56 protein-coding genes, 1 tRNA gene, 1 other RNA gene and 7 pseudogenes are annotated in these 57,671 nt (G+C 39.8%); 55 read left to right on the forward strand and 10 right to left on the reverse strand.

The window, feature by feature from the left end:
* Positions 1–227 precede the first annotated feature (227 nt).
* The 20 genes from hprK (at position 228) to JCM10596_RS01165 (ending at position 17,556) form a co-directional block, all read left to right on the forward strand.
* Positions 228–1,160 (forward strand): HPr(Ser) kinase/phosphatase, encoded by a 933-nt coding sequence (gene hprK / locus JCM10596_RS01070; protein WP_025025553.1) that lies wholly within the window; start codon positions 228–230, stop codon positions 1,158–1,160.
* A gap of 43 nt (positions 1,161–1,203) precedes the next feature.
* Positions 1,204–2,064 carry a prolipoprotein diacylglyceryl transferase gene (gene lgt, locus JCM10596_RS01075; protein WP_025025554.1) on the forward strand — a complete coding sequence of 287 codons (861 nt, stop codon included), beginning with the start codon at positions 1,204–1,206 and terminating at the stop codon, positions 2,062–2,064.
* 41 nt (positions 2,065–2,105) lie between these two features.
* Positions 2,106–3,065, forward strand: a complete 960-nt coding sequence (locus JCM10596_RS01080) for a nucleoside recognition domain-containing protein (RefSeq protein ID WP_025025555.1) — start codon at positions 2,106–2,108, stop codon at positions 3,063–3,065.
* Positions 3,055–3,696, forward strand: a complete 642-nt coding sequence (ppaX, locus tag JCM10596_RS01085) for a pyrophosphatase PpaX (RefSeq protein ID WP_025025556.1) — start codon at positions 3,055–3,057, stop codon at positions 3,694–3,696. Before JCM10596_RS01080 ends, ppaX begins: the two co-directional genes overlap by 11 nt.
* A 4-nt stretch (positions 3,697–3,700) precedes the next feature.
* A complete protein-coding gene (locus JCM10596_RS01090; RefSeq protein WP_025025557.1) occupies positions 3,701–4,219 on the forward strand; it encodes an acyltransferase in 519 nt (172 codons plus the stop codon).
* 209 nt (positions 4,220–4,428) lie between these two features.
* Positions 4,429–5,604 carry an ATP phosphoribosyltransferase regulatory subunit gene (locus JCM10596_RS01095; protein ID WP_025025558.1) on the forward strand — a complete coding sequence of 392 codons (1,176 nt, stop codon included), beginning with the start codon at positions 4,429–4,431 and terminating at the stop codon, positions 5,602–5,604.
* A gap of 9 nt (positions 5,605–5,613) precedes the next feature.
* Entirely contained in the window at positions 5,614–6,270 is a 657-nt protein-coding gene (hisG, locus tag JCM10596_RS01100) for an ATP phosphoribosyltransferase (RefSeq protein WP_439644799.1), read from the forward strand.
* A complete protein-coding gene (hisD, locus tag JCM10596_RS01105) occupies positions 6,248–7,528 on the forward strand; it encodes a histidinol dehydrogenase (RefSeq protein WP_025025560.1) in 1,281 nt (426 codons plus the stop codon). Before hisG ends, hisD begins: the two co-directional genes overlap by 23 nt.
* A gap of 2 nt (positions 7,529–7,530) precedes the next feature.
* Complete coding sequence (gene hisB, locus JCM10596_RS01110; protein ID WP_025025561.1) at positions 7,531–8,130, forward strand: imidazoleglycerol-phosphate dehydratase HisB; 600 nt, start codon at positions 7,531–7,533, stop codon at positions 8,128–8,130.
* 1 nt (position 8,131) lies between these two features.
* Positions 8,132–8,770, forward strand: coding sequence for an imidazole glycerol phosphate synthase subunit HisH (hisH, locus tag JCM10596_RS01115; RefSeq protein ID WP_025025562.1), 639 nt, complete (start codon positions 8,132–8,134; stop codon positions 8,768–8,770).
* Complete coding sequence (gene hisA, locus JCM10596_RS01120; protein ID WP_025025563.1) at positions 8,767–9,519, forward strand: 1-(5-phosphoribosyl)-5-[(5-phosphoribosylamino)methylideneamino]imidazole-4-carboxamide isomerase; 753 nt, start codon at positions 8,767–8,769, stop codon at positions 9,517–9,519. Before hisH ends, hisA begins: the two co-directional genes overlap by 4 nt.
* Positions 9,513–10,271: an imidazole glycerol phosphate synthase subunit HisF gene (hisF, locus tag JCM10596_RS01125; protein WP_025025564.1), complete on the forward strand. Its 759-nt coding sequence runs from the start codon at positions 9,513–9,515 to the stop codon at positions 10,269–10,271. The genes hisA and hisF overlap by 7 nt, the downstream gene beginning before the upstream one ends.
* Entirely contained in the window at positions 10,268–10,924 is a 657-nt protein-coding gene (gene hisIE, locus JCM10596_RS01130; RefSeq protein WP_025025565.1) for a bifunctional phosphoribosyl-AMP cyclohydrolase/phosphoribosyl-ATP diphosphatase HisIE, read from the forward strand. Before hisF ends, hisIE begins: the two co-directional genes overlap by 4 nt.
* 159 nt (positions 10,925–11,083) lie before the next feature.
* The gene (locus tag JCM10596_RS01135) at positions 11,084–12,787 is read left to right on the forward strand and encodes a tetratricopeptide repeat protein (protein ID WP_025025566.1); all 1,704 of its coding nucleotides are present in this window, start codon (positions 11,084–11,086) and stop codon (positions 12,785–12,787) included.
* Positions 12,788–12,822: 35 nt separating this feature from the next.
* Entirely contained in the window at positions 12,823–13,779 is a 957-nt protein-coding gene (gene trxB / locus JCM10596_RS01140) for a thioredoxin-disulfide reductase (protein ID WP_025025567.1), read from the forward strand.
* Positions 13,780–13,960: 181 nt separating this feature from the next.
* Complete coding sequence (locus tag JCM10596_RS01145; protein ID WP_025025568.1) at positions 13,961–14,413, forward strand: NUDIX domain-containing protein; 453 nt, start codon at positions 13,961–13,963, stop codon at positions 14,411–14,413.
* 12 nt (positions 14,414–14,425) lie between these two features.
* Positions 14,426–15,298, forward strand: a complete 873-nt coding sequence (rapZ, locus tag JCM10596_RS01150) for an RNase adapter RapZ (RefSeq protein WP_025025569.1) — start codon at positions 14,426–14,428, stop codon at positions 15,296–15,298.
* Between the two features lie 8 nt (positions 15,299–15,306).
* Entirely contained in the window at positions 15,307–16,269 is a 963-nt protein-coding gene (gene mgfK / locus JCM10596_RS23160; RefSeq protein ID WP_199900101.1) for a gluconeogenesis morphogenetic factor MgfK, read from the forward strand.
* 17 nt (positions 16,270–16,286) lie between these two features.
* A complete protein-coding gene (gene whiA, locus JCM10596_RS01160) occupies positions 16,287–17,213 on the forward strand; it encodes a DNA-binding protein WhiA (protein ID WP_025025570.1) in 927 nt (308 codons plus the stop codon).
* A gap of 85 nt (positions 17,214–17,298) precedes the next feature.
* Positions 17,299–17,556 (forward strand): HPr family phosphocarrier protein, encoded by a 258-nt coding sequence (locus JCM10596_RS01165; RefSeq protein WP_025025571.1) that lies wholly within the window; start codon positions 17,299–17,301, stop codon positions 17,554–17,556.
* Positions 17,557–17,638: 82 nt separating this feature from the next.
* Here the strand turns inward: JCM10596_RS01165 and clpP are convergent.
* Positions 17,639–18,231: pseudogene (gene clpP, locus JCM10596_RS23165) on the reverse strand (ATP-dependent Clp endopeptidase proteolytic subunit ClpP).
* Between the two features lie 97 nt (positions 18,232–18,328).
* Here clpP and JCM10596_RS01175 point away from each other — a divergent pair.
* Complete coding sequence (locus JCM10596_RS01175) at positions 18,329–20,080, forward strand: phospho-sugar mutase (RefSeq protein WP_025025572.1); 1,752 nt, start codon at positions 18,329–18,331, stop codon at positions 20,078–20,080.
* A gap of 83 nt (positions 20,081–20,163) precedes the next feature.
* Here the strand turns inward: JCM10596_RS01175 and JCM10596_RS01180 are convergent, their stop codons facing one another.
* The 5 genes from JCM10596_RS01180 to JCM10596_RS29890 all read right to left on the reverse strand — a co-directional run bounded on the left by JCM10596_RS01180 (position 20,164) and on the right by JCM10596_RS29890 (position 23,436).
* Positions 20,164–20,553: a bactofilin family protein gene (locus JCM10596_RS01180; RefSeq protein ID WP_025025573.1), complete on the reverse strand. Its 390-nt coding sequence runs from the start codon at positions 20,551–20,553 to the stop codon at positions 20,164–20,166.
* Complete coding sequence (locus JCM10596_RS01185; protein ID WP_159102291.1) at positions 20,528–20,995, reverse strand: M23 family metallopeptidase; 468 nt, start codon at positions 20,993–20,995, stop codon at positions 20,528–20,530. Before JCM10596_RS01185 ends, JCM10596_RS01180 begins: the two co-directional genes overlap by 26 nt.
* A gap of 32 nt (positions 20,996–21,027) precedes the next feature.
* Positions 21,028–21,516: a hypothetical protein gene (locus JCM10596_RS01190; protein ID WP_025025575.1), complete on the reverse strand. Its 489-nt coding sequence runs from the start codon at positions 21,514–21,516 to the stop codon at positions 21,028–21,030.
* Between the two features lie 566 nt (positions 21,517–22,082).
* A complete protein-coding gene (locus tag JCM10596_RS01200) occupies positions 22,083–22,472 on the reverse strand; it encodes a bactofilin family protein (protein ID WP_025025577.1) in 390 nt (129 codons plus the stop codon).
* The gene (locus tag JCM10596_RS29890) at positions 22,444–23,436 is read right to left on the reverse strand and encodes a M23 family metallopeptidase (RefSeq protein ID WP_025025578.1); all 993 of its coding nucleotides are present in this window, start codon (positions 23,434–23,436) and stop codon (positions 22,444–22,446) included. The genes JCM10596_RS01200 and JCM10596_RS29890 overlap by 29 nt, the downstream gene beginning before the upstream one ends.
* Before the next feature lie 240 nt (positions 23,437–23,676).
* On the opposite strand from JCM10596_RS29890, the gene JCM10596_RS01210 reads away from it, so the two are divergent.
* From JCM10596_RS01210 to JCM10596_RS01280, 16 genes and pseudogenes are all read left to right on the forward strand, one after another.
* Positions 23,677–23,755: transfer RNA gene (locus JCM10596_RS01210), tRNA-Arg, on the forward strand.
* Positions 23,756–23,982: 227 nt separating this feature from the next.
* Positions 23,983–24,354, forward strand: a complete 372-nt coding sequence (locus JCM10596_RS01215) for a D-Ala-D-Ala carboxypeptidase family metallohydrolase (RefSeq protein WP_199900102.1) — start codon at positions 23,983–23,985, stop codon at positions 24,352–24,354.
* A 171-nt stretch (positions 24,355–24,525) separates the two neighbouring features.
* Positions 24,526–25,893, forward strand: coding sequence for an RNA polymerase factor sigma-54 (rpoN, locus tag JCM10596_RS01220; protein WP_025025580.1), 1,368 nt, complete (start codon positions 24,526–24,528; stop codon positions 25,891–25,893).
* Between the two features lie 136 nt (positions 25,894–26,029).
* Positions 26,030–27,060: pseudogene (locus tag JCM10596_RS23175) on the forward strand (sugar-binding transcriptional regulator).
* Between the two features lie 121 nt (positions 27,061–27,181).
* Positions 27,182–28,189 carry a type I glyceraldehyde-3-phosphate dehydrogenase gene (gap, locus tag JCM10596_RS01230; protein ID WP_025025581.1) on the forward strand — a complete coding sequence of 336 codons (1,008 nt, stop codon included), beginning with the start codon at positions 27,182–27,184 and terminating at the stop codon, positions 28,187–28,189.
* Positions 28,190–28,272: 83 nt separating this feature from the next.
* Positions 28,273–29,454, forward strand: a complete 1,182-nt coding sequence (locus JCM10596_RS01235) for a phosphoglycerate kinase (protein WP_025025582.1) — start codon at positions 28,273–28,275, stop codon at positions 29,452–29,454.
* 30 nt (positions 29,455–29,484) lie between these two features.
* A pseudogene (gene tpiA / locus JCM10596_RS23180) lies at positions 29,485–30,239 on the forward strand (triose-phosphate isomerase).
* Position 30,240: 1 nt separating this feature from the next.
* Positions 30,241–31,779 carry a 2,3-bisphosphoglycerate-independent phosphoglycerate mutase gene (gpmI, locus tag JCM10596_RS01245; RefSeq protein WP_025025583.1) on the forward strand — a complete coding sequence of 513 codons (1,539 nt, stop codon included), beginning with the start codon at positions 30,241–30,243 and terminating at the stop codon, positions 31,777–31,779.
* Positions 31,780–31,793: 14 nt separating this feature from the next.
* A pseudogene (gene eno / locus JCM10596_RS23185) lies at positions 31,794–33,079 on the forward strand (phosphopyruvate hydratase).
* Between the two features lie 71 nt (positions 33,080–33,150).
* Positions 33,151–33,384: a preprotein translocase subunit SecG gene (secG, locus tag JCM10596_RS01255; RefSeq protein ID WP_025025584.1), complete on the forward strand. Its 234-nt coding sequence runs from the start codon at positions 33,151–33,153 to the stop codon at positions 33,382–33,384.
* Between the two features lie 129 nt (positions 33,385–33,513).
* Entirely contained in the window at positions 33,514–34,284 is a 771-nt protein-coding gene (locus JCM10596_RS01260) for an alpha/beta hydrolase (protein WP_234410367.1), read from the forward strand.
* On the forward strand, positions 34,259–35,032 hold the full coding sequence (locus JCM10596_RS01265; RefSeq protein WP_025025586.1) for an alpha/beta hydrolase: 774 nt from the start codon (positions 34,259–34,261) through the stop codon (positions 35,030–35,032). Before JCM10596_RS01260 ends, JCM10596_RS01265 begins: the two co-directional genes overlap by 26 nt.
* Before the next feature lie 16 nt (positions 35,033–35,048).
* Positions 35,049–37,294: pseudogene (gene rnr, locus JCM10596_RS23190) on the forward strand (ribonuclease R).
* 196 nt (positions 37,295–37,490) lie between these two features.
* Positions 37,491–37,954, forward strand: a pseudogene (gene smpB / locus JCM10596_RS23195) (SsrA-binding protein SmpB).
* Between the two features lie 65 nt (positions 37,955–38,019).
* Positions 38,020–38,379: a transfer-messenger RNA gene (gene ssrA, locus JCM10596_RS28495) on the forward strand.
* Between the two features lie 469 nt (positions 38,380–38,848).
* Positions 38,849–40,207 (forward strand): hypothetical protein, encoded by a 1,359-nt coding sequence (locus JCM10596_RS01280; protein WP_025025587.1) that lies wholly within the window; start codon positions 38,849–38,851, stop codon positions 40,205–40,207.
* A 386-nt stretch (positions 40,208–40,593) separates the two neighbouring features.
* On the opposite strand, the gene JCM10596_RS01285 is transcribed toward JCM10596_RS01280, so the two are convergent.
* Both JCM10596_RS01285 and JCM10596_RS01290 read right to left on the reverse strand, forming a co-directional pair.
* Entirely contained in the window at positions 40,594–41,733 is a 1,140-nt protein-coding gene (locus JCM10596_RS01285) for an IS91 family transposase (protein ID WP_025025588.1), read from the reverse strand.
* Positions 41,726–42,571 (reverse strand): tyrosine-type recombinase/integrase, encoded by an 846-nt coding sequence (locus tag JCM10596_RS01290; protein ID WP_025025589.1) that lies wholly within the window; start codon positions 42,569–42,571, stop codon positions 41,726–41,728. Before JCM10596_RS01290 ends, JCM10596_RS01285 begins: the two co-directional genes overlap by 8 nt.
* Positions 42,572–42,939: 368 nt before the next feature.
* On the opposite strand from JCM10596_RS01290, the gene JCM10596_RS01295 reads away from it, so the two are divergent.
* From JCM10596_RS01295 to JCM10596_RS29895, 12 genes and pseudogenes are all read left to right on the forward strand, one after another.
* On the forward strand, positions 42,940–43,182 hold the full coding sequence (locus JCM10596_RS01295) for a hypothetical protein (RefSeq protein ID WP_025025590.1): 243 nt from the start codon (positions 42,940–42,942) through the stop codon (positions 43,180–43,182).
* 248 nt (positions 43,183–43,430) lie between these two features.
* Complete coding sequence (locus tag JCM10596_RS29020; protein ID WP_148302479.1) at positions 43,431–43,655, forward strand: hypothetical protein; 225 nt, start codon at positions 43,431–43,433, stop codon at positions 43,653–43,655.
* 20 nt (positions 43,656–43,675) lie between these two features.
* Entirely contained in the window at positions 43,676–44,611 is a 936-nt protein-coding gene (locus JCM10596_RS01305; RefSeq protein WP_025025591.1) for a phosphotransferase enzyme family protein, read from the forward strand.
* A 306-nt stretch (positions 44,612–44,917) separates the two neighbouring features.
* Positions 44,918–45,346, forward strand: coding sequence for a hypothetical protein (locus tag JCM10596_RS01310; RefSeq protein WP_025025592.1), 429 nt, complete (start codon positions 44,918–44,920; stop codon positions 45,344–45,346).
* A gap of 208 nt (positions 45,347–45,554) precedes the next feature.
* Positions 45,555–46,127: a hypothetical protein gene (locus JCM10596_RS01315; protein ID WP_025025593.1), complete on the forward strand. Its 573-nt coding sequence runs from the start codon at positions 45,555–45,557 to the stop codon at positions 46,125–46,127.
* 250 nt (positions 46,128–46,377) lie between these two features.
* Positions 46,378–47,091: a hypothetical protein gene (locus JCM10596_RS01320; protein ID WP_025025594.1), complete on the forward strand. Its 714-nt coding sequence runs from the start codon at positions 46,378–46,380 to the stop codon at positions 47,089–47,091.
* A 239-nt stretch (positions 47,092–47,330) separates the two neighbouring features.
* Positions 47,331–48,083 carry a hypothetical protein gene (locus JCM10596_RS01325; protein WP_148302480.1) on the forward strand — a complete coding sequence of 251 codons (753 nt, stop codon included), beginning with the start codon at positions 47,331–47,333 and terminating at the stop codon, positions 48,081–48,083.
* Between the two features lie 364 nt (positions 48,084–48,447).
* Positions 48,448–48,839 (forward strand): annotated as a pseudogene (locus tag JCM10596_RS23200) (DUF3916 domain-containing protein).
* Positions 48,840–48,993: 154 nt separating this feature from the next.
* Positions 48,994–49,416 (forward strand): hypothetical protein, encoded by a 423-nt coding sequence (locus JCM10596_RS01335; protein WP_025025596.1) that lies wholly within the window; start codon positions 48,994–48,996, stop codon positions 49,414–49,416.
* Between the two features lie 459 nt (positions 49,417–49,875).
* Positions 49,876–50,397, forward strand: a complete 522-nt coding sequence (locus JCM10596_RS01340; protein WP_025025597.1) for a GNAT family N-acetyltransferase — start codon at positions 49,876–49,878, stop codon at positions 50,395–50,397.
* A gap of 410 nt (positions 50,398–50,807) precedes the next feature.
* Positions 50,808–51,113 (forward strand): NIPSNAP family protein, encoded by a 306-nt coding sequence (locus JCM10596_RS01345; RefSeq protein WP_025025598.1) that lies wholly within the window; start codon positions 50,808–50,810, stop codon positions 51,111–51,113.
* Between the two features lie 375 nt (positions 51,114–51,488).
* A complete protein-coding gene (locus tag JCM10596_RS29895) occupies positions 51,489–52,112 on the forward strand; it encodes a hypothetical protein (RefSeq protein WP_234410368.1) in 624 nt (207 codons plus the stop codon).
* 260 nt (positions 52,113–52,372) lie between these two features.
* On the opposite strand, the gene JCM10596_RS01360 is transcribed toward JCM10596_RS29895, so the two are convergent.
* Positions 52,373–53,218, reverse strand: a complete 846-nt coding sequence (locus JCM10596_RS01360) for an MBL fold metallo-hydrolase (protein WP_025025600.1) — start codon at positions 53,216–53,218, stop codon at positions 52,373–52,375.
* A gap of 112 nt (positions 53,219–53,330) precedes the next feature.
* On the opposite strand from JCM10596_RS01360, the gene JCM10596_RS01365 reads away from it, so the two are divergent.
* The 6 genes from JCM10596_RS01365 (at position 53,331) to JCM10596_RS01395 (ending at position 57,124) form a co-directional block, all read left to right on the forward strand.
* Positions 53,331–54,122 (forward strand): endonuclease/exonuclease/phosphatase family protein, encoded by a 792-nt coding sequence (locus JCM10596_RS01365; RefSeq protein WP_025025601.1) that lies wholly within the window; start codon positions 53,331–53,333, stop codon positions 54,120–54,122.
* A 151-nt stretch (positions 54,123–54,273) separates the two neighbouring features.
* Complete coding sequence (locus JCM10596_RS01370; protein ID WP_025025602.1) at positions 54,274–54,600, forward strand: ArsR/SmtB family transcription factor; 327 nt, start codon at positions 54,274–54,276, stop codon at positions 54,598–54,600.
* A gap of 40 nt (positions 54,601–54,640) precedes the next feature.
* Entirely contained in the window at positions 54,641–55,156 is a 516-nt protein-coding gene (locus JCM10596_RS01375; RefSeq protein ID WP_025025603.1) for an SRPBCC family protein, read from the forward strand.
* A 232-nt stretch (positions 55,157–55,388) separates the two neighbouring features.
* Positions 55,389–55,913 carry a redoxin family protein gene (locus tag JCM10596_RS01385; RefSeq protein WP_025025604.1) on the forward strand — a complete coding sequence of 175 codons (525 nt, stop codon included), beginning with the start codon at positions 55,389–55,391 and terminating at the stop codon, positions 55,911–55,913.
* 3 nt (positions 55,914–55,916) lie between these two features.
* Positions 55,917–56,603, forward strand: coding sequence for a cytochrome c biogenesis CcdA family protein (locus JCM10596_RS01390; protein WP_025025605.1), 687 nt, complete (start codon positions 55,917–55,919; stop codon positions 56,601–56,603).
* Between the two features lie 20 nt (positions 56,604–56,623).
* Positions 56,624–57,124, forward strand: a complete 501-nt coding sequence (locus tag JCM10596_RS01395; RefSeq protein WP_025025606.1) for a FixH family protein — start codon at positions 56,624–56,626, stop codon at positions 57,122–57,124.
* 88 nt (positions 57,125–57,212) lie between these two features.
* Here JCM10596_RS01395 and JCM10596_RS29390 read toward each other — a convergent pair whose 3' ends face one another.
* Entirely contained in the window at positions 57,213–57,383 is a 171-nt protein-coding gene (locus tag JCM10596_RS29390) for a hypothetical protein (protein WP_159102292.1), read from the reverse strand.
* Between the last annotated feature and the right edge of the window lie 288 nt (positions 57,384–57,671).

Below are 57,671 nucleotides of genomic sequence, written 5' to 3' on the forward strand. Positions count from 1 at the left end.
TCTTAGTTTTGGCTTAAACAAAAATATGGAACCGTAGGAATCTACGGGGATAGCTTGGTCAATAAGAGAAACCTCTGTTGGTAAAGAAATATGCTAACAAGTACGCTCTATTCCCAAGAATCTCCCACTTCAAACAACCCGAAAGGGTGTTAAGTGGTGAGTAGTTCAAGATTAATGGTAAAATAGACAGGACTATACTATACTTCTGATTAGTAAGGAGCCATACGATGAAACAGATAAAAGTAAAAGAGATCGTTGAACGCTTTAACTTGGAAGTCGCCTCAGGAGAGGAAGGGTTGAACCGTTTAATTAAGACGAGTGATATTTCAAGACCGGGATTAGAGATGGCAGGATACTTTACATACTACCCCTCTGAACGTGTTCAATTATTAGGAAAAACAGAGCTCAGCTTCTTTCATGAGCTAAGTACAGAGGAGAAAGCAGACCGCATGGAACGACTCTGTCATGATCAGACACCATGTATATGTATTTCGAGGGGGATGGAGGTACCAGAGGAATTACTGCGTGCCTCGAATTTGCATCAGATCCCCGTTCTGAAAAGTACCTTTACCACCACACAATTGTTGGGTAAAGTGACCAGCTTCTTAGAGAATCAGTTAGCGCCAACCACCTCAATGCATGGCGTATTAGTTGATATCTATGGAGTGGGTGTACTGATTGCAGGGGGAAGTGGAATTGGGAAAAGCGAAACAGCGTTAGAATTAGTAAAAAGAGGTCATCGTTTAATTGCTGATGACTTAGTCGAAATTAAGCAGCCTGCTGAAAATGTATTAATCGGGAACCCTCCTGAATTGCTTCGCCATCTTCTGGAAATTCGCGGGGTAGGGATCATTAATGTAATGACATTATTTGGAGCAGGGGCCGTTCGGAATTTTAAGAAGGTTGCCATGGTCTGTACATTGGAAAACTGGGATAGCACCAAGCAGTATGACCGTCTGGGGCTAGATGAAGAGAGAATTAAAATTATTGATACCTATTTACCAAAAATGACTATTCCCGTCCGTCCAGGACGTAACTTAGCTGTGATTATTGAAGTAGCTGCGATGAATTTTAGGTTAAAACGAATGGGCTTTAATGCTGCTGAAACATTTTCACAGCGTTTAGCAGCTACCATATTAGAAGAAAATGAAGAATTTTAAATGAAGAGTGTTATTAGAAAAAAAGGATTGAGGAGTGTGAGAAATGGATTTCGTTAGCGCTACAGCACAAATTACACGATTAGACCCGGTAGCTCTTCAGCTTGGACCTATTGCCATCCATTGGTACGGACTCATCTTAGGGACGGCTGCTTTGCTTGCCTTAATGTTATCGACGCGAGAAGGAAAAAAACATGGGATTGTACCTGATACCTTTATGGATATGGCTTTTTTCGCGATTCCTATGGGGATTCTGGGCGGACGCTTGTATTATGTGCTCTTTCAATGGGACTATTATCGTGAACATCCAGGGGATATCCTTGCTGTTTGGAAGGGTGGATTGGCGATTCATGGGGTGATTATCGCTGGAGTCATCACGATCTTGGTCTTTTGCAAAGTGAAAAAGCTCTCCTTCTGGAAAGTGGTTGATATTCTGGCGCCACATGTCTTATTGGCTCAGGGGATTGGTCGTTGGGGGAACTTTATGAACCAAGAAGCTCACGGGGGCGTGGTTTCTAGAGAGTTTTTAGAAGGGTTATTTCTGCCCGAGTTTATTATAAATCAAATGTATATCTATAACCCATCACCAGGAGAGGGGTTACTAGCCGGTTTCTACTATCATCATCCGACCTTTTTATATGAATCGATCTGGAATATCATTGGATTTGTAATTCTGATTAGTTTAAGAAAGATCAGACTGCGTCAAGGGGAGATGTTCTTCTCTTACCTCATTTGGTACTCAGTGGGACGATTCTTTATTGAGGGGATGCGGACAGATAGCTTGATGTTATCTGAAACACTGCGTATGGCGCAGATGATTAGTATTGCTCTGGTTATATTTGCTGTTCTGGCGATCATGATTCGCCGAAAAACGGGCGCAAGTGAGAAGCTGTACAATGATCAGTAAGGAGAGCAAGGGATAAACTAAACAAAAAGAAGGGATGCATCATGAGCTTAGAAACATTACGAGTCGGCTTCAGAAATGGATGGCAGACGACATGGATTTTAGGAAAGGTTATTTTTCCGGTCACGCTCATAGTGACCCTTCTTTCTTTTACCCCTCTCCTGGATTGGGTGGTCAGGGTCTGTCAGCCTTTCATGGGCTGGCTGGGTCTTCCGGGAGAAGCGGCAATTCCTTTAGTCATTGCCAATGTGCTTAATCTGTATGCAGGGATTGGAGCTATCCTCTCATTGGAATTGACGGTGAAAGAAGTGTTTATTTTAGCCATGATGATGTCCTTCTCCCATAACTTATTTATTGAAACGGTTGTATCTTCCAAGGTTGGAGTCAGGGCTTCTGTTGTTGTTCTTGTTAGAGTGGGCTTGGCAGTCCTTTCAGCGGTCATCATTAACGTAAGCTGGGGCGGAGGAGCTGAGCCGGCTCAATATGGGTTTCTCCCTGACAAAGGGGCTGTGGAACTGACAGGTTGGCTAGAGATTACGGTTCATGCTCTGCAAACAGCACTCATGGGTATATTTCAATTGGCTATGATTGTCTTTCCGTTAATGATTTTTATTCAATGGATGAAGGACTTGAAGTTCTTAGATGTATTTACCCGCTGGATGCAGCCTGTAACGAAAACGTTAGGTTTGTCACCAAATACAGCTACCGCATTAAGTGCTGGGTTATTGTTTGGTTTAGCTTATGGAGCCGGATTGATTATTCAGGCAGTGAAAGAAGATCATTTGCAAAAAAGAGATATCTACCTTCTCTTTATTTTCTTAGTTGCTTGTCATGCGGTGATTGAAGATACATTGATTTTTATCCCCTTGGGAATCCCTGTTTGGCCGTTGTTAGTCATTCGACTCGTCATTGCTGCCATTCTTACCATCATGATTGCTTTATTATGGAAGCGAATAGATACAAAACGAGATCAACCAAGCGAAGGAGTTAGACATGAAATATAAAACGATTCTGTTTGATTTAGATGGAACCATATTAGATACGAATGAATTGATTATTACTTCTTTTCTGCATACCTTTCAAACCTTTTTTCCAGAGCGAACCTTTTTGCGTGAAGAGATTATTGCGGAAATGGGAGGGACTCTATTTGATATCCTCTCGCGCTATGATGAGGACAGGGTGGAAGAGATGATTCAGGTCTATCGTGAATTTAATATACGAACTCACGATGAAATGGTCACGGCTTTTCCTCATGTGCTAGAGGTTATTACCCAACTGAAAGAATGGGGCATTATGCTCGGTGTTGTGACGACAAAACAGAGAAATACGACAGAAATGGGACTCGATTTAACGCAGTTAAGGCCTTTAATGGATTCGATTGTCACCTTACAAGAGGTTGAGAATCCTAAGCCGCATCCAGAGCCTGTCCTAAGAGCGATGTCAGAGCTTGGAGCTCTTCCAGAAAGCACCCTGATGGTTGGAGATAGCTCCTTTGATATTGAAGCAGCTCATCGCGCAGGAATTCATTCTGCTGGTGTCGCGTGGAGTCTAAAGGGAGAGGAATACCTAAGAGGCTATTCTCCTACCTATATCTTAAAGGATATGAAGGATTTATTAAGGATCGTGAAGGAGTAGAGTCATGAGAAGAACCACTCGATATCCTGTGCAAGGAACAAATTCATTGTGGCAGCTCTATCGTACAGTCCCATTTTTCAAGGTCTGTAAAAACTTCATCTGCATTCAAATTTCCAGATATTGTCCCTTTATCCCGTTGAAAAATTGGATCTACCGTCGATGTCTGAAGATGGAGGTGGGGGAGAATACAGCCGTGGCTCTCATGGTCATGATGGATGTGATGTTTCCAGAGAAAATATCGATTGGGCAAAATACGATTGTTGGCTATAACACCACAATCTTAACCCATGAATATCTAATTGAAGAGTATCGCTTGGGTGAGGTGGAGATTGGCTCTAACGTAATGATTGGAGCTAATTCAACCATTCTACCAGGAGTTCGGATTGGTGATGGTGTCATTGTATCCGCAGGCTCCTTAGTGATTAAAGATGTACCTGAGGGGGCTTTTGTGGGAGGGAATCCGGCACAGCTGATCTATACGAAAGAAGAAGTGGAACGTAAAAAAAGAGAATCGAGCTGGTAAGGATCAAGCTGTACATAGAAGGATGAGAATGAAAGGACAAACATCTCATGCTTCTACGTACAGCTTTTTTCTGTGAGCAAAAACTAGACTTATCAGGGGCATAATAGAAATAAACATTTTTTTATTGACCAATAGAAGCTCCCGTGTTAGTATCACTAAATAAATACTTTAACTTGGTAGCAAACTAAAGGATTCGGAGTTGAACAAAGATGTCAAAACCTTTTGTTTTTGAAAAGCCCCTAGGAATGAGGGATATCATCCCTGAGGTTGTGGAGCGAAAAGGAAAACTACTTGTAGAGATACAGAAGGTTCTTAAAGCGTGGGGCTATCGTCAGATAGAAACTCCTACGTTGGAATACTATGATACGGTGGGTGGAGTTAGCTCTACCATGGAAAAACGCTTGTTTAAGCTATTAGATCGAACAGGTCGCTCTCTTGTCCTTCGACCTGATATGACAGCGCCAATTGCCCGAGTGATTGGTTCTATTTATAAAGAAGAGCCATTCCCTATTCGCCTTTCTTATCAGGGGAATGTCTTTCGTGCTCAAGAGAAAGAAGCTGGGCGCAATGCTGAGTTTCCTGAGGTGGGCATAGAGTTAGTGGGAGAGGAAGCGCCCGATGCGGATGCGGAAGTGATCACCTTAGCGATCGCTTCGTTACAGGCGGTTGAGGTTCCGCATTATAAGCTAGCTCTTGGTCACATTGGTTATATGAACGGGCTGTTCCATGAAATTTTAGCTGATCAAGAGAAGGAAAAGGAAGCGAAGAGCTACCTGCAACAAAATAACTACGTGGGCTATCGCCAATTTATCCAGCAGGAAACCCTTTCCATTGATGAAAAGGAGCGCCTCTTGGCTCTATTAGAATTGCGTGGAGGAGCAGAACAGCTAGAGAAAGCAAAGGAAATGGCTATGGGAGCTGAAGCTGAGAAAGCTGTTGAACAGTTAAGCGAGTTATGGGAGGTCTTAAAGCACCACCAAGTGACAGATCATCTCTTCTTCGATTTAACTCTAATACGAGACTTAGACTATTACACAGGAATCTTGTTCGAGGGCTATGCTGAACAACTGGGCTTTCCCATTTGCAATGGAGGCAGATATGACCATCTTCTAGGCGAATTTGGCAGACCTGCACCAGCAACAGGCTTTGCTATCAAAGTAGATCGAATTCTAGAAGTAAGCAAAATGAATCTGGAAGAGTGTCAGAAACAAGTCTTAGTCACGTACACCGCAAAAGAGAGAAGTGAGGCCTTTCAACTAGCTCAGGAATTAAGAGCGGATCATGCCTTGGTAACTTTACACAAGGTACAATCCAAAAAGGAAAAGGTTTCGATTACAGATAAGAAGTTTGATCAATGGATTCGTCTTGAAGGTGGGAGAGAATAGATGCAGAAAATGAGTAACAAACCATTAATGGTCGCCATGCCAAAAGGCAGAATATTTGAAGAAGCCGTTGCTTTGCTGCGTAAAGCAGGATATCCTCTGCCTCCAGAATTTGAAGCTTCGAGAAAGCTGATTATTCCAGTACCAGAAGCAAATATGGCCTTTATCCTTGCCAAACCAACGGACGTACCCACCTATGTGGAATATGGCGTAGCGGATGTAGGAGTAGTGGGAAAAGACGTATTGCTTGAAGAAGAGCGAGAGGTGTATGAATTACTTGATTTAGAGATTAGCTTTTGTCACCTCTCCATTGCTGGTCTTCCAGACTGGAGACCAACGCTTTCTCCACGAGTGGCTACCAAATATCCTAAGGTGGCGTCCGCTTATTTCCGTAAGCAAGGTCAACAGGTAGAAGTCATTAAGTTGAATGGGTCGATTGAATTAGCGCCGATAGTAGGCTTAGCAGATCGAATCGTGGATATTGTATCCACCGGGAGAACCCTACAGGAAAACGGCTTAGTGGAGCTAGAGAAAATGATGGATATTTCAAGTCGCTTGATTGCCAATCAAGTAAGCTATCGCATGAGGCATACTGAGATTGAAGAGATGAGAGTGCGTCTACAAGAAGTTATTTTGGAGGGCAAACATGTTAAAAATAGTGAAAAATAGTGCAGACCTTTCCTTGAAACGAAGTGTAGAGGGAGGAACGGAGGAACAGAGGGCGGCTGTATTATCCATTCTCGAAGATGTAAAACAAGAAGGCGATCGCGCTCTTCTCCGTTATACAGCCGCATTTGATCGAGTAGAGCTAGAAACATTACGAGTGACTCAGCAGGAAATAGAGGAAGCGTATCAAGAAGTAGAGATTGAGCTTGTCGATGTCCTTAAGAATGCGATGAACAATATTCAACGCTTTCACGAAAAGCAAAAAAGAAGCTCATGGCTACAGCCGGAGGAAAGCGGTACGATTTTAGGGCAAGTGATCACTCCCTTGGCTAGAGTCGGGGTGTATGTTCCAGGTGGAACGGCACCGCTTGTTTCTACGGTACTGATGAACGTAATCCCTGCGAAGATTGCGGGGGTTGAAGAGATTGTGATGTTCACTCCCCCTCAGTCAAGTGGACGTGTGATGGCAGGAATTCTCGTGGCAGCCGATTTGTTAGGGGTAACCGAAATATATAAGGTGGGCGGAGCACAAGCGATTGCGGCAGCGGCATACGGTACGGAGACAATTGCTCCGGTGGACAAAATCGTTGGACCAGGGAATATCTATGTCGCTTTAGCGAAGCGAGAGGTTTTCGGTCTCGTTGATATCGATATGATTGCGGGTCCAAGTGATCTTGTTGTTCTGGCAGATGAGCAGCAAAACCCTGTCTATATAGCGGCGGATTTATTATCTCAGGCAGAGCATGATACAAGATCTGCGGTGGTCTGCGTCACTCCTTCAGAAAAACTAGCTAAACAAATTCAACAAGAAGTAGAAAGGCAATTAGCTACTTTACCGCGGCAGGAAATTGCGAGAGCGGCGCTTGAGGAATTCGGGGCGATTTATGTCACGAAAACGCTGGAAGAAGCGGTCGATATCGTTAACCAGCTAGCGCCTGAGCATCTAGAAATTTTGGTAGAATCTCCATTTGAGTGGGTAGGGAAAATCAAAAACGCAGGAGCGATTTTCTTAGGAGAGTACAGTTCAGAGCCAGTAGGAGATTATTTTGCGGGTCCTAACCATGTCCTGCCGACCAATGGGACAGCTCGCTTCTCATCCCCCCTCAATGTCGATGATTTTATAAAGAAGAGCAGCCTGATCTATTATTCTAAAAAAGACTTGTTGCAAAATGCTGATCAAATCATGAAATTTGCGCGTTATGAAGGGCTTGAGGCACATGCTAGAGCCATTCAAGTAAGAGTAGAGAAAGAGAGAGAATAGAGATGACAGAAAATAACAATCGACAACACCAAATCACCAGAAAAACGAATGAAACGGATATTCAGCTAGCCTTTCAGATTGATGGAGCAGGAAAAAATGAGCTGGACACAGGGGTTCCCTTCATGAATCACATGCTCGATCTATTTGCTAAGCATGGCCATTTTGATTTAACGGTTAAGGCAGTTGGGGATATTGATATTGATGATCATCATACGACTGAGGATATTGGCATCTGTTTAGGTCTTGCTTTAAAAGAAGCTTTAGGAGATAAAAAAGGAATTCGTCGTTACGGCAATAGCTTTGTTCCAATGGACGAAACATTAGCTCAGGTGGTCGTTGATCTCAGCAATCGTCCTCACCTAGAGTTTAGAGCGGAGTTTCCTCAAGGGAAGGTGGGAACCTTCGATACAGAGCTTGTTCATGAATTTCTTTGGAAGCTAGCCTTAGAAGCAAGAATGAACCTGCATGTGATTCTGCATTATGGTTCCAACACCCATCATATGATCGAGGCGATCTTTAAAGCTTTGGGCAGAGCTTTAGATGAAGCGACAAGCATTGACCCTCGCGTTAAGGGAGTTCCATCAACGAAAGGAATGCTGTAACATGATTGCAATTATAGATTATGGAATGGGAAATCTGCATAGTGTCAGCCAAGCTCTAGAGCGTCTTGGATACGACTATGTGATTACAGATTCGAAAGAACAGATCGAACTGGCGGCTGGTGTCATTCTGCCAGGTGTAGGCGCCTTTGGTGATGCGATGAAACAGTTAAAAGAAACGGGGCTAGATCAAGTGATCCAAGAGATTACTACGAGCGGAAAGCCCCTTCTAGGAATCTGCTTAGGCATGCAGCTTCTTTTTGAAAGCAGTGAAGAAGGTGGAGAGTGGGAAGGGCTAAGCCTACTTAAGGGCAAGGCGAAGCGGCTACCGGGCGTGAATACGCAGGGAGAGAAATATAAGGTTCCTCATATGGGCTGGAATAAGCTGCATTACAAGCAAGCTGCTCACCCTCTGTTGGAAGGGATTGAAGAAGGCTATACCTATTTTGTTCATTCCTTCTATATGACCGGATTGGATGAAGAGGAATTAATTGCTTATGCTGACTACCATGAACGCGTTCCGGGCGTTGTGGGACGCAACAATGTTCTGGGGATGCAATTTCATCCTGAAAAAAGCGGTCAGACAGGCATTCAGTTACTCGCCAACTTTGGCAAGCTGTGTGAAGGAGTGAAGGTAGGATGAGTCAAAAACCATTTATTTTGTATCCAGCCATTGATATACGTGGGGGGCAATGCGTTCGTTTATTTAAGGGAGATTATGCTCAGGAAACGGTATATGGAGATCCACTTGAGATGGCGCAAAAATGGATTCAGCAAGGAGCGGAGTGGATTCACTTAGTAGACTTAGATGGGGCGAAGGTGGGACAACCGGTCAATGATCAGATCGTGACAAGCATTGCAGCTGATGTCCCTGTTCCTGTACAAATAGGCGGAGGAATTCGTCATATGAAGCAGGTAGAGTACTACCTAGAAAAAGGGGTGCAGCGTGTCATTTTAGGCACATCTGCCATTAAATCTCCTGATTTCGTCAAAGAGGCGTTAAAAGAATTTGGCGGAACTCATGTAGCAATCGGGCTGGATGCTCGTGACGGATATGTGGCAACAGAAGGCTGGCTGGAGTCTTCTGAGGTTAAGACAGAGGAGCTGGCTCTCAGGCTAGCTGATCATGGAGCAACAACCTTCATTTTTACAGACATTAGTAAGGATGGGACTCTAACGGGACCGAATATTGAAGCAACTCTACGTTTGGCACAGACTGTGGGGCAAGAAGTGATCGCCTCTGGAGGAGTTTCTCGTTTAGAGGACCTAACGGATTTAGAAGCGTATCGAGCAGAAGGAATCGCAGGAGCGATTGTAGGGAAGGCATTATACCAACCAGTGTTCACGCTAGAGGAAGCTCTGAAGCTGACGAAGGAGGGCTCCTCATGCTGACAAAACGAATTATTCCGTGTCTTGATGTGAAGGATGGCAGGGTGGTCAAGGGAGTTCAATTCCAAGGCTTGAGAGATGCTGGTGACCCCGTGGAGCTTGCTTCTTATTACGACCAAGAGGGTGCAGATGAATTAGTCTTTCTAGACATCTCTGCCTCGCATGAAGGAAGAGAAACGATGGTTGATGTGGTTGAAAGAACAGCAGGAAGAATTTCCATTCCTTTTACTGTAGGTGGAGGAATCAACTCGGTAGAGGACATGAAACGGATTCTTCGTGCCGGGGCAGACAAGGTTTCCCTTAATACGGCAGCTCTGCGCTCTCCTCAGCTCGTGAAGGAGGGAGCAGCCTTCTTTGGTTCCCAATGCATTGTCGTTGCGATTGATGCGAAATGGGATGAACAAGCGCAGGATTGGTATGTCTACACTCATGGTGGCAGAAATCGAGTGGAGAAGACGGTGCTGGCTTGGGCACAGGAAGCAGAAGAGCTAGGTGCAGGAGAAATTCTGTTAACCAGTATGGATGCCGATGGAGAAAAAACAGGCTTCAACTTGAAGTTAAATCGCTGGATCTCGGAAAATGTCAAAATCCCCGTTATTGCCTCAGGAGGAGCTGGAAGGAAAGAGGACTTCTATCCTGTATTCACAGAAGGAAAAGCAGATGCGGCATTAGCTGCTTCCATCGTTCATTTTAAAGAAACGACGGTCGGTGAAGTGAAGGATGAATTACGACGGCAAGGAGTGGAAGTGCGTTGAGTACACAATTTGAAGCAATTAGATTTGATGAGCAGGGCTTAGTTCCTGCGATTGTCCAGGACCGTCAGAGTAAAGCCGTATTGATGATGGCGTATATGAATGAAGAATCCTTGCAGAAAACACTTGAAACGGGTGAAACCTGGTTCTGGAGTCGATCTAGACAAGGATTGTGGAACAAAGGAGCCACCTCTGGTCATACTCAAAAAGTGAAAGAGCTTCGGTATGACTGTGATGGAGATACTCTTCTTATTTTCGTAGACCCTCAGGGACCTGCTTGTCATAATGGGACCTATACCTGTTTTGAGGGGCGCATTGATCTTCTAGCAGAAGAAGGTTCGGAAGGCGACAAAGGGAGCGAATCTTCCTATGAATATCATGTTCTTTCACAGCTAATCGAAACCATTGCTACAAGGGATATGGAACGACCAGAGGGAGCGTATACCACTTATCTTTTTGAAAAGGGAGTCGATAAGATTCTGAAGAAGGTAGGAGAAGAAGCAGGAGAGGTTATTATTGCTGCAAAAAATAGAGATCCAGAAGAGCTTCGTAATGAGTCAGCCGATCTTCTCTATCACCTACTGGTTTTATGGAGAGAACAAGGACTAGGTCTTGATCAGGTTATTGATATCTTGAAGCAAAGGCATACGAAATAGAATTTTTCATATAGAATCACAGATCAACACCGAAGAAAGTAGCGTCCTTAGATGAAAGGGCGTTGCTTTTTGTGTTCTGCGATTCCTTTTACTAGGAAAAGTTCTAGAGGTTATGGTATACTTTTGACAAACTATCAGAGATTGATCATGGAGGAAAATATGCAAAACTCTAAACGTACACTTCAGGCAAAGAGTAATGTTGTGTCGGTCCCTTTTGATGCGGAGTTTTTCTTTGAACGTGGAGTACGGTTTATAAGACGAAAAGATGTGGCAAAAGCTTGCAAATATTTTATAAAAAGTGTTGATTTGGAGCCACATAATCCCAAATATCTCATTAACTTATCAGCGGTTTATACGGAAATGGCTGAATATGAAGAGAGTAACCGCCTTTTGTCCACAATTGTTCATAAAGTGGATGAAACCTTTACCGAATGTTATTACTATATGGCTAACAATTATGCTCACTTAGGTGATTTTGATCAAGCGGAACGGTATGCTTTGATGTATCTGCAAGAAAATGAAGAAGGGCTCTATGTGGAGGAGGCTGAGGAGCTTCTTGATTTTATTTGCTTTGAGCTAGAGAGAGCGCCCAAAGAATTAGACGTAGAGCATAAGTTGATTGGCAAGCATGAGAAAGCGAGAATGTGCTTGGAGGATGGGAAGTTTCTAGAAGCGACCAAGATTTTAGAGGAAATGGTCGAGGAGTACCCTCATTTCTTAGCCTCTAGGAATAATTTAGCCCTGTCTTATTACTACTTAGGACAATTTGACCGAGCAATGGGAGTGATTGAAGAGATCTTAGAGAAAGATCCTACCAATCTTCATGCCCTTTGTAACCTCACTGTGTTTTATTGTCACAAGGAAGAGAGAGAGCAGGTACAGGAACTAATCGAAGGATTGAAAAAAGTGTTGCCTGTCCAGTCAGATCAGCATTATAAGCTAGCCACAACCCTTGGAATCATTGGAGAGGATGAGCGCGCTTATGAATTGTTTACGATTCTAATGAAAAGAGGCAATCAAGGTGATGTCAGTCTCTATCATTATGTAGCGGTGGCTGCCTTTAATACGAAGCGTTGGGCTAAAGCAGAGGAGAATTGGCTCAAGCTGAGACAATTGCATCCTGAGTGTGATGTAGCTGAGTATTACTTAGACCTCGTCAATCAAGAAAAATTTCGTCAACAGAGAATCCCTTATCACTATCAATTGCCCTATGACGTACAATTAAAGAACAAGGATTGGTTTAAAGGGAATCATATCCCCAAGGATGTCATGTGTGACCCCTTGATCCGTTCCTCACTTTTTTGGTCCTTACGACATGGAGATCAGAATACAAAGCTACAAGTGATTCAGTCCTTCGAATATATCGCCGATCAGGAAGTGGAAGAGGCTTTAAGACAGTTGATCTTAGATCCAATGGAAGAGGATTATCTCAAAAAAGTGGCTGTTTTTGTCCTGAGACAAATCGGGGCAGCAACGCCCTACTATGCTTATTTAGGTGGGGAAAAGCAGACCATTGATGGCGATTTTACCGAGGAGCCATTTCCAGAATGGATGTCGCAATGGAAAAAAGTCGTGACTTGTTTGCGTATGGGAATGGAAGGGAATTACGATCTGCTTGAGCATCAGGAAGCGCAAGGGATATGGACAACATACTTGCGCAGTAGCTACCCCAACATTCCCAAGATTCGTAAAGCAGAAGGTTGGGCTGCGGCGATTGAATTCATGCTAGCAGATAAAAAGGGTCATCCTATGACAAAGAAAGAAATAGCGACACGTTATAATGTGTCCGTGAATACACTCACCAAAAACTTGCAAGAGCTAGAAAAAAGCATTTTTCTAGACAATAATCCTCTATCTACTTGATAATAGAGAAAAGGCAACAGCATGGAGGGAAAGAAATGAGCGAACAAAAAATATACGATGTAGCGATTATTGGAGCTGGACCAGCAGGAATGAGTGCTGCCGTCTATACCTCAAGAGCAAATCTCAGTACAGTCATGATCGAAAGAGGAGTTCCAGGCGGACAAATGGCGAACACGGAGGACGTGGAGAATTATCCAGGCTTCGATCATATCTTAGGTCCAGACCTATCAACTAAGATGTTTGAGCATGCCAAGAAGTTCGGAGCAGAATATGCTTACGGAGATGTAAAGAGTATTGAAGACGGACATCCGTATAAAAAAATAAACCTAGGCAACAAAGAGGTTCATGCTAAATCCGTGATTATTGCGACAGGCACAAAGTACCGTAAACTAGGGATACCAGGTGAAGACCGTCTGTCTGGTCGTGGGGTTTCATGGTGTGCGATCTGTGACGGAGCCTTCTTTAAAGGGAAAGAGCTTGTTGTCATCGGAGGAGGAGACTCGGCTGTAGAAGAGGCTCAATTCTTGACCAAGTTCGCAACGAAAGTGACGATCATTCATCGTCGAGATCAGCTGCGAGCTCAAAAGATCTTGCAGGATCGTGCATTCGATAATGAAAAAATCGAATTTATCTGGAACCATACAGTAGAGGAGATCGTTGGTGAGGATAAGGTTTCTGCTGTGAAAATCAAGAATACAGAAACCGGAGAAGAAAGAGAATTTTCTTGTCAGGGTGTCTTTATCTATATCGGAATGGACCCATTGTCGGCCACAGCCGAGTCTTTAGGAGTCTTAAATGAAGACGGTTATATTGTAACGGATGAGAAAATGGCTACAAAGGTGGAGGGGATTTTTGCCGCTGGAGATGTCAGAGATAAGACCTTAAGACAGATTGTTACAGCAACAGGAGATGGTTCACAAGCAGCGATTTCGGCACAACATTATGTAGAAAACCTAGATGAGAAGCTAAAGGAAGAAGTCAAAAACAGATAAGTGTAACATAGTTTTAATGCTTCTGTAACATTCTTGAAATATTTCTGGGGTACAATGTAATTAAGTAATTGACCCCCTTTTTTAAAATATATGACTTTGACGCAAGAGAAAGTTTCTCTTGCGTCCTTTTTTTGCTTGAATGCAACTTTGGTGGTATTCTTATTGTAGAGGTGACATGTCAGTGCAAAGAATAACAAACTGTATCTTAATCGATCAAGAAAAGAAGAAAGTTCTATTATTAAAAAAACCGAGAAGGGGCTGGTGGGTTGCTCCGGGTGGTAAGATGGAGCCCTTAGAAACAGTCACCGAATCAGTGATACGAGAATATAAAGAAGAGACTGGACTCACAATAAAAAATCCCGAGCTTAGAGGAGTTTTTACCATCATCGTCGAAGATAAAGGAGAGGTTGTAGATGAGTGGATGATGTTCACATTTGTAGCCTACCATTCTGAAGGTCAAATGTTAACGGATTCACCAGAAGGGGATCTCTCTTGGGTAGAATTGGATCAAATCGCCTCCTTACCCAAAGCGAAGGGAGATCAGGTTTACTTTGACCATATCTTAAAGCATCATGATCTTTTCATTAAAAAATTCCGTTATACTCCCGAATATGAACTAATCGATCATGAATAGGAGGTTGTTGCAATGGAAAAGAAATCAATACAGTTAGTCATTATCACAGGAATGTCTGGAGCTGGAAAGACAGTAGCTGTTCAGAGTCTAGAAGATTTAGGATATTTTTGTGTAGATAATCTCCCTCCTATATTGATCCCGAAATTCATAGAACTCATGGAACAAACAGGTTCCTCCATGAGCAAAGTGGCGCTTGTCTTAGATTTAAGAGCAAGAGAGTTTTTTGATTCGCTATTTAATGCCATTGATGATCTGGAAAAGAAAGAATTCTTTCATTACCAAATTTTATTCCTTGATGCCAGTGACGAAGCTCTGGTAAAAAGATATAAGGAAACAAGAAGAAGGCATCCCTTGGCTAAAACTGGACTTCCGCTAGAAGGGATTCAGCAGGAGAGGAAACTTCTCGAAGAACTAAAGGGAAGAGCACAGCAAACGCTGGATACCTCTAATTTAAAACCAGCTCAATTACGAGAGAAGATCATTCATCGTTTTACGGATCAAGAGCAAAATAAATTAACGGTAAATGCGATGTCGTTTGGTTTTAAATACGGAATTCCCATTGATGCTGATCTAGTTTTTGATGTTCGGTTCTTACCTAATCCGCACTATATTGCTGAGATGAGACCGAAAACAGGCTTGGAAGAAGAAGTTTCTACATATGTATTAAAATGGACAGAAACACAAACTTTTATCAAAAAACTAGAAGAGATGCTTACCTTTCTATTGCCTCATTATCAAAGAGAAGGAAAAAGTCAGGTTGTCATTGCCATTGGTTGTACGGGTGGAAAACATCGATCTGTCACACTCGCTGAATATATTCATAAAAGATTTGCAGATGAATACACCACTCGCGTCAGTCATCGAGATATTACCAAAGATAAGTGAGGTGGAGTATGCAACAGGGGAAGCGTAAAAAGATTGTGGTTATTGGAGGAGGGACCGGCTTAGCTACCATCCTAAGAGGACTAAAGACTGTCAATATAGAAATCACAGCGATTGTCACTGTAGCCGACGATGGAGGTAGTTCAGGTATTCTTCGAGAAGAGATGAATATGCCGCCTCCTGGTGATGTTCGTAATGTTCTGGTGGCGCTTGCAGACAAAGAACCTCTGCTACAAAGTCTATTCCAACACCGTTTCCGCAATGGGAATGGATTAGCCGGGCATAGTTTGGGTAATCTTTTAATAGCAGGAATGCAGGAAATCACAGGAGATTTTGTGACGGCTGTAAAGGCATTAAGCCGAGTATTAGCGGTCAGAGGAAATGTATTACCTGCGGCGAACTCAAGTATTCGCTTAGTAGCTGAAATGGCAGATGGAAGCATTGTTGTCGGAGAATCCAATATCCCCAAGGTAAATAAAAAAATTCATAAAGTCATGTTAGAACCCGCAGACATTGAAGCGCTTCCAGAGGCGGTTCAAGCCATTGAGGAGGCTGACATGATTTTAGTAGGACCGGGGAGCTTGTATACAAGTATCATCCCTAATTTGTTAGTACAAGAGATTCAACAGGCTCTCAGGGATAGCCAAGCTCAGAAGATTTATGTTTCCAATGTGATGACTCAACCTGGAGAAACAGACGGATATACTGTAAGAGATCATATACAGGCAATCTATGAGCATATTCAATTTCCGCTTTTTCAGAAGGCGATCGTAAATAATGGTGAGATCCCTCTAAATATTTTAAAAAAGTATGAACGCAAAAGTGCTGTTCCAGTTCGATATCATGCTGGAAGCTTAGAGGATTTAGAGATTGAAGTTATAGAAGATCAATTATTCTTGGCGGATGACTATCTTAGGCATGACGCCGGGAAAGTTACACAAATTGTGTTACAATGCATAAATGGAATGGATTGAAAGCGAGGTGACCTTCCATGTCCTTTGCTGCGCAAACCAAGAAAGAATTAACAGGGCTTTTGTTAAAGGACTGCTGCAAGAAGGCAGAGCTTGCCGCTTTGTTGCGAATGAATGGAGCTCTGTCTTTCTCGCAAAAAAGAATGATAGTGGATATTACGACAGAAAATGCAGCGATTGCTCGTAAAATATATAGCTCGGTCAAAGATGTCTACGGCATTACGGCAGAATTATTAGTTCGAAAGAAGATGCGTCTAAAGAAGAACAATGTCTATGTGGTCCGTATCACAAACCAAGTAAAAGAAATACTAGAAGATCTAGATATAGTATCAGAAAATTTTGAGATTAACAGAGCGATCTCCCATGATATCGTCAAGAGATCCTGTTGTAAAAGATCCTACTTACGTGGCTCGTTCTTAGCAGGTGGATCGGTTAACCACCCCGACTCTTCTTCGTATCATTTAGAGATTTTCACGAATTATGAAGAGCATGGCAGAGCCTTGATTGAACTTATCAAACACTTTCATATTCAGGCAAAATTAATCGAGCGAAAGAAGGGCTATGTTCTCTACATCAAAGAAGGAGAGAAAATTACTCAATTTCTGAACATTATCGGAGCTCATCAAGCCCTTTTTCAATTTGAAGATGCTAGAATTATGAAGGATATGAGGAACTCCGTCAATCGGCTGGTTAACTGTGAAACAGCGAATCTAAATAAAACAGTGGTTGCTTCAATGCGACAGCTTGAAAATATAATGTTAATTGAAGAGCGCATGGGACTTGATCAGCTCCCGGAAAAGCTTAGGGAGATTGCTTTGATACGTAAACAGCATCCAGATGTAAATCTAAAAGAACTGGGTGAACTGCTTCCAAGTGGAAAAGTAAGCAAATCAGGAATCAATCACAGATTTCGAAAAATAGACGAAATTGCCGAGAAATTAAGGTAAAATCTATTTTTTGATCTGGTAATCAATGCTATAATAAATAAAAATTCATAATCAATTGGTAGTAATTAGAAGGAGGATGAACGGTATGGTGAGTGAAAAAGTAGTTGTGAAGTTAAAAACAGGCCTACAGGCAAGACCTGCTGCTCTATTTGTTCAAGAAGCAAATCGCTTTTCTGCTGATATATTTGTAGAAAAAGAGGATAAAAAAGTGAATGCAAAAAGCATCATGGGAATTATGAGCTTAGCTATTAGCTCAGGCAAGGAAATTGTCATTATTGCTGACGGAAACGATGCTGAGCAAGCGGTATCAAGCTTGACTGCTTTTGTTTCGAAAGAAGAATAGCACATAAAAAAGAGTGATCATTCACATAATAATCACTCTTTTTTATTTACATTTTTATTTCACTCTTATGGAATATACTGTATTATTTAGTAGTAGGAGTCGTCGTAATAACCTCATCGACCAAACCGTATTCTTTTGCTTCTTGAGCGGTCATGAAATTATCACGATCTGTATCTTTTTCGATTCGCTCTAGTGGTTGCCCTGTACGTTCAGCTAAGATTTTATTCAAGCTATCTCTCATTTGAATAATTCGTTTGGCGTGGATTTGAATATCCGTTGCTTGCCCTTGAGTTCCCCCTAGTGGCTGATGAATCATAACTTCGGCATTAGGCAGAGCAAAGCGTTTTCCTTTCTCACCAGCGGATAAAAGAAAAGCACCCATAGAAGCAGCAAGACCAATACAAATTGTAGATACCTTTGGCTTAATGTGTTGCATGGTATCATAAATAGCCATACCAGCAGTAATGGAGCTCCAGGACTATTAATGTATAGAGAAATATCTTTTTCAGGATCGTCAGCTGCTAAGAATAAAAGCTGTGCAACAACCGCATTCGCTACTTGATCATCAATGGCTGTACCTAAAAAGATGATGCGATCTTTTAATAATCGTGAGTAAATATCATAAGCACGCTCCCCACGGTTGGTTTGCTCAATAACTGTAGGCACTAAATACATCTTCATAACCTCCTTGAAATAAACAACTATTATCATCTTCTTTATCTTACAACAAAAGGTCAAAAAAGGTCAAATATTTTGAAGGGAATGTAAACAAATGAATCATTATATGGAACGCTTTAATCAGTGGATGCAACATCCAGAACTAGATCCAGAAATCAAAGCCGAGCTTGTTCGTATTCAAGAGAATGAGAAAGAAATCGAAGAACGCTTCTATACTCAGCTTTCTTTTGGAACAGGTGGTCTCCGTGGCGAGATCGGAGCAGGAACAAATCGTATGAACCGTTACATCATCCGTAAAGCGACACTAGGACTTTCACAGTATGTACATAAAAAGGAAGATAAAAACCCATCTGATCAAAAAAGTGTGGTAATTGCTTATGATTGTCGCCATAAATCACCTGAATTTGCGGAGGAAGCAGCGTTAACGCTAGCTCACCAAGGAATCAGAGCCTATGTCTATCCAGCTTTGCGTTCTACTCCACAGCTTTCCTTCACTGTCCGAAAATTAAAAGCGGATGCAGGAATCATGATTACAGCCAGTCACAATCCTCCAGAATATAATGGATATAAAGCCTATGGCAATGATGGAGCTCAATTAAACCTAGAGGATGCAGATGAGGTCATTCGTTACGTTAATCAAGTTGAGAATGAATTAGAAGTAAAAATAATGGATAAACAGGCAGCAATAGAACAACAGCTTCTTGTCTATCTTGATAATACATTAGATCAGCAATATATAGATTATGTGTCTTCTCTAGCGATAGAAACAGAGATGATCCGAGAGATGGCGGAGCAATATAAAATCGTCTTTACCCCGTTTCATGGCACAGGATTATTTCCGGTTGAAAAGGTGCTGGATAAGGTTGGATTTAAAAAGGTAAAAATCATGGAAGAGCAGGCTGTTCCAGACCCTAATTTCTCCACTGTGAAATCTCCGAATCCTGAAGAACATGCAGCGTTTGAACTAGCCATTCGTTATGCGAAAGAGCATGGAGCCGATATGATCATGGGAACCGATCCCGATGCCGACCGAATGGGAGTCGTGGTGCAAAATAAAGCAGGTGAATATGTTGTCCTCACAGGAAACCAAACGGGGGCTTTGCTTCTACATTATTTACTTTCAAGGAAGAAAGAAAGAGGGACTCTGCACCCCCAAGATACGATATGCAAAACCATCGTAACTTCAGAAATGGGACGTGTGATTGGAGAAGCATTTGGTGTGCAGACAATCGATACCTTAACAGGCTTTAAATTTATCGGAGAAAAAATTCGCCAGTTCTATGAGAATGGAACGGGAAGATATTTGTTTGGATATGAGGAAAGCTATGGTTATTTAGTGGGGGATGAAGTAAGAGATAAGGATGCGATTCAAGCTGTCTTGCTTTCTGCTGAAATGGGAGCTTATTATAAATCGAAGGGCATGACTCTGCTCGATGCTTTAGAAGAGTTATATCAAGAGCATGGCTACTTTAAAGAAGATACGATCTCCATTACGCTTAAAGGGAAGGAAGGGGTACAGAAAATCGTAGAAGCGATTGATCACCTCCGCTCAAACCCTGTTACGCAGTGCGCTTCTCAATCTGTTGAGATGATTGAGGATTACAAAAAGCAAGAAAGAACAATTTATACAGCAGATGGCACAGTAGAAGGTGTAGAGCAGATCCTCTTACCGCAATCGAATGTCGTCAAGTATTTCTTGAAGAACGGTGCTTGGTTCTGCGTGCGTCCTTCAGGAACGGAACCCAAATTGAAGATTTACATTGGTGTCCGAGGAAGATCTGAACAAGAATCTCTCTTTCAAATGGCAGAGATCAAAGAGGAAATTGCACGAGTCATTCCTCTATAAAAATTGTTAGCACAATAAGACTAGTTGAGGCGTTACATGTCATATTGACATTGTAACGCCTCGCTTCATCATGACGATAAGATTTATTGTTGTAATGGTTCAACGGTAGCAAGGACAGTGGTTTTGGATGGAGCGGCTTGCATGGTGCTTCTGCCATTGAAGATGGCACCTTGCTCAATCTCAATGGAGGCTGCATGAATATCTCCTGTTAAGTGAGAGGTGCTTGCGAGCTGCACTCGCTCTTGAATGAACATATTGCCCTCTACTGTGCCTTCAATGGTTATGCTTTTGGAATGGATATCTCCTTGGATTTCGCCTGTTTTTCCAATAATAATATGTCCTTCCGATTTTACTTCGCCAATAATTTTGCCATCAATACGCAGAGTGCTTTTTGAGCTAAGCACTCCTTCCAATGTAGTTTCAGTTCCGATGATCGTATGTATTTTATCACTTTGTATTTTCTTTCCGAACAAGAAAATTCTCTCCTTTTATATATTGAGTTGGATTCATTACTTTGCCGTCCAAATGAACTTCATAATGAAGATGGACACCTGTACTTCTTCCCGTGCTGCCCATTCTCCCAATAATCTCTCCTTTTGTTACAATATCTCCTTCAGCTACTTCATAGGAGCTAAGATGAGAATAGCTTGTCTTATAGCCATTCCCATGGTTAATAATGATCTGCTTCCCGTAGCCACTATTCACTTTGGCTGAAATCACGGTACCATTTGCTGTAGCATAAACGGGTGCGGCATATTGATCAACAAAATCAATTCCGTTATGCATTCTTTTTTGACCGTGAAAGGGATCTTTTCTCCAGCCGAAGGAAGAGCTGATCCTGCCATTTGAAGGTGGAATGGAAGGAATGAATTGAGATAAGAGCTCTTCTTTTTCGATATGTTCTTTTAAAGCCACTAAATTTTTATGCTGTATTTCTGCTGTGTTTTTCATCCGTTGAAGTTTTTTTTTACCTCTTCAAGCTGTGAAAAGCTATCGATATGCCCTCCTTTTTTTGCTGTATCCTGATTGGAGATCCGAACAGAGGACGTTTTAATAGCCAACTCATCGATTGTTGAGGAATGAAGGCTAGTAGCCTCTCCATTTCGCAGTTCTTTTTCTAAGCCTTGCATTTCCTTCAACCACTCTTGAAGTTCATCTATATCCTGATGCAGGTCGATCATCTGGTCAGTGATCTCATGAAGCTGTGCCTTTAATCGAGAGTTTTCAGACTCGATAAGAGTCAATTCATCAACGTTATGTTGCAGGGAATGATTCATGGACCACAAATAGTAGCAGCTAATCAACACAGAGCTTAGAATAAAGAGGGCAAAAGATATTCCTATGATCGCTGAAAGAAATTGAATCCTATACGATAAGACTTCTCCATTTCGATGAGGAACGAGCTGGAGAGTCCACCATTGACCTTTTTTCTTCAATTGATCCCACTCCTCGAACAAGGGTAATATCTTACATGAATTAATGATCGTTCATAGTTACAGTTTGTATTTTTTAGTTAAATTATTCATAGAGAAATAAATCAATAGGATTTTTGTTTAGAAAAAGGAGAGGGGTGGTGTAATGAGAGGGAAGAGAAAGGTTTCTCATGGTATACTATTACAAAAGATATTGTGTGAAAAAAGGAGAGCTGAAAATTGGAAGAAACGCTTGTTTATTTAATCATGTCTACCATCATAGTCTTCTTAGTGCACACGAATTTGATCCTAGTAAGCTTTGTTTTGAAGTATCGTAACTCGAAGAATTATGAGCGGTTTGGTGGTTTTTTTAAGCCTCATGTTGAACTTTATAGGGGGAGTTTATCTAGGGCGATGCTGCTTCCTGTTCTTGTGTCAGTGGCTTGGTTTTCATTTTTGTTCTTGTTAAATAGGTAAGTGTGAACAGTGTGGGAGCATGAGTAGAACAAGGGGAGGATGTAGCTGCTAGCATACATAATATACATATACACATATACACATAGATACAGATACATCCTGTGCTTAGGTTCTTATTTATCCTTATTTTTGGTTTTGCTAGACTCTGGAGTAGTGTGTTGGGACATAGAGCTTTTTCCGTTAAAAATAGCTCCCTGCTCAATTTCAATAGAGGTTGAACGAATGTCTCCAGTGAGGTTGGAACTACTTACAAGATGAACTCCGTCTGTAACGGTGATATTTCCTTCTACTGTACCTTCAAGGGTCACGCTTGCCGAGTGAATATCTCCCGTGACTTTTCCTGATTTTCCTATCACGATATGTCCTTCGGTTTTCAATTCTCCTTCTACTTCTCCATCAATTCGTATTGAATCCTTCGTGCTTATTTTTCCTTCTATTTTGGTTCCAGGACCTATAATTGTATGTATCTGTACCTTATCGATTGGCTGTTTCTTTCCCAACAAGAGTCTTCTCTCCTTTGACATAGCTAATTGGATTTATGACGTTCCCGTCTTTATGAATTTCGTAATGCAGATGAACACCTGTACTTCTCCCTGTGTTTCCCATCTGACCAATGACATCCCCCTTTGTCACTTGATCTCCTTTTTCTACAGAAAAAGAGGTGAGATGAGAGTAAGTGGTGATATAGCCATTTCCATGATCAATAATAATTTGATTTCCATACCCACTATTTTTTTCAGCCGCGACAACCGTTCCGCTAGCTGTTGCATAGATAGGTGCTTTATGATAATCGACAAAATCGATGCCTTGATGCAGGCGTTTTTTGCCGTGTAAGGGGTCTTTTCTCCAACCAAAAGAAGAACTGATTCTTCCATTAGAAGGGGGGATTGAGGGAATATACAGGGCTAACATCATTTCTTCTTCAAGTTGTTCCTTTAAATCTGCTAGGTTCCTATGTTGCATCTCGCCTGATGATTTCACTTTGTTTATTTTTTCTTTGAGCTGCTCTATGTAATCGAAGGTTTCGTCTATGTTAAATTCTTTTTCAGGGGGATAATGGGCAATGCGTACCAAGGAAGCTTTTTCACCATCATCAATGGTTGGTAGTGGAATGGAGCTTGTATCATCTGGATTTCTCAGTTCTTGCTCCAATAGCTCCACTTCCTTCAGCCAATCCTGGAGTTCACCGACCTCAGTATGCAAATCTGTTAATTGATTGGTCAGTTGATGGATTTTGGATTTTAATTCAACATTCTCTGTTTCAATGTGTTGAAGGGTATCCATATCGTCGAGTAAGGAATCATTTGCTGACCATAGATACACGCACAGACTAAGTATCACTAGTAGCAGGGTAAGGGCAAAAGAAATTCCCATCACAATAGGAAGAAATTGAATCCTATAGGATTGAACTTCTCCTTTACCATGAGGAACCAATTGGACGGTCCACCACTTTCTTTTTTTCTTCATGAAATCCATCTCCTACAAGGTGTATCATTTTCTTTAAAAAATGATGATTGTTTTGGTAGATGTAAATATTGGGACTATGTAAGTTCTAAGAAAAGTTAATTCGCTACATATACTCCAAAATCCTTTTTTTTCGACAGAATTCTTTGGTAATGACATTTCTTAAACTTTTTCCCATTTGAAATTACTGATAAATTGTCGTATAATTAACAATGCACTAAATGAAATAAGATTATTTTTTTTGCACCCGTAGCTCAGCTGGATAGAGCGGTGGTTTCCGGTACCACGTCTGCCGGGGGTTCGAATCCCTTCGGGTGCGCCATATAAATTCAACTTTATATTCAAAGTGTAAACCTTCCTCAAATGAGCCATGTTGAGGAGTTTTTTTATTTACGTTCAACCCTTTTGCCTACAGCAAGGCGAAGGGTTTTTCTTTTGTAAAAAATATTGAAAGTGAAAGGGAACTTTGCGGAATTTGTACAAAAAGTGAACAGGACTCGTCTAACTGAATAAGCTATAAGAAAGGACAAAGGGAGTGCGGAAAAAGCGATGAGAATCAATGATATTCAAATTTCAGCGAACTTTAGGCTATATGAGTTTGAATGTAAGGGAGGGACAAATCTAGTGAAGGTAGATCCCGAATTGGTGGATCGGCTCCAACGATTGCGAACTAAAATAGGAAGACCTATTTATATCACCTCGGGATTTCGAACTGTAGAGCATAATCGAAATATTGGGGGCTCACCTAATTCTCAACATTTACTGGGAAAAGCAGCAGATATTCAGGTTAATGGATTGTCCATCACGGCTTTATTAGCTGAAGTCAGGAGTATTGGGTTTAGAGGAATTGGACTCTATGATTCTCATATTCATGTAGATGTTAGACAAACTCCAGCATTTTGGGATTATCGAACAAAATAAGTGCGTAGGAAGTATTCATAAAATGTAATCGCTTTCGTATATATGTAGGGATCTCTTTTTTTCATAAAAAACAAGAATTAGAATTTTTTACAAATGTGAAAGAATTTCGACAAATAAATGTAGAAATCGTGTACAATGGAGATAGTTGAGAAAAAGTAGGAGGAATCTGAAATGGAAATGGGTTTTGGTTTAATACAACAGCAACAACTAAAACTTGTGATGACACCAGAATTAAGACAGTCTATCACCATTTTACAGTATTCCGCCATCGAATTATCGAACTATTTAAGGGAGCAGGCAAATGAGAACCCTTTGATAGAGATAACAGAACCCGTACAGTTTCAAGTGAAGGAAGAGAGGCATACTCAGAACAAAGCATCAGCATGGGAGGATAAAGAGGGGATCCGATACGGAGATTACTCGACTTCTAAACAAGATTATGTGAATCCCATCGATTATTATGCTGAACGCCGTGTTTCCTTACAACAATATCTACAAGACCAACTTAGATATATGACCTTACGTCCAACTGAACGAAAGCTTCTTTTGTTCTTAATTGGCAATCTAAATGAAATTGGGTATTTAGATGCGGATTTTCAGAGCCTTCCTGCAGACTATCAAGTAAGCTTGGAAGAATTTGAAAATGCTATATACCTTCTTCAACAGCTTGAACCATTTGGAATAGGTGCTCGTAATTTGATAGAATGTTTGCTGATTCAATTAAGGCATAGTGATTGTAAGGATGATCTCTGTGAGTATGTGATCCTACACCATCTTTCAGATTTAGCTGCCAACCGCTTTCAAAAAGTGGCTAGTAAGCTAAAAATCAGTGTGGCGGAAGTTCAAGAGATTGCTGATATGATTAAAGGGTTTGATCCTAAACCGGGAGCTAGATTTTACTCCCAATATGATACTAGGTTTATTGTTCCAGATGTTTTCGTACAGAAGGGGAAGAAGGGGCAGTTTTATATCCAAATGAATGACGGGATTCTTCCTCTCATTCAGATGAATTCGGAGTATCAAGAGCTAATCGAAATGAATCAAGAAGCGAAGGAATTTCTAGATCACCAACTTAACCAGCTTCATTGGCTTAAGAAAAGTATAGATCAAAGAAAACAAACCATTTTAAAAGTGACGGAAATGATTGTCAAGGAACAGAGGCGATTTTTTGAGGGGGATGAAAATATTTTAAAGCCCCTGACTTTAAAAGAGATAGCAAGAAAGCTAGATATTCATGAGTCTACGGTGTCTAGAGCGACGAATCATAAATATGTTCAGACCCCCAAAGGAATATATGAGCTAAAGCACTTCTTTACCAATGGAATTGCCAGTGATAATGGCGAAGCTACCTCGTCACAGTATATTAAGGAACTGATCAAGAGATTGATCGATGAAGAAAATAAGAAGAAGCCTTTGTCGGATCAAAAAATTGTTCAAATTCTAGACGAAAAACAAGGGATTCAAATTGCTCGTAGAACAGTCGCAAAATACAGGGAGGAACTAGGGATTTTGTCCTCTTCCATGCGAAAAAGGTTTTAAAAAAGTTACTTGATTTTTCCTCATTTCATTGATAGAATGATTTATGAAATGAGGTATTTTTTTGGCGTTAGTGGGACATAATAGGTCTATCTGGGACGAAAAGAGTCCATCTAATGAGTTTAGAGGAGTGATCAATCTGAGAAGGCTAATAGAGATACAAAAAAAGGTTCTTCCAGACTTAATGGAGCTCCTCGGGAAAAGATATCGAATTTTACAGATCATTCGCTCGATGGAACCGATTGGTCGGAGGACACTAGCTCAACTTCTGGATATGACAGAACGTGTGGTTCGGTCAGATACCGAATTCTTGAAAGATCAAGGGCTTTTATTCTATTCCACAGCTGGTATGACGCTTACAGAAGAAGGCGTGCAGCTATTGGATAAGATGGATGAGGTTATGCGAGAGGTTTTTGGTTTACAAGAATTGGAGCAGCAGCTAGCAAAGATCCTTCACATTCGCAAGGTGATTATTGTTCCTGGCGACAGCTTCTTTTCTCCATGGATCAAGCAAGATTTGGGACGAGCTACTGTGGAACAAATTAAGAGCTTAGCTGAGGAAAATTGGGTTATCTCCGTAACAGGAGGAACCACCATTGCCAAAGTAGCTGAAGCTATGAACCAAGCTCTAAGCTGAGAACATTACAATATGTCCCAGCAAGAGGCGGATTGGGTGAGGAAGTAGAAAACCAAGCCAATACCATTTGTTCACAGATGGCACAACGCTCTGGAGGAAATTATCGTTTGCTTCATGTTCCAGATGAACTGAGTAAGGAAGCATATGATTCATTGTCCTTGGATCCACAGGTAGTTGACATTTTAAGCCTCATTCGTTCATCAAGTATGATCATTCATGGCATCGGGGAAGCTAAAACCATGGCTGAAAGAAGAAAAGCCAGTCCCCAAGTGATTAAATTACTTCAAGAAAAGAAAGCTGTTTCTGAAGCCTTTGGATACTATTTTAACCAAGATGGTGAAATTATTCATAAGGTGAGGACTATTGGGCTCCGCTTAGAGGATGCTCACAAGGCGAAGCACATTCTGGCAGTTGCTGGAGGAAGTGATAAGGCAATGGCGATCCTATCCTTCATTAAACACGGAGTTCATGATGTGTTGATCACGGATGAAGGTGCTGCACGAGCGATGCTACAAGAGGTAAAAGAATCGTGAAGTGAAGGAAAGAAAAGTGGAGCGAAAACTAAAGAAATAAGTATCGGTTTTTAATAAGCGGGTCTAACTGGCTAGCTTATCAAAATAAATAAAATGGTTAGATGAGAGGGAGGAAATCATCATGGCAACAAAAATTGGTATTAATGGTTTTGGGAGAATTGGACGTAACGTATTTAGAGCAGCTTTAAACAATCCTAATGTAGAGGTAGTGGCTGTTAATGACTTAACAGATGCAAAGATGCTAGCTCACTTATTAAAATATGACAGTGTTCATGGACGTTTGGATGCTCAAGTTGAAGCAACTGAAAATGCGATTATTGTGAATGGAAAAGAGATCAAAGTTCTTGCACAGCGCGATCCAGCTCAGCTTCCATGGGGCGAATTAGGAGTAGAAGTAGTAGTAGAAAGTACAGGATTTTTTACAGATAAATCAAATGCTGAGAAGCACATTCAAGCAGGAGCAAAAAAGGTCATCATCTCTGCTCCAGCATCTAATGAAGATATTACGATCGTTATGGGTGTTAACGAAGGCAATTACGATCCAGCGAACCATCATGTCCTTTCTAATGCTTCATGTACGACAAACTGCTTAGCACCATATGCTAAAGTTCTTCATGAACAATTTGGAATTCGTCGTGGTTTAATGACAACTGTTCACTCTTATACAAATGACCAACAAATCCTTGATTTACCTCATAAGGATTACCGTAGAGCACGTGCAGCAGCAGAGAACATTATTCCTACAACAACAGGAGCTGCGAAAGCTGTATCTCTAGTTCTTCCAGAATTAAAAGGAAAATTAAATGGATTTGCGATGCGTGTTCCTACAGCTAACGTTTCTGTCGTTGACTTGGTAGTAGAGCTTGAAAAGGATGCAACTGTTGAAGAAATCAACCAAGCACTTAAAACCGCTGCAGAAGGCCCATTAAAAGGTATTCTAGCTTATATCGATGAGCCATTAGTATCTTCAGACTACAATGGAGATCCTCATTCTTCTTCCATTGATGCTCTTTCTACAATGGCAATCGAAGGAAACATGGTTAAAGTCGTATCTTGGTATGACAATGAGTGGGGTTATTCTAATCGAGTTGTAGATTTAGTTGAATATATTGCCAGCAAAGGTTTATAATCTGTTTAGCAAAAAAAGATAAGGGGAGAATGGCTATATTCTCCTCTTTCCAATTGAATCATACCTATTTAGGGGGCGAAATGATGCAAAAGAAGACTGTGAAAGATATTGATCTTAAAGGAAAAAGAGTGTTTTGTCGCGTTGATTTTAATGTTCCTATGGATGGAACAACGATAACGGATGATACGAGAATTCGTGCTGCCTTACCTACGATTACATATCTAGTGGAACAAGGAGCAAAAGTCATCTTAGCGAGTCATTTAGGACGTCCAAAAGGGGAAGTCAAAGAAGCTCTACGTCTTGATCCTGTTGCACAAGCCCTTTCTGAAAAACTAGGTAAGAACGTTGCGAAGCTAAATGAAGCATATGGAGCTGCGGTAGAAGAGCATATTGCTTCTATGCAGGAAGGGGATATTGTCCTTCTAGAGAACGTTCGCTTCTATCCTGGTGAAGAAAAAAATGATCCTGAATTAGCGAAAGCATTCGCACAGCTTGCAGATGTATACGTCAATGACGCATTTGGTGCAGCTCACCGTGCTCATGCTTCCACGGAAGGAATTGCTCATCATCTTCCTGCTGTAGCTGGTTTCTTAATGGGGAAAGAGTTAGAGATTCTAGGGAAGGCTTTAGAAACTCCGGAGCGTCCTTTCACAGCTATTATTGGAGGAGCGAAGGTAAAGGATAAAATTGGTGTAATTGAGAATCTACTAAATAAAGTAGATAACTTAATTATTGTAGGAGGTCTTTCCTATACCTTTATCAAGGCGCAGGGACATTCTGTCGGTAATTCTCTTTTAGAAGAGGATAAGATTGAATTAGCGAAAAGCTTTATAGCTCAAGCCAAGGAAAAAGGTGTGAACTTAATGCTTCCAGTGGATGCTGTAGTGGCAGATGAGTTCTCAAAAACAGCTACAACTCAAGTTGTTTCAGTTGAAGATATTCCTGAGGGGTGGGAAGGCTTAGACTGCGGTCCGCAATCCATTGATCTATTCCGTCAAACTATCGTTGACTCCAAATTGGTGATCTGGAATGGACCTGCGGGAGTTTTTGAATTCGATCTATTTGCTCAAGGGACAAACTCTATTGCTAAAGCTTTAGCAGATTGTGATGGAACAACTATTATTGGTGGTGGTGATTCAGCTGCGGCTGTTGAAAAAGCAGGGCTAGCTGAAAATATGTCCCATATCTCTACAGGTGGAGGAGCTTCCCTTGAATTTATGGAAGGAAAAGAGCTTCCAGGTGTAACAGCATTAAACGATAAATAAAAAAGTGAAATCATGGATGGGGGAGTAACGATGCGTAAACCAATTATTGCAGGAAACTGGAAAATGCACATGACCATTGAGGAAGCAAAAACATTTGTAGCCTCTATTGAAAATACCTTACCAAGTGCAGACCAAGTCGATGCTGTCTTATGCGTTCCTTTTACTCATTTACAAGCACTAGTAGAACAAACAAAAGGAAAAGCAGTTGCTATAGGCGCTCAAAATGTTCATTTCGAGGAACAGGGAGCTTATACTGGTGAAGTAAGTCCAGGGATGCTTTCTTCTATTGGTGTGGAATATGTGATTATTGGTCACTCTGAGCGTAGACAGTATTTCAACGAAACGGATGAAACGGTCAATCTAAAAGCACATGCTGCCTTCAAGCATCAGTTAACACCAATTATTTGTGTAGGTGAATACCTAGAAGAGCGTGAAGCAGGACAGACCAAAGCGGTTGTCAAAACGCAGGTTGAGAAGGCCTATGTCAACCTTACAGATGAGCAAGCGGTACAATCTGTCATCGCTTATGAGCCAATCTGGGCGATCGGGACAGGAAAATCATCTTCAGCGGCGGATGCTAATGAAGTGAATGCGTATATTCGTTCTGTGATCAAAGACCTCTATAACGAGGAAGTAGCAAATCAAATTAGAATTCAATATGGCGGTAGTGTCAAGCCAGAAAATATTAAGAAATACATGGCTCAACCAGATATCGATGGAGCCTTGTGGGAGGAGCTAGCTTAAAGCCTGATTCATTCCTTCAATTATTGGAAGGGCGTGCGTAAAATGAACCGTGCAAAACCAGTAGCTCTGATCATCCTAGACGGATTTGCTTTACGCGAGGAAACACACGGTAACGCTGTAGCTCAAGCAAAAAAGCCTAACTTTGACCGCCTGTGGTCAGAGTTTCCTCATACTTCTCTTGTTGCTTGTGGAGAAGCAGTGGGACTTCCAGAAGGACAGATGGGAAATTCTGAGGTAGGACACTTAAACATCGGAGCAGGTCGTGTGGTTTATCAGGATCTGACTCGGGTGAATAAAGAGATTCGAGAAGGGGACTTCTTCGAAAATCAAGTGATGATTGAAGCGATGCGTCATGCGAAAGCGAAGAAGAAAGCTCTGCATCTCTATGGGCTTCTTTCAGATGGAGGGGTTCATAGCCATATTAATCATTTGTTTGCTCTATTAGCGTTAGCAAAAAGAGAGCAGGTAGAAGATGTCTATATCCATGCCTTCCTAGATGGACGTGATGTGGCTCCAGACAGTGCCAAAGGATATATCGAGCAATTAATGAAAAAAATGTCTGAATTAGGCATTGGGAAGCTGGCGACCATTCAAGGAAGATACTACTCGATGGACCGGGATAAGCGCTGGGACCGAGTGGAAAAAGCATATAAAGCCATGGTGTATGGGGAAGGTCCTAAATACCAAGACCCGATTCAAGCGATTGTTGATTCCTATAATCAAAGTATCTATGATGAGTTTGTCTTACCGACAGTGATGGTTGATGAACAAAACCAGCCTGTGGGCCTTATTTCATCAGAAGATGCTGTTATCTTTTATAATTTTAGACCGGATCGAGCGATTCAAATTTCTCAAGTCTTTACCAATGAAGATTTTAGAGGCTTTGATCGTGGTCATTCTGTACCGTCTGATTTATACTATGTATGTCTGACTCATTTTAGTGAAACGGTGCAGGGATATGTGGCGTACAAGCCTACCAATTTGGACAATACGTTAGGGGAAGTCTTAACACAACATCAATTAACTCAGCTGCGCATTGCTGAAACAGAAAAATACCCTCATGTGACCTTCTTTTTCAGTGGAGGGAGAGAAGCAACATTCGAAGGAGAAACTAGGCTCTTAATTGATTCTCCTAAGGTTCCAACGTATGATCTGAAGCCGGAAATGAGTGCGTATGAGGTAACCGATGCGTTATTGCAGGAAATCGAAGCAGAGAAACATGATGTGATTATCCTTAACTTTGCCAACCCTGATATGGTAGGTCATTCAGGGATGCTTGAACCCACAATTAAAGCAGTGGAAACCGTTGACGAATGCTTAGGCAAGATCGTTGATGCTATTTTAGCGAAGGGCGGGGTTGCTCTTATTACGGCGGATCATGGAAATGCTGATCTTGTCCTAGATGAGAATGAGAAACCATTTACAGCTCATACCACCAACCCAGTTCCATTTATTCTGACAAAAGCAGGATTAGAATTGCGTGAGGATGGAATCTTAGCTGATATTGCCCCCACTATGCTTGATCTATTAAAGGTTCAAAAACCAGAAGAAATGACAGGTAATTCATTATTTAAAAAATAAGGAGATGAAACAAAATGACAATTATTTCAGACGTATATGCTCGCCAAGTATTAGATTCCCGTGGTAATCCAACAGTAGAAGTAGAAATTTATCTTGAATCAGGAGTAATGGGACGCGCGATCGTTCCTTCTGGAGCATCTACAGGTGCTCATGAAGCAGTAGAGCTTCGTGATGGAGATAAAGAAGTTTACTTAGGAAAAGGCGTTCTTAAAGCTGTTGAAAATGTAAATGAAGTGATCGCTCCAGAATTAATCGGCTTTGATGCTCGCGACCAAGTGGGGATTGACCAATTATTAATCGAGTTAGATGGAACACCAAACAAGTCCAAATTAGGTGCAAATGCGATTCTAGGTGTTTCAATGGCAGTAGCTAGAGCGGCTAGTGAAGAGCTAGGTGTAGAGCTTTATGAATACCTTGGCGGATTTAATGCGAAAACATTACCAGTTCCAATGATGAACATCTTAAATGGTGGAGAGCATGCTGATAACAACGTCGATATTCAAGAGTTCATGGTTATGCCAGTAGGAGCAGAAAGCTTCACGGAAGCGGTTCGTATGGGAGCAGAAATCTTCCACAGCCTGAAGTCTGTACTAAAAGAAAAAGGCCTAAACACAGCGTAGGTGACGAAGGTGGATTCGCACCAAACCTTTCCTCCAATGAAGAGGCAATTACAACGATCATCTCAGCTATTGAAAAAGCCGGCTACAAGCCAGGGGAGCAAGTATTCATTGCTTTAGATGTAGCGGCAACTGAGCTATATCAAGATGGTAAATATGAGTTTAAAGGAGAAGGCGTTACTCGTACAACTGACGAAATGATTGCTTTCTACCAAGAGCTAGCAAGCAAATATCCGATCATCTCCATTGAAGACGGACTATCTGAAGACGATTGGGAAGGCTGGAACAAGCTAACGAAAGCGATCGGTGACAAAGTTCAGCTAGTAGGTGACGATTTATTTGTAACAAATACAGAGCGTTTAGGACGCGGTATCGCAGAAGGTACAGGAAACTCCATCTTAATTAAAGTGAACCAAATTGGTACTTTAACAGAAACCTTTGATGCGATTGAAATGGCAAAACGTGCTGGCTATACAGCGGTTATTTCACACAGATCTGGTGAGTCTGAAGATACAACCATTGCAGATATTGCTGTAGCAACGAATGCAGGTCAAATCAAAACAGGTGCTCCTTCAAGAACAGATCGTGTGGCAAAATACAATCAATTACTAAGAATTGAAGACAAATTATCCTTTGTTGGACTATATGGTGGCAGAGAATCTTTCTACAACTTGAAGAAATAATTTGAAAACCTGTCCATAATGTGATATTTTTAAAATATTGCATACTCACTTGTAGGAGGTGGGAAGGTATTATGGCTCTAGTTGTAAAAGTATTGTTAATTCTAGTTTCTCTAGCTCTCATTGCAGTCGTCTTGCTACAATCAGGACGCAGTGCAGGACTATCCGGGGCAATTAGTGGTGGCGCAGAACAAATCGTGGGAAAACAAAAAGCCCGCGGAGTTGATGCTTTACTTGGAAAGCTCACCGTTATTTTTGCCGTTGTGTTTATTCTACTTGCAATAGCTGTGGCTTATTTTGTAGGTTAGATCGAACATGCTAGTTAAATATGCATAGAATATAAACAGTAGGAGTTGCAGATATCTTTGCAACCCTGCTGTTTTTTTCGTCCTATATAATAAATGATGGAAATCGGGTATCATAGGAGATAGAAGGAATTGGAGGGTGATAACATGATTGGTTGCCTATTGATTCATGGGTTTACTGGAAGTCCAGAGGAACTTAGACCCTTAGCAGAATATCTTCATGAACATACAGACTGGCAGATCCATACCCCAACATTACCAGGGCATGGTGAGGGTGAAAGCATGAGCACGAGCACGTGGGAGCTATGGTTAGAGTTTATAGAGAAGGAATATCTTCTTTTACAGGATAGATGTACTGAAATTTATGTCATTGGCTTTTCTATGGGAGGCATGATTGCTGCTTATTTAGCTTCTAAATATTCGGTTAGTAAGCTTGTCTTACTAAGTGCAGCCGTCTTTTGTCTCCACCCGAAAATGATGATTCAGGAAGTGAAGGAAGCCTTCATGGAACCACTGAAAGGGCAGAACAGCTCTTCAACAATGGAAAGATATAAATATAAGATCAAACAGACACCACTAAGAGCGGTATATCATTTTAGACGCTTAGTCTGGCATGTGAAGCCAAGGCTTCGCCATATTACCAGCCCTGTTCTTATTGTACAGGGAGAGAAGGATATGCTGGTTCAACCAAGAAGTGCTACCTATATTTATCAACATGTGCATTCGAGGATCAAGGAGCTTTTTTATCTTGGAGAATCTAAGCATATTGTTTGTCATGATTGTGAGCAGGAACAGCTTTTTGAGAAGGTGGAAGACTTTTTGTTTGATGATGTATCAGGTCCTGTTCATTCATTATCTGTTATGGGAGATGAGAAAGATGAAAATCAGCATAAGGTCCCCTGAACCTTTTTTATTTGAAGCAGCCGATAAACAAATAGGTATCTTATTGATTCATGGTTTTACTGGAACAACTGCAGAGCTAAGACCCTTAGGTGAATATCTGCATAGTGAGGGGTATACGGTCCACGCTCCGCTGTTGAAAGGGCACGGTGTGACGCCTGAAGAGATGAGATGTACCTCATGGGTCGATTGGTATACAAGTGCCGAGGAAGGCTATAGGAGGCTGAGAGAAGTAGGCTGTCAGGAAATTATTGCGATCGGTCTTTCCATGGGAGGGCTTCTCACCTTAAAGCTGGCTCAATTTCATGAGCTGTTGGGAATGGCGACCCTATGTGCTCCGATAAAGGTCAGAGATAAGCGGATGGGAATGGTGCGCTATGCTCAGTACTTCAAACAGTATTTAAAAAGACGAGGACAGAAGGCAGAGCATATCGAAAAAGAGCTATACATTTATGATAGAACTCCTCTCGCTTGTGTAGCCAGCTTAGACCAATTGATGAAGAATGTCAGCCATGTTCTCCCTCACTTAAACCAACCCATCTTGATTGTGCAATCAGAAAAGGATGAAACCGTTGATCCGTGCAGTGGAAATTTATTATGTGAACAAATAGGAAGTAAAGACAAAGAACTGATTATATTTAAAGAATCAAGCCACATTATTACGTTAGATAAGGAAAGAGAAACACTATTTTCAAACATTGCTTATTTTATTCGAAAATTGGTTAAGAATAAGATACACATAGAAACATGAAAGGAGAGTGATAAAGATGATAACAAGAGATACCATATTGGATTTTATGAAAGAAAAAGCATATAAACCGCTCACTGTAAATGAACTGGAGCAGGAGTTTGAGATCGAAGCCTCCGATGATTTTAGGACCTTTGTGAAATTGCTTAATGACTTAGAAGAAAGCGGAGAAATTGTTCGAACCAGAGCGAACCGCTACGGTCTGCCAGAAAAGATGAACTTGTTTAAAGGAAGAATCCAAGGGCATGCCAAAGGCTTCGGTTTCTTGATTCCTGAAACGCCAGGTGAGCCAGATGTATTCATCTCGGAGAAAGACTTGAATGGAGCGATGAACGGCGATACTTGCTTGGTTCGACTGAACAGCACAACGAATGGAAAGAGGTTAGAAGGAGAAGTTATTCGCATTCTGAAGAGAGCTGTCACTCAAGTTGTAGGAACGTTTCAGGATGTGACTACCTATGGTTTTGTTGTCGTAGACGACAAACGCATGGCACAGGATATTTTTATTCCTAAGGAAGCGTTTAATGGGGCTGCCGAAGGTCATAAAGTCGTGGTCCAAATTACAAAATACCCCGAGGGTAGAAGATCGGCTGAAGGGGAAGTGGTCGAAATTCTGGGTCACAAAAATGATCCTGGAGTGGACATTCTTTCGATCATTCGTAAGTTTCAGCTTCCGGAAAGCTTTCCAGAAGGCGTCCTTAAGGAGGCGGAAGCCGTTCCTGACCAGATTCATGCAGATGAATTGAAGAATCGGCGTGATCTGCGCAATGAAACCATTGTGACCATTGACGGGGAGGACGCTAAAGACTTAGATGATGCTATTTCCTTGAAGAAAAATGAAAAAGGAAACTTCCTGCTTGGCGTTCATATTGCTGATGTGAGCTACTATGTGGAGGAAGGATCGCTTCTCGATCAGGAGGCACTGAAAAGAGGGACAAGTGTGTACCTTGTCGATCGAGTGATTCCGATGATTCCGCATCGCCTATCTAATGGAATCTGTAGTTTAAATCCTCAGGTAGATCGCCTCACTTTATCCTGCGAGATGGAAATCACAGTACATGGGGACATCGTATCTCATGAAATTTTTGAAAGTGTCATTCGAACAACAGAAAGAATGACTTACTCAAATGTACGCAAAATCGTAGAAAGAGAAGATGAGGAGGTTCTTCAACAGTATGAGCCGCTGGTTCCTTTCTTTGACATGATGAAAGAGCTTGCTTTGATTCTTAGAAAGCATCGAATGGAAAGAGGCGCGGTTGACTTTGACTTTAAGGAAGCCAAGGTGCTTGTTAATGATGAGGGACATCCACACGATGTGGTGATTCGAGAACGCTCGATTGCTGAAAAAATCATTGAGGAATTTATGCTAGCAGCGAATGAAACAGTGGCAGAGCACTTTCATTGGTTAAATGTACCTTTTATCTATCGTGTGCATGAAGACCCGAAGCCAGAAAAGCTACAAAGCTTTTTGGAGTTTGTCACGAACTTTGGTTATGTCGTGAGAGGGAGTTCTAATTCGATTCATCCTAGGGCATTGCAGCAGCTTCTAGAGCAGATCAAGGATACTCCAGAAGAAACCATTATTAGTACTGTTATGCTGCGTTCTATGAAGCAGGCAAAATATATGTCGGAAAGCCTAGGACATTTTGGACTTGCTACTGAATTCTATACTCATTTTACCTCCCCTATCCGAAGGTACCCAGATCTGATCGTCCACCGCTTAATTCGTACGTATTTGATCGAAGGAGATGTCAGAGAAGGTACTCAGGATCATTGGGCAGGGAAGCTGGGAGAAATAGCGCAGCATACGTCTGAACGTGAAAGACAAGCTGTAGAAGCAGAACGTGAAACAGATGATTTAAAGAAAGCTGAATTTATGAAGGATAAGGTAGGAGAAGAATTTGAAGGTGTGATTAGTGGTGTCACTTCTTTTGGAATCTTCGTTGAGCTGCCCAATACGATTGAAGGCTTGGTTCATGTCAGCTTCTTAACAGATGATTATTATCATTACCATGAAAAGCAATATGCAATGATTGGTGAACGAACAGGAAAAATCTATCGCATTGGCGACTCTGTCAAAGTAAAATGTGTCAATGTGAATATCGAAGAAAGATCCATTGATTTTGAAATGGTAGCTCCAAGCCAAGAAGAGAAAGAACGAAAAAGCCTGCTGTACTAGAAAATCAACAGAAAAAGAAAAAAGAAAAACGTAAAGAAGTTCCCAAATATAAAGCAAAGCAAGTGCGCCGAATGAAAAAAAAGTAAACTCAAAATAAGAAAAGACCCCGTTCGAGAGGGTATTAGGGCTCTCATTCGGGGTTCGTTTGATTGAAGGCTTAAAATAAATGAACAGAATCATACAACATAACAAAAAAAGTAAACTGGAAAGCTTTTAAAATACTGTGTGTGTATGGTATAATGAAAAATACATTGATTTCTGTGCAAGGGGAGGGTTGTTGATATGTCTGAGGGAATAAAAGTCGTTGCCCAGAATAAAAAAGCAAGGCATGATTACCATATTGAAGATACCTTCGAAACAGGAATGGTATTAACAGGCACGGAGATAAAATCCATTCGTGCAGGAAAAGCTAATCTCAAGGATAGCTTTGCCCGAATTCAAAATGGTGAGGTCTTTTTGCATAATATGCATATCAGCCTTATGAGCAGGGAAATCGGTACAATCATGAACCACTTCGTACAAGAAAGCTTCTCCTCCAGCGAAAGCAAATTAGTAAGCTGATTGGCTTAACAAAAGAACAAGGGTATTCTCTTGTTCCATTACGAATGTATCTCAAGCATGGTTTTGCCAAATTAGAATTAGCCCTTGCCAAAGGGAAAAAGCTGTACGACAAGAGAGAAACACTGAAGAAGAAGGATGCTCAGCGAGAAGTAGAAAGAGCCTTTCGTGAAAGACAAAAAGTGTAAATGAATTCTTCATCCTGTTATGCTATACTAAGTAAGCACATCTTTTGAAGATGGTATTATTACATGGGGGCGTTTTGGATTCGACGGGGATAGTTCGGGCTTTAGTGGCGAGTCGAGGGGTCGGCCTCGTAAAAACGCAACGCCAATAATAACTGGCAAATCTAACAACAACTTCGCTTTAGCAGCTTAGTCTGCTAGCGGCTCTTTCTAGCAATCGCCCATGTTGCTTGAGTAGAGCTCACTCTTAGTGGGATGCGGCATTGATCCTCCACCTGTGGATCTATGTCTAAGGAAATCAGGTTAGTCTAAAGGGTGGCCTGTCGCTGGGCGTTCCATTAGGCGAATCTTAAATTCAGTGACTACACTCGTAGAAGCTATCGTTACGTTGTCTTCGGACGTGGGTTCGACTCCCACCGTCTCCACCATACATAAGACATGAGATCAGTACCTGAAAAGGGTGCTTTTTTGTTTTGAAGGAAATCCACCAATTTTTGTAGTATACTGAGTAAAAAAGAAAAAAATTACATTATAAAATATGCATTGTCAGTCATCGTCGTATAATTCCAAAATAGAAGAGGTATAGCTATGACGATAAGGATAGAAAAAGTAAGTGAATATAACAAAATGTTCACGCTCGGTCGCCTGGCGTATTAAAGTCCAATTGATTGGAGCAATTTCATAGCAAAGAAGTAGACTCAGCGACACATCTTCTTCTCTAACCGAGTCGGATCGCCTTCACCAAGAAAGCATTTCTAGGTTCAGGATTCACCTGTAAGACTCATGGGCGTCGTAGATATGAAACGTTAGCTGAAATTGATTAATTGAAATGGGGGTATTCTAATTTGTAGTTATAATGTAATAAAATATAAGAAAAAATATAGGAGGAAATATCTATTGATTACTCTTAAATCTTATGAATCTAATATACTTAAGGTAGAAAATCTAAGAGATTTATTAACTGACACCATTAAGAAAATGGGTTATAATTTTCCAATGGAAGAAGCAAAGTCTGAATACCAAAAAACTCTAGGTATTAATTGTATTGATTTCAAACCTGAGTTTGGAAGAAGATTTTTTTACGAGATGAACTATCTTTATGGTTCCAGCAAGGGAATAATGTGGAGTACGTTTTTTAAGCTATCAAATGAAAAGGATTATTGTCTGATTACTTTGATTGAAGATGATGAGACCGAAAATAAACGTTCAAAAACAAAAAGACATAAGATTTCTCTAGGTTTTATGTCAGTTGATTATAATATTGATGAGATACAAAAGATACTTGACTTTTTAGTAGAAAATATTCGAGAACTCGATACATGGAGTGTGGTTCAAAAAAAGAATGAAAAATTTATTGAGTTAAGTCAAAATTACTCGTCTCCAGTATTTTCTGAAGAGGAGTACGTTTTTGCCAAATATTTTAACGATAGTTTATTATCAAGTATTATATTAACAATAAAGTCTTCAGGTAGCCTGTTGAAAAGGGACCTAATAAATAAGTTTGAAAAAATCGAAGATATTAATAAATACTTGGACTCATTGAAAGAACAAAATTTAATTCGCCCAGAATACGTAGTACTGTGTAAAAAAACTAATGAGCAGATAACAAAATCCTCTAAGAAGGAAAGCATTGACTTAATGGGTGAGCATGATATCAGATGTAGTCGGTGCGATAGACTGATTACAGAAGAAACTATTGAAGAGTTATTAATTACAACAAAAATTTCAAATAACATGATAGACGGAAGTCGCTGGATGACAATCAATTTAGTTGATGCCCTGGTTGCATTAGGAGTCCCATTAGAAGATATATTAGTTAATATTGCTGAAGGTCCAGAAGAAATCGATGCAATTGTTTCAATTGGCGAGAATTTATTGCTATTCGAGCTAAAAGATTCTCAATTTTCTCTTGGACATGCATATCCTTTTCAAAGTAGATTAGTAGTATATAATGCGGGCATAGGAGTAATTTGGGCTTCAAGAGGCGTAGCTCCAGAGGTTAAAGAACATTTTAATCGTGTAAAACCTGAGGCAGATATATGTTACATAGAAAGTTTAGATGAGATACTACCTTCATTAGGTAAATTAATAGAAGGTTTGAGGTGGAAGTTAGCAACAAATGAGTTGAAATCACTTATTAGCTCAGGGATGGTAATGTTTGATCTTGCAGCTGGAATTGTCGAAGATCTAAAAGTTTCTAATAGTGCTTTAGATGGTAAAAAACAACTAGTTGCTGTATCACAAGACATAAAATAATCTTGATAAAAATAAAAAGGCATAGATTTACTATGCCTTTTATTTTTGAAATTAGATAAATAAAGAGACAATCAACTTCAGCTAACACTTTGGATTCGTTGCGCAGTTGCCTAGAAAAAATCTCATGGACTCAACCATGAGATCAGGATAAATACGTAAAAATAGAGAAGACAACGAAACCTGCAATTGCGCAAATCCATGTTGAACGAAGCCGCGGTTCAACGCATCCCCTTAAGCCTTGTTATTTGTTTCTAGACTTATTTTTTGTTTTTAGTAGAGCTAGTTTTAGTCGGTTTGAGAGATAACGTTCGTTTTCTTTAAAAAAGGCCAGATCTTCCCCTCCCCAAGAAGAGGCTTTTTTTGAAAAGTATTCATTTCAACTTAACTCAACTACTATTAGGTTGAAACGAGCTTACCATACACCAATGGCCCCCACAAGAAGAGCACAACGAAATATCAACACCTGTAGCTTTGAGGATAAGTTCTCGAGCAGATAACTTTACTTTAGCTCTAATCTTAGTCCGAGTTAATCTCAAGCAAGTAAGGAGCTTTCTTTTCCGATTGCTATTACTTAAGATGCCGTAGTACCGTATCCTTTGAAATCCAGAAGGAAGGACATGCTGTAAAAAACGACGCATAAATTCCATGGCCTTTAATTTTAAGAGCTTTACCTTCTGATCTCGGTAATCTCGGTACCGAAAGGTGACATGTTCATCATCCATAGAAATCAACCGATTATTATAGACGGCTGTCTTATGGGTGTACCTGCTTAGATATTGAACCACATAAAAAGGGCTCTTAAATGGCTTTTTACAATACATCACCCAATCCATAGAGTAGAGAGAATCGAGCAAGGATTGAAAGGAAGACTTCTCTTCTTCATGAAAAAGATCATACGTAAACAGAATCTTTTTCTCTTCGTCAGCTCTTTTTAATAGAAAGAGAAACTTGCCACGAAACACCTTTGAGAGCACCCTCACGGATATAAAAAACTTCTTCTTCGATCGAACAAACGAACAGCCAGAAGGAGAAAGTCCACCGCCTGGTACAATGCAGTGAACATGGGGATGGAAAGAGAGAGTCTGTCCCCAGCTATGCAAGACCATGGTGACTCCAATTTGAGCGCCTAAATACTTTTGATCCAGTGCCAGCTGGCTCAAAGTTTGAGAGGCTGCTTTGAAAAGGAGAGAGTACATCACGGAAGAGTTCGATAGAAACAGCCTATTGAGCTGGTGGGGCACCGTAAACACCATATGAAAATAGGGGACAGGCAGCAACTCATGGGTTCGGTCTAGAATCCATTGCTTCTTCTTCACGTTCCCGCATTTGGGGCAGTTCCGATTCCGACAGGAATTATAGGATATTTTCGAAGCCTGACAACCATCACATACATCTACATGTCCACCTAGCTCGGCTGTTCTGCAATGGCAAATGGCCTGAATGGCTTTAAGCCCTTCGTAATGAACCTTATTGGAAGCAAGATAAGATCTTGAGAAACGAGTAAAAACATCTTGTAGTTCAATCAAGGTCATCACCTCCGTGGTCAAGGGGACTCTTGACTCCGAACACTTGAGCATGTGTGAGATGGAAGTACATAGAAGTGGTTTGAATATTGTCGTGACCTAATAGCTCCTTAATTTGCAAAAGAATCGCTTCATTGTTTAATAGATGAGTAGCAAAACAATGACGTAGGGTGTGAACGGAAGCTTCTTTTTTTACACCAGTTAAGTTCAATGAATCTTTGAAGATTGATTGAATGGTCCGAGTGGCAATAGGTATAGTATCTGGATTCCCTGGAAAAAGCCATTCTTTAGGTCGATAGACCTTCCAATACTCACGAAGTAGCTGAAGATTTCTCTCAGATAAGATCGTGTATCGATCTTTATTGCCTTTAGATTGTCGGACAAAGATACGCATATTCTGACTATGAATATCTGAAATTTTAAGGTGAGCTACTTCACTCACTCGTAGGTCAGCTGAGTAAATCGTTGAAAGAATCGCTCGATGTTTAAGATTCTCAGTGGCCCTAAGGATACGAAATACTTCTTCACTTGTTAAAATGATAGGGAGTGTTCGTTTCTTTTTGACTCTTGGGATGTGAAGTATGTTCCATTCCCTACATAACACAGTTTGGAAATAGAACTTTATAGCCCCATAAGAAGAGTTTACGTAAGAGGAGCTTAATTTTTTTACCGTTATAGCGTGATGGAGGAACGAGCATACCTCATCGTAACCAGTCGATGCAGGATGCTTCTGACAAAACTCAGCATAACGTTGAATGTGAGCAAGATACGTTTTTTGAGTACTTTGAGCCAATCCCTTCAACTCCATAGATGTTTTCATAGATTGCATGAAATCTAGCATAATTAAATGCACCTTCCTTTAGATAGTTTCTCTTTGAGGATAAAGGAAGGTAGAATAATAAAGAAGATGTAATAAAATAGAAATAGATTAATGGATGGTATTTTAAAGCTACCGCGTTAGCGGTTTAGTTCAACAACGCATTCACGCTGCGGGTCGCTGTTGGTCCGCCAGAGGATTTTCGAAGAAGCAGAACCAGGCGGACAACCCTGCACCGACTAACCGCATCGCGGCCGTTCCCTTCGGTCACTTAAGTCGGTGAGGGTTCGTGAATGCCTGAACGTTAGATGACATTCATTTTTACACGGAAGTAAAATGTAGTGGTCTCAATGTGGTATAATATATTAAAAGAAACTTGGGTGGTGATTCTAATGAAATGGGCAGAAGTTCGAAACCTATATCCAAACCAATTTGTTAAATTTGAGATACTTCATTCAATGGTAGAGAAAGACAAAGAAATTGTTGATGAGGTAGCGGTCATAGGACCTGTTGCTGATGAAAACGCTACTAAAGAATTGCTTAACTCAAAAAATAATGTATTAATTTATCATACATCTAAAGAAAATGTTGTATTAGAAATAAGAACTAGAAGTGTGTTAAGGAGATCTCATTAATGAAAATTAAATTGGAACATGGGATGATACTTACCTCTTTAGAAATTACTTACAAAGGAAAAAGTAAAGTTATTGATAAGTGTAATGCTTGGAGAGTATAGAGCTGACAATATCACAATAGATTTTTCATCTTTTCCCTACCACGATATAAACGGATTACTAGGATTAGATATACTTTTAAAAGCTGGATTTGTAATTGACCTAAAGAACCTCGAGATGAACCTGCATATATAGTGCAGGATTTTTTTGTGAGGGAAGAAAATGAACGTCATATAACACTATATCTACGCTGCGGGCGAAGCGCTCTTGGTCTTGAAGAGATTTCTAGGGAGAGTTGCTCGACACACTCCATTCACCAACCGAGTCGGCTCGCCTGTAAGGCTCATGGGCGTCGTAGATACGGAACGTTATATGAAAGACCGACTCAAAGACAAGACTTGTACGTTATTCATTCGCAACGTCCTGTTGCTTGATGTAAAAGGAGTAAAATCATATGGAACAAAAGATACTAGAATTGCTCAACGAATTATATCCAGTGGATATTAGTAAAGTTGAATCTGTAACTAATGAAATGTATCGCTGCATTGCAAAACAAGGTGTTTTTTTCGCTAGAATAACGAACTATAAATCATATGATGAACAGTTAGAAGAAGTAAAATATACTGACTTCTTATATAATGAAGGGTTTGGTGTGTCGCCAATAATATCTTCTATACAAGGTAAAACTGTAGAAAGGATAACACTTGATCAGGATGTTATAACAGTACTGTACAAAGCAGCTTCAGGTATTCATCTTCCAAAAAGTCAATGGAATGCTAGTGTATTTAAAGAATTAGGGAGACAGATCGGCAGATTACATTGTATCTCGAAGAAGTTTGAAAAAAAAGAGAAAACAAAGTATATCAGCGATTGGCATGAGAATGAGGAGTATGCTTTTCATAAATATATCCCAAAAGAAGAAAGCACTATTAGAGAAATTGCTCATGATGTTCTATCAACAATAAAAAGTCTACCAAAAAATGATTCAACTTATGGATTGATACACGGTGATTTGTGGTTAGAAAACATATTAGTAGATAGTAATTTAAAATTAACAATGGTTGATTTTCAAGATTGTGAGAAACATTTTTATATATTTGATTTAGCGGTACCAATATATAGTGCGTTGGAGTATTCGTTTGTAGGAAATGGAAACATACTTGACTATGGACGTTCAATGACAAAAGCAATAATAGATGGTTATAAGGAAGAAAATGATATATCTCTGGAGATGTTAAATAAGCTTCCTCTATTTATTAAGTTGAAAGAAGTATTTGAATACAGCTTAATGCATATGTACTGGGACAAGGAAAAATTAACTGAAGAACAAATACGAATAATGAACCATTATAGAATACGAATTGAGCAAAATCATTCTATATTACCTTAAATAAAGATCATGTGGCTGACGTCCTGTCTCTATTCGAAGATGTATGGCCGGTCATCAGATAACAAAATGTTCACACTGCACCGCGCTGGCGCGGCTTGGTTTGCGGGCGGGTTTCTCTTGAAGAAAATCAAAGCAGTAATTTCTAGTAGAATTGCCGCAAACACATCCCTTCGCTAACCGTGTCGGCCTTCCTGAGCCTAAGCTAAGAGCTAGCTAAGGCTCAGGAAGGCCTGTAAGCTCATGGACGTCGTGAACACGAAACGTTAGATGAAATCGACATAAAACAGAAAAAGAAGGTAACCTCATATGAAGATATTTTATAAGCTTGAAGAGCTTGAAGGAACATGCTATATAGAAATATTACCTGGAAGATATAAGGGTAATTGCTGGAATAAGGAGTCAATATTCTTTGAAGAAGAAACATTTGGTTACTTAGAAAGAGGAATTGAAATGGAATTCAGTAAATATGACCATTTCGCATTTAATGAAATACCTAAAAAAGTTTGGGAAAAGATTCTTATAAGATTTGATTCGATAATTGAGTTGTTAGAATGTGAAACAAAACAAGAAGACCTTAAAGATCATATTAGTTTTATTTTTCAATCAACTGAATCTGATTTTATCCAACATTTTGAAGAGAACTGTAATAGTTTAAGTAAGTTAATACGAGAATTTAAAGAATGGATAAGGACACAATTACAGAACTACGAGGTAATTTCAGTATTAGGAATTTAGAAGATTCGAAGAAGGATGTCGACTACATCTAACAAAATATCTACGCGGCGGGCGACGAGCCCCCTTGGTCTCGAAGAAACTTCAAAGAAGTATAGCACGACACATCCCATTCGCCAACCGAGTCGGCTCGCCTGTAAGGCTCATTCGTCGTAGATACGGAACGTTATACGACAGTACGAAGAATAATAAATTAGGGAGGAATGTCTTCATGGGAGTTTTTGAAGAACATAAGGCAAGGAAAGCCTCGGGAGAAACACTGCTATTAGATGAACTTACACCAGACGAGCTAAAAGCAATGTTTATAGATGAGCAGAAATCAGATTATTTAATTTCTCAGTTATTTGAAGTAAAAGAATCAAAAATAACATATAGACGAAAGAAATTTGGTATTACAATTAGAAATTCAATTCTTGATGAATATTTATTGGTTAAATCCGAGAAGGCAAGAGAAATGAATAAAGAATATAAACAGCAATTATTACAAGAAGAGAATATAACTATGATTTCAAAAGCTATTACTCATTTTGCTTTTAGAAATGGTCCTGTTGAAGAAATGCACGCAGACCCTAACAGTCAATTATCTGATGCAGACATGAAAACACTTAATAAATTCATGGTAAATAGGATGGCATATATTTTCAAATTAATTGTTGAAGAACGTTGGATAGAATTTGATTATCTAATCAGAAGTACTGATATGATGTATGGTCATAATTGGGATGATGCAGAACCAGATGATGGAGGCTTAAGAAAATTGATTGAAATGATACTGAAGAAATGAATTATTCTGGGGTTATTCAAAGTACCGTCGTATAACCATATATCTACGCGGCGGGTGGCAAGCACCCTTGGTCTCGAAGAGTAGGCATAGAAGAAACGCTCGACACATCCCATTCGCCAACCGAGTCGGATTGCCTTCACCAAGAAAAGCATTTCTAGGTTCAGGCTTCACCTGTAAGGCTCATGGGCGTCGTAGATACGAAATGTTAGGTGAAATACTTGACAAAAACAATTTAGGAGGGATGACAAACTTGATCATCGATTTATCAACTTCAAGTAAAAAAATGAATATTGAAGTGTTCCCTACCGTCAAGTATGAAACACATTGTGAACTTTTTGACTTTCCTGAAGCTGACTATAATTCTGATATGTTGCCAATTTCTCATATCGTAAAACTGGTCACTTCATTAGAAATGTTAAATGATGAATATGGAATTACGGAAGAAATTGAGGACATTCTTAGAGAGAGATATTGGATTGATGAGGACGAGAATCAATTAATAATTGCAAAGATGGCAATGACAGAATTTCCAAACTCCTGGAGAGAACGAATGGAAGTTACTTGGTCATATTGGCTAGATGCTATTGATGGGGATCATTTAGTAGTAGGCTCGAGAGCAGATGAAATAATGGATAGAGATCTATATGGCAATCCATTTGATAATGGGAGTTTATACTATATTTATGATGTAGATGTTCATGGTTCTTTTAAGAATAAGGATATTGAGATAAATCTATTACGTTATACATTTAGTAATTTTATTCAAAACGATATAGGGATGGTATTTTTTATTGCTCAAACCATTGATAAGAATACAGAACAGCACTCTATTACGAAAGAAATAAAGGTTGTGAAAGATACAGAGATGCTAGATATATTTGATAAATGTGGGTTTTCGCGTATTTTTAACTCTGTTATTAAGGACCTGGTTCTAGAGATTGAAGTGCATAAACTTCAAGATTGATGGTGATTCAGGAAGGCAAGTACTTCACCTAACAAAGCATTCCTGCTGCGGGCTAGCAGAGAAGTAATCAAGGAAGCAAGCCCTTGGTTGCCAGATGAATTTCGATGAAGTAATTCAGGGCGACACATCGATTTCCCTAAGATAGGAGCTATCTAAGGGAAATCGACGTCAGGAATGCAGAAACGTTATCAGAAATAATCCTAAAGAATTAGTAAGGGGATATCTCAATGAGGATAAAAATGAATTTACTTGAAAACGCATATGACTTTTTGAATTCCTCACTTCTTTTTTATCGTTATTCTGAAGAAGATCCCCGGAAGTGGAAAGTCGCATTTATAAATATTGTTCAATCTATTGAGCTAATGGCTAAAGAGAAATTGAAGCGTTCTAATAAGTATCTGATTTATGAGAATATAGACAACCCTAAGAATACTATATCTTTACATGTAGCTTTAGACAGAATGCTTAATATCCTTGAATTACCTCTAGATAATAAAGACATTGATACCCTTAAGAAGGCTATATCTTTAAGGAATCAGATGATGCATTATGAAATTGATTTTTCCGTTCACGAGTTAATGGCTAAATATTCCGTTTTATTTGAGTTTGCAACATCTTTCCATTTCAGATTTCTTGATGGTGAATTACACAATTTTATTGAAGAGCATTTATGGGAAGAGGAAGCAAATTTAATGGAATTTTTCAAACAGGAATTTTTTGTATACAACTCTGAAGAAGTCCATAGAAGGTTTCCAAAAGATTTTATAGAGTCCAAATATATTGAAGATTATCTCATTCAAGGAGTAGCCTATCCAAGAATTGGGTATGGTGAGGAAAGGTATGAAGAGGAATTACGACATACTCGAGCAACTTGTGCAGATTGTATGGTTAAGCTAGGTGAATTTCATGTGCCAGGTTGTGACTGGGAACAATGCCCAAAATATTACGGACAATCAATTGGATGTGGTTGTGATGACGCAGAAGATTGTTAGTAAATTCATGGACGAGGATTACATCTGATAACACCGTATTTACGTATCGTCGCTTGGTGGCTCCTCGGTCCGGGTAAGTATTTCTAAGAAAGCGTGCCGGACACACCTGCACTGACTAAGTCTTACGGCCCGGCACAGCTTGAACCTAAGATAAGAGCTATCTAAGGTTCAAGCCGTACCTTAAGTCAGTGAGGCGTCGTAAATACCGAACGTTATCTGAAATGCTAAGCATTTATAAGCAAAGGGGTATTTCATGGTAGATAAAAAGAAAATAAGAGGGATAAGCAGGAAGTATAAAGCAATGAAAAGACGAATTGATAATTTAACGGAGAATTTTTCTATTGATAATGATAGGTACTGGCATATGCACCTTCCAGTTTCACAAGCTTTTATAGACTCTCCAAAGACTCCTCATGCAATCAAAAGAGATTGTATTCAATTGTTAATTGACCGTGTAGAACATTTAATCTCGATTAGACCCCCATCGAATAGAAATAATAAAGTTTTAGCAGCAATAGATTTACCAGATTTATTTGGCTCACAAATCATTATTTTTTATGATGAAGAGTATTATAAATCATTTTTCATAGACAAGACGATTATCAAAGATGGACAAAAATGTCTTCTGATAGAAATCTCGTGACAGAATGGAATCTTAATGTGCCCCCGAAATTAGGTATTAAGGGATATGTAGAGGAGATTAATGACGAGGATTATACATATAAAAGAGAAATTTGGTTCATTGGAGAAGTGTAAAGCAAGGAAGTAATTTCAGCGATACATCCCATTCGTCAACCGAGTCGGCTCGCCTTCACCTGTAGGACTCATGGGCGTCGTAGATACGAAACGTTAGGTGAAATACTAGGAAAAAATAGAAATACAAAATCCAAAAAACAAAGGAGCAAATACTATGGATGTATTAGGAGCAATGAAAGATTTATTTTTGACAGCACGTAAGGAAAAGAAGGATAAGAATTCAAACGAATTTAGATTTTATCAGGAAATAGTTAGTTTGTTAGGAGAATATTATAACAAGGTCGAAGATGCGAAATATAAAGATGAGTTTTTAATTGATCAAGGCTATGATCTTGTAATTGAAGGTTTAGAACTAATGCACGAAAATGGTAAAAACTTGACCAACTCTCCATATTTAGAATCTGTTAATCCAGAATATAGATCTAGAATTTTAAAAATAATTGCCCAATCAAGTACTGATTTAAGATATTATCAGAATGATTTTGATGAAGACAATGATGATCCTACCAGAGATATTATTGAATCAATAATATTAATTTATAGAGAAGCGAATGAAAAGATTATGAAAAACAATTGATTTGATTGTATGTCAAAGTTGACTGGTACTTCACCTAACAAAATATCTACACGGCGGGCGACGAGCGCCCTTGGTTTCGAAGTGGATAACAGAGAAGTAAATGCTCGACACACCCATTCGCCAACCGAGTCGGCTCGCCTTCACCAAGCAATGCATTTCTAGGCTCAGGACTTCGCCTGTAAGGCTCATGGGCGTTGTAGATACGGGAACGTTATATGAAATTCGGCGTAAATAGGTGCGCCCGTCCATGGGCGCATTCTGAAAACTAATCTAAGCTGTTTTTTTTTATGAATCTTGTTGTTCAACTAACAAAGCAGGTTTGTTGTACGAAATGTTTCTAGCTTAAATGGAGGAATCATTAGTAATTATGAGTACCCTATTTTGAGAATAAAGGAAAAGATATTTTGGGTATTTTAGGTCATGTGTGAAAGTGGCTTGACTTAGAGAGGAGATAAAAAAATGATTGAATTACGAAAAATAAACGGGGATAACATAGATGAAGTAATAGCGCTTGAAGTTGAAGCAAACCAGAAAGAATTTATATTAGAAACTACTAACCTTAGATGCTTCGCAAACGCTCATATGTTGAACACAGATGGTATACCAGCTTCTCCACTAGCTATTTATGCGAATGACACGATGGTTGGATTTTTGATGTATATTTATGATACGTTAGATCATGAATCATTTGAAAATGAACTTTTCTATGGCAAGAAAAGTTATTTTATTTGGCATAATATGATTGATAAAAGTTACCAAGGAAAAGGATATGGTAAACTTGCTTTTGAAAAAATGTTGACGGATATTGAAAATATGCCATATGGGGAAGCAGAATATGCAGGCCTCTTTTATCATACAAGTAATGTCATAGCTAAAACATTATACACTTCATTTGGTTTCGTAGATACAGGAATCATTCAGGATAATTCGATGTTGGCGATTAAAAAACTAGACATGAGGAACCAACTTCTTGAATCATAAGAGCTCAGAACTTCTTGTTCAACTAAAGGAGTGCTTTAGTTGAACAAGAAAGGGATTGCCGTCCATGGCAACCTCTGAACTGAGGGACTCCGAACTACATATAACAAAAAGTTCACGCTGCGCCGCTGAGATGTATATACAAAGAAGTCAGAATCATGCGACACATCTCTTTTGCTAACCGAGACTAAATGATAGAGCCTAACATAAGAGCTATGTAAGGCTCTATCATTCCTGTAAGCTCAAGAGCGTCGTGAACACGAAACGTTATAAGAAATTCGGCGTAAAGGGTGCGGCCGTCCATGGCCGCATTTTGAAAGTTTTATTTCTACAACAAATTGTATTTTTTCTATCACCGGATTGCAGGAGAATTTTAATTTAGTTAAATATTAATAGATTATAGGAGGATTGAAATGGTTACATGTTATTTAAAATATATTATTGACCCTTATAAAATAAATGAATTCGAGGAATATGCTAAGCTATGGATACCATTGGTTAATAAATTCGGTGGAAATCATCATGGGTACTTTCTCCCGCATGAGGGGGCCAATAACATTGCATATGCATTATTCACTTTTCCTAGCTTGAAGGATTATGAAGAGTATCGGCTAAAAATAGTAAATGATGGAGAGTGTATAAAAGCATTTAAGTTAGCAGAAGAGACTAAATGTATTCTCAGTTATGAAAGAAGCTTTATGCGCCCTATATTAGAATAAACGAAGGATTGAAGAAAAGTGAGTATGATTAAAGGTAATCTTACTTTTTATATCATTTATTTACTAGGCATAGATAAACAAAAAGGGGTTGCCATTCATGGCAACCTCTGAACTGAGGGACGCCGAACTCCATATAACAATGTATCTACGCTGCGCCGCGCGGGGGCGGCTTGGTCGCTGGATACCGAAAGGCTTAGAAGCAACTCAGCGACACATTCTCTTCGCTAACCGAGCCGGCATCCATGAGCCTAAGTTAAGAGCTAACTAAGGCTCATGAATGCCTGTAAGCTCATGGGCGTCGTAGATACGGAAACGTTATCTGTCATAGTCAATATTATAATTTTGAGGGTGAATTATATGGGGTGGAAAAATATAGTGATTGAAGGGCAATGTTTTTTTGAAGATGAGGGTAATGATAAAATTCCAAATTGTTGTTCATATGGACCTGGAGATGTGGGAGTTCACTGTATGACATATGAAGATGGTAAGTATTGTCCATATTTTGGTTTCAATAAAACAAGAGCTACTGTGGTATTAACTGGTGGAAATGGTCAAGAAGTTGAATATAATACTTTTTGGACCAGTATCTCATTATCAGTTGAGGAGTGGATTAAGAAAGAAAATGAATGGATAAAAAGATGGGCAAAGATTATTAATCAAGATAAAATTTATCCTAAACTCGATAAGTACTCAGTTTGGATTGAGTCTGAAGAAATAAATGATTTGGAAAAATATGATAACAATACTGATGTTATAGTCAGATTTGATGACGGATCAAGATGGATAGCGTCATTCTTTACATATGAGAATCTAAATACTATAACCAAGAAGAATCATAATTCTGGTGAACTTTTATTTGGGAAGTATTTCTGGTCTAGTGATATGATATTTATCGATGAAATTAGTAGACAAAGAATTGAAGAAGTAATTAAAGAATTACTGGACAACCATAATGTCTTTGTTAGGGTGTTTTCAAGATGTATTGACTACGACAGATAACAATGTTTTCACGTTACGGCTGTCGCTTTGGTTTGCACGAGGGATTCCCGGGAAGTAATTCAGGCAAACACATCCTGCGAGCCTAAGTCTGTCGACCCGCCCAGTAGAACACTGGGCTTAAGGCTCTCGGCGCCGTGAACACGAAACGTTATCCGAATTTCATGCTTGTTAGCAAATAGTTTATTCAAAAGAAGAGTAGAACATCAATACCCGAGATGGTTATTTATCTACTCGAACGTTTATTATTTTGCGTAAATTCCTTAGTTTACATACTTTCCGAAATCAGGCTTGGCAATGTCATCAAAGTTTTTAACCAATTTTGCTAAGTTTTCTGTTAATACTTCACCAGCCATGGGTAGTCCATGTCCAGTAACGGCGACAGTTGGTTTTAATGCCGCTAACCTACTGACAGATTCCTTGGCAGCCTTCCAATCTGTAGTCAAATATCTTGGAGGACCACTGATTTCTTGTTCTTGTGTTATAACCTTATAGAGATACTCTTGTTTAACTGTAACAAAAGCATCTCCCACGATTAGAGCTCTGTCCTTTTCCCTAAATAACGAAATATGACCTGGGGTATGTCCAGGTGTATGAATCCACTTAAACTCTGGGATATGAGGTACAGATCCATCGGAGGGTAATGGCTTAACGTTGTTTCTTAAATTGATGGGTTCATTAGGAAACAGCGGTGACAGTTTAGCAACCATGCCCCCTTCAACAGTTGGATCTGGTTCTGGATAGCTTTTTTTTCCTGTTAAGAAAGGCATTTCTAACTCGTGTGCATATACAGGTATATTCCAGTGTTCTACGAGTTCAATAATGGCCCCCACATGGTCAAAGTGACCGTGTGTTAAAATAATGGCCTTTGGGGGATTGTCTGTTCCAAATCTATTTTCAATAACTGACACAATTTCTTCTGCTGAATAAGGCATCCCCGCATCAACCAATACAAATTCTTTTGTTTTGGGATCACCAATCAAGTGAATATTTACGATCTGTATGGTGTAGCTGAAAAGGTCTGATAATACCTCTATACCCCTACCACTTTGAATAGATGTTGCTGGGATGTACTTATAGTCACTACCGTAATTCATTTCCTTGTCCACAAATCTCTCCTCCTATATCATTAAATTTGACTATATAGTTCCCTATAATTTTCGTTTTTAACGACTAACAACGTGTTAAAGTTACATAAAAGTCTTTGGAGGTACTAAAAAAATGAAATTACTAACACTCAATTGTCATTCTTGGCAAGAGGAGAACCAAATCGAGAAAATTCAGTACCTAGCCCAAACTATTAAAGAAAAATCATACGATGTTATTGCACTGCAAGAGGTAAGCCAACTGATCAAGGGAGAATATGTCGACAGACAGATAAAACGGGATAACTTTGGATACGTATTATTGGAGGAGCTTAAAAAGCTTGGTGTAAGCGACTATTCTTTTGTCTGGGACCTCTCTCACATAGGTTTTGAAATATATGAAGAAGGATTAGCTATTTTAACAAAGCACCCCATAATAGAGCCATACTCTTTTTTCATATCTAAAGCTACAGACAAAGAAAATTGGAAAACAAGAAAAATTGTCGGAGTGAAAATCAATTATCATAACAAACCTATATCCTTCTATTCATGTCATCTAGGGTGGTGGAAGGATGAAGAGGAACCTTTTAAGTACCAAGCAGATCAGCTTCTTCAACAGATGAATAGTGATGAACTGTTTTTTTTGTTAGGGGACTTTAACAACAATGCTTATATAAAAGGAGAAGGTTATGATTATTTGTTGAGCAAAGGGCTTTATGATTCCTACCATCTCGCGAAGCAAAAAGATGAAGGAATGACTGTACAAGGAAAAATTGCAGGTTGGAATAATAATACTGAGGACTTACGAATTGATTTGATCTTAATGAACCAGCCAGTTCAAGTTGAATATTCGCATGTCATCTTTAATAACAGCAATAAAGCAGTCATATCAGATCATTATGGAGTAGAAATTAAAGTTGTCATCTAGGAACGGATTTTAATATTCCTTGACAGGAATATTCCTGATAGTGTATATTCGGATTAAGCAAAGAAATACGTAGTACATTTAGATGTTGTCGAAGGTCGAGGAAATGGAATCTAGTAAGGAAGAAAAATGAAACGTTGGGAGATGATTCAACATGAACATACAAACCTTTAGTGCTCTAGCTGAGCCCAACCGTCTGAATATCGTTGAGCTACTGCTAGAAGGACCTCTTCCAGTGGGGGATATCGCCAAGAAACTGGAACTGAACCAACCTCAAACCTCCAAGCATCTTCGCGTCCTCTGCGAGTCTGGCCTCCTCGAGGTTCAGCCGGTAGCGAATCGCCGAATTTATAAGATAAGACCAGAACCACTTCAAGAACTAGATCAGTGGCTCGACTCCTACCGTCGATTGTGGGAATCAAGGATGGATAAGTTGGATGATTATCTAAATGTATTGCAGGGCAAAAAAACATTGAGTTAGCGTCTTGAAAAATTCAAAAAACGCTTTGGGGGGATTTGTCATGTCAAAAAACGAAATGATTTCAAGGGTAGAGAACGATCGGGTACTGGTTTTGGAGCGAGTTTTCGATGCGCCGCGCGAGCTTGTATTTAGTATGTTTAAAGAGGCTGAGCATCTCAAACATTGGTGGGGACCGAACGGATGGGAGCTTCCAGTCTGTAACGTCGACTTTAGACCAGGTGGTGAATGGCACTATTGCATGAAGTGTGTTGACCGGAATCAAGGTGAATTTTATGGAATGGAATCATGGGGCAAAGGAATTTACAAGGATATTAACGAGCCGGAAATGATCAATTACACCGATTATTTCTCGGATGCAGAAGGTAATATTAATACGAATATGCCTTCAACCGAAGTCACATTAGAATTCGTTGAACTAGATAGAAAAACAAATCTCATTAACCGAGGAGAATATGTTTCTGCGGAGGCTCTCAAGACTGTTATGGACATGGGAATGATACAAGGTATAACTGAAACTTGGAACCGACTAGAAGAACATCTCAACAAAATCAAATAAAGGCTGTAAGAAGCTTTGAAAAAAGGTTGATCAATAGGATCAATCTTTTTTTAATCCTTTAGATCAATTAATTCATCATTCTTATAGGATTCATGTGCGGCTTTAATTGCTTCAAGATAAAGGATATTCATCGTTTCGTCACAAAAATAGCCCTCTTGAGTCATACTGAAATTGCTATTCCTCTTCTAAAATAGATAGAGCTTACATTCAAAAATGATGGGGGGTAAATGAAATGAATAATACCATAAGGACGATCATCCTAGTAGCGGTGTTCATCGGGATTGCTGTCTTTGCCTATTTGAATTTCTTTAGCAGCGATGAAAGTGGAAAGGTGAAGGATATAACAACACTCGAACATATAGACGGCGGGGAGAGCATAGATTTAACAAATTACTTGGGGAAAAAGAAGCTTATTCTTCATTTTGTAGCTGTGCCTTGTGATTGCTGTAGTTATACGATTCCATACAACAAGGAGTTAGTAGCTGAACAAGATGAAATTGAGGTTGTGACCGTCGTATTTAATGGAAAGAAAAGCACCATTCGAAAAAAGTTTGAGGAATATAATCTAAATTACCCTTGGGGATTGGATCTAGATAAGAGCATTTCCAGTCATTATGGGGTTTCCACTTCACCGACCTACGTCTTCTTTGATGAAGAAGGAAATCATCTGGGGAATTATCCGTATGTGATTTCAGATAAGGAAAATCTCATTCAAGCCTACCAAAGTGCATTGGATGAATTTCAGCAAGGTAAATAATAGATGACAGTGACATTGGCTTTTATTTCGGGGTTGCTATCCTTTCTGTCCCCTTGTATTATCCCTTTAATCCCTAGTCATTTAGCTATTATTAGTGGAATTTCAGTATCTGAGTTGAAGAATAACCACTTTTCTCGGCAAACAATCTTTTTCCGTACCTTTGTTTTTGTTTGTGGTCTTATCGTCCCGCTGGTTTTAATGGGGATGTCAGCTTCATTAGTAGGCGAAGTGCTTTCTAAGCACCAGAGCATGATCTCGAAGATTTTGGGGTTTATTGTCATCTTTTTTGGATTGCATTTATTGGGGCTTCTTCGCCTAGATGTTTTACAAAAAGAATATCGTTTGGATTCATTTTTTGCAGGGAGATCAGGGAATATCAGTATTTTCATGATGGGATTAGCTTTTGGTTTTGGTTGGACCCCATGTGTAGGACCATTCTTAGGCTCGACTCTGATTATGGCTAGCCAGAGTGAAACCGTTTGGCAAGGGGGACTGTTGCTCTTCATCTATGGCATAGGGCTCGGAGTTCCTTTTATGATCATAGGATTGCTAAGTTCTTTTGCTCTTAAATACCTGAGTAAGTGGTCTAAATATACGAAGGGAATTTCCATACTCAGTGGGATTTTATTAATCATCATTGGTCTGCTTATTGTGACAGATCAGCTTGTGTATCTGAATCCGTTTGGATAAATAATAGGAGGAAAAAAGAAATGTTAAAAAAAGGACATATCGTACTATTATTAGTGATGGTACTTGTAGTTAGTTTAATAGGTTGTAATAACGTGAAAGAAGATGCTGTAGGTGAAACAGAGGAGGCTCCTCCAGTAGTAGACTTAGCTAGTATTAAAGTAACACTTGAAACTGCTGCTCAACCAATCGAAACGGGAGTTATGACGCCTTATGTTGTTTCGTTGGCAGATGAACAGGGGAATCCTGTAGAAGTAGATTCTGTCCATTTCTATATGAATATGGAGATGATGAATCATCCAACACAAGGAACCATGCAAAAGATGGAAAATGGAAAATATGAGGTTGAATTGCCTTTGGCGATGGAGGGTGAATGGTATACGATTATTACCTTAACCAAAGGGGAAGAATCAACTGAAATGAAAGAATTTAAGGTTCAAGCAACGGGAGAAAAGTTTATGGAATACATGAAAGGCTATGATGCTGATCAACCAGATGCGGAGCAGGGAAAAATGCATAACTAAATGAGAAGGTAAAAAGGTAAAAATGATGAAATAAGAAGCGCCCAAGTCTGTACCAACAAAAGCTGGTACAGACTTGGGCGTTTGTCTATTAATCGATAAACTGCAAATATTGAAGCATTCGTTTTAATACTACAGTGCTTTGAGCACGTGTAGTAAGCTCTTTGGGAGCAAAAGTCGTTTCGGTGATTCCCTTAATACACTGCGCTGTCAGCAACTGAAGAACTAACAATAGTAAGGAGAATATTGCTTTTTTACACATCTAGTTATCTTTTTATATTGCTAAACTTATAGTCAATTGCTACAATCTGTTACAGGTGTAAAAAAATGTTCATAAGGAGGTTTGTGATTTCGAAAAAAAGATAATTTTTTCATTTTTTCTCAGTATATTGTTGGTGTTTGAAGCTGTAACTATATTTATACTGAATAATAGTTTTGGCAACATAGTTCCTATTTCAAATTTAATTAAAGTGGCTATTGCTCCTATTTTTCTGTCAGTATTAATTCTCTTTGTAAAAGTCAAAAATGTAGGAGCATTTAAGTTTTTCAT

The sequence above is a fragment of the Caldalkalibacillus mannanilyticus JCM 10596 genome (assembly GCF_000615945.1).
Classification (GTDB): Bacteria; Bacillota; Bacilli; order Caldalkalibacillales; family JCM-10596; genus Bacillus_AT; species Bacillus_AT mannanilyticus.

Excerpts from the sequence above, each read along its gene's own strand:
- hprK (WP_025025553.1), top strand. The coding sequence starts at position 228 with ATGAAACAGATAAAAGTAAAAGAGATCGTTGAACGCTTTAACTTGGAA.
- lgt (WP_025025554.1), top strand. The coding sequence starts at position 1,204 with ATGGATTTCGTTAGCGCTACAGCACAAATTACACGATTAGACCCGGTA.
- JCM10596_RS01080 (WP_025025555.1), top strand. The coding sequence starts at position 2,106 with ATGAGCTTAGAAACATTACGAGTCGGCTTCAGAAATGGATGGCAGACG.
- ppaX (WP_025025556.1), top strand. The coding sequence starts at position 3,055 with ATGAAATATAAAACGATTCTGTTTGATTTAGATGGAACCATATTAGAT.
- JCM10596_RS01090 (WP_025025557.1), top strand. The coding sequence starts at position 3,701 with ATGAGAAGAACCACTCGATATCCTGTGCAAGGAACAAATTCATTGTGG.
- JCM10596_RS01095 (WP_025025558.1), top strand. The coding sequence starts at position 4,429 with ATGTCAAAACCTTTTGTTTTTGAAAAGCCCCTAGGAATGAGGGATATC.
- hisG (WP_439644799.1), top strand. The coding sequence starts at position 5,614 with ATGAGTAACAAACCATTAATGGTCGCCATGCCAAAAGGCAGAATATTT.
- hisD (WP_025025560.1), top strand. The coding sequence starts at position 6,248 with ATGTTAAAAATAGTGAAAAATAGTGCAGACCTTTCCTTGAAACGAAGT.
- hisB (WP_025025561.1), top strand. The coding sequence starts at position 7,531 with ATGACAGAAAATAACAATCGACAACACCAAATCACCAGAAAAACGAAT.
- hisH (WP_025025562.1), top strand. The coding sequence starts at position 8,132 with ATGATTGCAATTATAGATTATGGAATGGGAAATCTGCATAGTGTCAGC.
- hisA (WP_025025563.1), top strand. The coding sequence starts at position 8,767 with ATGAGTCAAAAACCATTTATTTTGTATCCAGCCATTGATATACGTGGG.
- hisF (WP_025025564.1), top strand. The coding sequence starts at position 9,513 with ATGCTGACAAAACGAATTATTCCGTGTCTTGATGTGAAGGATGGCAGG.
- JCM10596_RS01135 (WP_025025566.1), top strand. The coding sequence starts at position 11,084 with ATGCAAAACTCTAAACGTACACTTCAGGCAAAGAGTAATGTTGTGTCG.
- trxB (WP_025025567.1), top strand. The coding sequence starts at position 12,823 with ATGAGCGAACAAAAAATATACGATGTAGCGATTATTGGAGCTGGACCA.
- rapZ (WP_025025569.1), top strand. The coding sequence starts at position 14,426 with ATGGAAAAGAAATCAATACAGTTAGTCATTATCACAGGAATGTCTGGA.
- mgfK (WP_199900101.1), top strand. The coding sequence starts at position 15,307 with ATGCAACAGGGGAAGCGTAAAAAGATTGTGGTTATTGGAGGAGGGACC.
- whiA (WP_025025570.1), top strand. The coding sequence starts at position 16,287 with ATGTCCTTTGCTGCGCAAACCAAGAAAGAATTAACAGGGCTTTTGTTA.
- JCM10596_RS01165 (WP_025025571.1), top strand. The coding sequence starts at position 17,299 with ATGGTGAGTGAAAAAGTAGTTGTGAAGTTAAAAACAGGCCTACAGGCA.
- JCM10596_RS01175 (WP_025025572.1), top strand. The coding sequence starts at position 18,329 with ATGAATCATTATATGGAACGCTTTAATCAGTGGATGCAACATCCAGAA.
- JCM10596_RS29890 (WP_025025578.1), bottom strand. The coding sequence starts at position 23,436 with ATGAAGAAAAAAAGAAAGTGGTGGACCGTCCAATTGGTTCCTCATGGT.
- JCM10596_RS01215 (WP_199900102.1), top strand. The coding sequence starts at position 23,983 with ATGAGAATCAATGATATTCAAATTTCAGCGAACTTTAGGCTATATGAG.
- rpoN (WP_025025580.1), top strand. The coding sequence starts at position 24,526 with ATGGAAATGGGTTTTGGTTTAATACAACAGCAACAACTAAAACTTGTG.
- gap (WP_025025581.1), top strand. The coding sequence starts at position 27,182 with ATGGCAACAAAAATTGGTATTAATGGTTTTGGGAGAATTGGACGTAAC.
- JCM10596_RS01235 (WP_025025582.1), top strand. The coding sequence starts at position 28,273 with ATGCAAAAGAAGACTGTGAAAGATATTGATCTTAAAGGAAAAAGAGTG.
- gpmI (WP_025025583.1), top strand. The coding sequence starts at position 30,241 with ATGAACCGTGCAAAACCAGTAGCTCTGATCATCCTAGACGGATTTGCT.
- secG (WP_025025584.1), top strand. The coding sequence starts at position 33,151 with ATGGCTCTAGTTGTAAAAGTATTGTTAATTCTAGTTTCTCTAGCTCTC.
- JCM10596_RS01265 (WP_025025586.1), top strand. The coding sequence starts at position 34,259 with ATGAAAATCAGCATAAGGTCCCCTGAACCTTTTTTATTTGAAGCAGCC.
- JCM10596_RS01290 (WP_025025589.1), bottom strand. The coding sequence starts at position 42,571 with ATGCTAGATTTCATGCAATCTATGAAAACATCTATGGAGTTGAAGGGA.
- JCM10596_RS01295 (WP_025025590.1), top strand. The coding sequence starts at position 42,940 with ATGAAATGGGCAGAAGTTCGAAACCTATATCCAAACCAATTTGTTAAA.
- JCM10596_RS01305 (WP_025025591.1), top strand. The coding sequence starts at position 43,676 with ATGGAACAAAAGATACTAGAATTGCTCAACGAATTATATCCAGTGGAT.
- JCM10596_RS01310 (WP_025025592.1), top strand. The coding sequence starts at position 44,918 with ATGAAGATATTTTATAAGCTTGAAGAGCTTGAAGGAACATGCTATATA.
- JCM10596_RS01315 (WP_025025593.1), top strand. The coding sequence starts at position 45,555 with ATGGGAGTTTTTGAAGAACATAAGGCAAGGAAAGCCTCGGGAGAAACA.
- JCM10596_RS01325 (WP_148302480.1), top strand. The coding sequence starts at position 47,331 with ATGAATTTACTTGAAAACGCATATGACTTTTTGAATTCCTCACTTCTT.
- JCM10596_RS01335 (WP_025025596.1), top strand. The coding sequence starts at position 48,994 with ATGGATGTATTAGGAGCAATGAAAGATTTATTTTTGACAGCACGTAAG.
- JCM10596_RS01340 (WP_025025597.1), top strand. The coding sequence starts at position 49,876 with ATGATTGAATTACGAAAAATAAACGGGGATAACATAGATGAAGTAATA.
- JCM10596_RS01345 (WP_025025598.1), top strand. The coding sequence starts at position 50,808 with ATGGTTACATGTTATTTAAAATATATTATTGACCCTTATAAAATAAAT.
- JCM10596_RS01365 (WP_025025601.1), top strand. The coding sequence starts at position 53,331 with ATGAAATTACTAACACTCAATTGTCATTCTTGGCAAGAGGAGAACCAA.
- JCM10596_RS01370 (WP_025025602.1), top strand. The coding sequence starts at position 54,274 with ATGAACATACAAACCTTTAGTGCTCTAGCTGAGCCCAACCGTCTGAAT.
- JCM10596_RS01375 (WP_025025603.1), top strand. The coding sequence starts at position 54,641 with ATGTCAAAAAACGAAATGATTTCAAGGGTAGAGAACGATCGGGTACTG.
- JCM10596_RS01385 (WP_025025604.1), top strand. The coding sequence starts at position 55,389 with ATGAATAATACCATAAGGACGATCATCCTAGTAGCGGTGTTCATCGGG.
- JCM10596_RS01390 (WP_025025605.1), top strand. The coding sequence starts at position 55,917 with ATGACAGTGACATTGGCTTTTATTTCGGGGTTGCTATCCTTTCTGTCC.
- JCM10596_RS01395 (WP_025025606.1), top strand. The coding sequence starts at position 56,624 with ATGTTAAAAAAAGGACATATCGTACTATTATTAGTGATGGTACTTGTA.
- JCM10596_RS29390 (WP_159102292.1), bottom strand. The coding sequence starts at position 57,383 with ATGTGTAAAAAAGCAATATTCTCCTTACTATTGTTAGTTCTTCAGTTG.